The organism is Kitasatospora sp. NPDC004289 (genome assembly GCF_053602875.1).
On the sequence record NZ_JBSGEL010000008.1, the window covers coordinates 1 to 56,824 of the forward strand.

51 protein-coding genes (1 of these 51 cut by a window edge) are annotated in these 56,824 nt (G+C 74.6%); 24 read left to right on the plus strand and 27 right to left on the minus strand.

What is annotated here, in order from left to right:
* Positions 1-332 precede the first annotated feature (332 nt).
* The 5 genes from ACWEPF_RS07280 to ACWEPF_RS07300 are packed head-to-tail and all read left to right on the plus strand — an operon-like array spanning position 333 to position 3,678.
* Positions 333-1,010 (plus strand): DedA family protein, encoded by a 678-nt coding sequence (locus ACWEPF_RS07280; protein WP_452171784.1) that lies wholly within the window; start codon positions 333-335, stop codon positions 1,008-1,010.
* Positions 1,007-1,618: a phosphatase PAP2 family protein gene (locus ACWEPF_RS07285; protein ID WP_452171785.1), complete on the plus strand. Its 612-nt coding sequence runs from the start codon at positions 1,007-1,009 to the stop codon at positions 1,616-1,618. The genes ACWEPF_RS07280 and ACWEPF_RS07285 overlap by 4 nt, the downstream gene beginning before the upstream one ends.
* Entirely contained in the window at positions 1,615-2,355 is a 741-nt protein-coding gene (locus tag ACWEPF_RS07290; protein WP_452171786.1) for a phosphatase PAP2 family protein, read from the plus strand. The genes ACWEPF_RS07285 and ACWEPF_RS07290 overlap by 4 nt, the downstream gene beginning before the upstream one ends.
* 25 nt (positions 2,356-2,380) lie before the next feature.
* Entirely contained in the window at positions 2,381-2,764 is a 384-nt protein-coding gene (locus ACWEPF_RS07295) for a BlaI/MecI/CopY family transcriptional regulator (protein WP_452171787.1), read from the plus strand.
* A complete protein-coding gene (locus ACWEPF_RS07300) occupies positions 2,761-3,678 on the plus strand; it encodes a M56 family metallopeptidase (RefSeq protein WP_452171788.1) in 918 nt (305 codons plus the stop codon). The genes ACWEPF_RS07295 and ACWEPF_RS07300 overlap by 4 nt, the downstream gene beginning before the upstream one ends.
* Before the next feature lie 67 nt (positions 3,679-3,745).
* Here the strand turns inward: ACWEPF_RS07300 and ACWEPF_RS07305 are convergent, their stop codons facing one another.
* From ACWEPF_RS07305 to rpe, 4 genes are all read right to left on the minus strand, one after another.
* Positions 3,746-4,837, minus strand: a complete 1,092-nt coding sequence (locus ACWEPF_RS07305; protein WP_452171789.1) for a three-Cys-motif partner protein TcmP — start codon at positions 4,835-4,837, stop codon at positions 3,746-3,748.
* Between the two features lie 90 nt (positions 4,838-4,927).
* Positions 4,928-5,683 carry a DUF5131 family protein gene (locus tag ACWEPF_RS07310; protein ID WP_452171790.1) on the minus strand — a complete coding sequence of 252 codons (756 nt, stop codon included), beginning with the start codon at positions 5,681-5,683 and terminating at the stop codon, positions 4,928-4,930.
* Between the two features lie 380 nt (positions 5,684-6,063).
* Complete coding sequence (locus ACWEPF_RS07315) at positions 6,064-7,023, minus strand: pirin family protein (protein ID WP_452171791.1); 960 nt, start codon at positions 7,021-7,023, stop codon at positions 6,064-6,066.
* A gap of 139 nt (positions 7,024-7,162) precedes the next feature.
* A complete protein-coding gene (gene rpe, locus ACWEPF_RS07320; protein WP_452171792.1) occupies positions 7,163-7,861 on the minus strand; it encodes a ribulose-phosphate 3-epimerase in 699 nt (232 codons plus the stop codon).
* A gap of 249 nt (positions 7,862-8,110) precedes the next feature.
* On the opposite strand from rpe, the gene ACWEPF_RS07325 reads away from it, so the two are divergent.
* A complete protein-coding gene (locus ACWEPF_RS07325) occupies positions 8,111-8,968 on the plus strand; it encodes an SCO6745 family protein (RefSeq protein WP_345283276.1) in 858 nt (285 codons plus the stop codon).
* Positions 8,969-9,250: 282 nt separating this feature from the next.
* On the opposite strand, the gene ACWEPF_RS07330 is transcribed toward ACWEPF_RS07325, so the two are convergent.
* Positions 9,251-10,798, minus strand: a complete 1,548-nt coding sequence (locus ACWEPF_RS07330) for an ATP-dependent DNA ligase (protein ID WP_452171793.1) — start codon at positions 10,796-10,798, stop codon at positions 9,251-9,253.
* 299 nt (positions 10,799-11,097) lie between these two features.
* Between ACWEPF_RS07330 and ACWEPF_RS07335 the strand changes: the two genes are divergently transcribed.
* Entirely contained in the window at positions 11,098-12,300 is a 1,203-nt protein-coding gene (locus ACWEPF_RS07335; protein WP_452171794.1) for a low temperature requirement protein A, read from the plus strand.
* Between the two features lie 77 nt (positions 12,301-12,377).
* Here ACWEPF_RS07335 and ACWEPF_RS07340 read toward each other — a convergent pair whose 3' ends face one another.
* On the minus strand, positions 12,378-13,130 hold the full coding sequence (locus ACWEPF_RS07340; protein ID WP_452171795.1) for a class I SAM-dependent methyltransferase: 753 nt from the start codon (positions 13,128-13,130) through the stop codon (positions 12,378-12,380).
* 93 nt (positions 13,131-13,223) lie between these two features.
* Entirely contained in the window at positions 13,224-13,853 is a 630-nt protein-coding gene (locus ACWEPF_RS07345; RefSeq protein ID WP_345283270.1) for a C39 family peptidase, read from the minus strand.
* A gap of 141 nt (positions 13,854-13,994) precedes the next feature.
* On the opposite strand from ACWEPF_RS07345, the gene ACWEPF_RS07350 reads away from it, so the two are divergent.
* The 3 genes from ACWEPF_RS07350 to ACWEPF_RS07360 all read left to right on the plus strand — a co-directional run bounded on the left by ACWEPF_RS07350 (position 13,995) and on the right by ACWEPF_RS07360 (position 18,021).
* Positions 13,995-15,452: an FAD-binding oxidoreductase gene (locus ACWEPF_RS07350; protein WP_452171796.1), complete on the plus strand. Its 1,458-nt coding sequence runs from the start codon at positions 13,995-13,997 to the stop codon at positions 15,450-15,452.
* A gap of 153 nt (positions 15,453-15,605) precedes the next feature.
* Positions 15,606-17,726 (plus strand): sensor histidine kinase, encoded by a 2,121-nt coding sequence (locus ACWEPF_RS07355; protein WP_452171797.1) that lies wholly within the window; start codon positions 15,606-15,608, stop codon positions 17,724-17,726.
* Positions 17,727-17,844: 118 nt separating this feature from the next.
* The gene (locus tag ACWEPF_RS07360) at positions 17,845-18,021 is read left to right on the plus strand and encodes a hypothetical protein (RefSeq protein ID WP_345283266.1); all 177 of its coding nucleotides are present in this window, start codon (positions 17,845-17,847) and stop codon (positions 18,019-18,021) included.
* An 80-nt stretch (positions 18,022-18,101) separates the two neighbouring features.
* Here ACWEPF_RS07360 and ACWEPF_RS07365 read toward each other — a convergent pair whose 3' ends face one another.
* The 5 genes from ACWEPF_RS07365 to def all read right to left on the minus strand — a co-directional run bounded on the left by ACWEPF_RS07365 (position 18,102) and on the right by def (position 22,520).
* Complete coding sequence (locus tag ACWEPF_RS07365; RefSeq protein WP_452171798.1) at positions 18,102-19,076, minus strand: aldo/keto reductase; 975 nt, start codon at positions 19,074-19,076, stop codon at positions 18,102-18,104.
* Positions 19,077-19,166: 90 nt separating this feature from the next.
* Positions 19,167-20,606, minus strand: a complete 1,440-nt coding sequence (locus ACWEPF_RS07370) for an RsmB/NOP family class I SAM-dependent RNA methyltransferase (RefSeq protein ID WP_452171799.1) — start codon at positions 20,604-20,606, stop codon at positions 19,167-19,169.
* 45 nt (positions 20,607-20,651) lie between these two features.
* The gene (locus ACWEPF_RS07375) at positions 20,652-20,939 is read right to left on the minus strand and encodes a hypothetical protein (protein ID WP_345283263.1); all 288 of its coding nucleotides are present in this window, start codon (positions 20,937-20,939) and stop codon (positions 20,652-20,654) included.
* Positions 20,940-20,971: 32 nt separating this feature from the next.
* Complete coding sequence (gene fmt, locus ACWEPF_RS07380; protein WP_452171800.1) at positions 20,972-21,910, minus strand: methionyl-tRNA formyltransferase; 939 nt, start codon at positions 21,908-21,910, stop codon at positions 20,972-20,974.
* A gap of 64 nt (positions 21,911-21,974) precedes the next feature.
* Positions 21,975-22,520 carry a peptide deformylase gene (def, locus tag ACWEPF_RS07385; RefSeq protein ID WP_345283260.1) on the minus strand — a complete coding sequence of 182 codons (546 nt, stop codon included), beginning with the start codon at positions 22,518-22,520 and terminating at the stop codon, positions 21,975-21,977.
* Positions 22,521-22,752: 232 nt separating this feature from the next.
* On the opposite strand from def, the gene ACWEPF_RS07390 reads away from it, so the two are divergent.
* Positions 22,753-23,352, plus strand: coding sequence for a hypothetical protein (locus ACWEPF_RS07390; protein ID WP_452171898.1), 600 nt, complete (start codon positions 22,753-22,755; stop codon positions 23,350-23,352).
* A gap of 117 nt (positions 23,353-23,469) precedes the next feature.
* On the opposite strand, the gene helR is transcribed toward ACWEPF_RS07390, so the two are convergent.
* A complete protein-coding gene (gene helR, locus ACWEPF_RS07395; protein ID WP_452171801.1) occupies positions 23,470-25,635 on the minus strand; it encodes an RNA polymerase recycling motor ATPase HelR in 2,166 nt (721 codons plus the stop codon).
* A 150-nt stretch (positions 25,636-25,785) separates the two neighbouring features.
* Positions 25,786-26,805 carry an endonuclease/exonuclease/phosphatase family protein gene (locus tag ACWEPF_RS07400; protein WP_452171802.1) on the minus strand — a complete coding sequence of 340 codons (1,020 nt, stop codon included), beginning with the start codon at positions 26,803-26,805 and terminating at the stop codon, positions 25,786-25,788.
* A 155-nt stretch (positions 26,806-26,960) separates the two neighbouring features.
* On the opposite strand from ACWEPF_RS07400, the gene ACWEPF_RS07405 reads away from it, so the two are divergent.
* On the plus strand, positions 26,961-27,137 hold the full coding sequence (locus tag ACWEPF_RS07405) for a hypothetical protein (RefSeq protein WP_452171803.1): 177 nt from the start codon (positions 26,961-26,963) through the stop codon (positions 27,135-27,137).
* An 11-nt stretch (positions 27,138-27,148) separates the two neighbouring features.
* Complete coding sequence (locus ACWEPF_RS07410; RefSeq protein ID WP_452171804.1) at positions 27,149-27,826, plus strand: hypothetical protein; 678 nt, start codon at positions 27,149-27,151, stop codon at positions 27,824-27,826.
* A 22-nt stretch (positions 27,827-27,848) separates the two neighbouring features.
* Here the strand turns inward: ACWEPF_RS07410 and ACWEPF_RS07415 are convergent, their stop codons facing one another.
* A complete protein-coding gene (locus ACWEPF_RS07415; RefSeq protein WP_452171805.1) occupies positions 27,849-28,970 on the minus strand; it encodes a DUF7638 domain-containing protein in 1,122 nt (373 codons plus the stop codon).
* 72 nt (positions 28,971-29,042) lie between these two features.
* Positions 29,043-29,696, minus strand: a complete 654-nt coding sequence (locus ACWEPF_RS07420) for a TetR/AcrR family transcriptional regulator (protein WP_452171806.1) — start codon at positions 29,694-29,696, stop codon at positions 29,043-29,045.
* Between the two features lie 58 nt (positions 29,697-29,754).
* Here ACWEPF_RS07420 and ACWEPF_RS07425 point away from each other — a divergent pair, with 58 nt between their 5' ends.
* The 4 genes from ACWEPF_RS07425 (at position 29,755) to ACWEPF_RS07440 (ending at position 33,249) form a co-directional block, all read left to right on the plus strand.
* Positions 29,755-30,765 carry a hypothetical protein gene (locus ACWEPF_RS07425; protein ID WP_452171807.1) on the plus strand — a complete coding sequence of 337 codons (1,011 nt, stop codon included), beginning with the start codon at positions 29,755-29,757 and terminating at the stop codon, positions 30,763-30,765.
* Between the two features lie 9 nt (positions 30,766-30,774).
* Positions 30,775-31,557 carry an aminoglycoside phosphotransferase family protein gene (locus tag ACWEPF_RS07430; protein ID WP_452171808.1) on the plus strand — a complete coding sequence of 261 codons (783 nt, stop codon included), beginning with the start codon at positions 30,775-30,777 and terminating at the stop codon, positions 31,555-31,557.
* A gap of 168 nt (positions 31,558-31,725) precedes the next feature.
* On the plus strand, positions 31,726-32,451 hold the full coding sequence (locus tag ACWEPF_RS07435) for a hypothetical protein (RefSeq protein WP_452171809.1): 726 nt from the start codon (positions 31,726-31,728) through the stop codon (positions 32,449-32,451).
* 162 nt (positions 32,452-32,613) lie between these two features.
* A complete protein-coding gene (locus tag ACWEPF_RS07440; RefSeq protein ID WP_452171810.1) occupies positions 32,614-33,249 on the plus strand; it encodes a hypothetical protein in 636 nt (211 codons plus the stop codon).
* Positions 33,250-33,672: 423 nt separating this feature from the next.
* Here the strand turns inward: ACWEPF_RS07440 and ACWEPF_RS07445 are convergent, their stop codons facing one another.
* Positions 33,673-34,200, minus strand: a complete 528-nt coding sequence (locus ACWEPF_RS07445; RefSeq protein ID WP_345283326.1) for a MarR family winged helix-turn-helix transcriptional regulator — start codon at positions 34,198-34,200, stop codon at positions 33,673-33,675.
* Between the two features lie 344 nt (positions 34,201-34,544).
* Here ACWEPF_RS07445 and ACWEPF_RS07450 point away from each other — a divergent pair, with 344 nt between their 5' ends.
* The 4 genes from ACWEPF_RS07450 (at position 34,545) to ACWEPF_RS07465 (ending at position 40,797) form a co-directional block, all read left to right on the plus strand.
* On the plus strand, positions 34,545-37,379 hold the full coding sequence (locus ACWEPF_RS07450) for a hypothetical protein (protein ID WP_452171811.1): 2,835 nt from the start codon (positions 34,545-34,547) through the stop codon (positions 37,377-37,379).
* Positions 37,376-38,713: a hypothetical protein gene (locus ACWEPF_RS07455; protein WP_452171812.1), complete on the plus strand. Its 1,338-nt coding sequence runs from the start codon at positions 37,376-37,378 to the stop codon at positions 38,711-38,713. Before ACWEPF_RS07450 ends, ACWEPF_RS07455 begins: the two co-directional genes overlap by 4 nt.
* 120 nt (positions 38,714-38,833) lie before the next feature.
* A complete protein-coding gene (locus ACWEPF_RS07460; RefSeq protein ID WP_452171813.1) occupies positions 38,834-39,487 on the plus strand; it encodes a hypothetical protein in 654 nt (217 codons plus the stop codon).
* 2 nt (positions 39,488-39,489) lie between these two features.
* The gene (locus ACWEPF_RS07465) at positions 39,490-40,797 is read left to right on the plus strand and encodes a hypothetical protein (protein ID WP_452171814.1); all 1,308 of its coding nucleotides are present in this window, start codon (positions 39,490-39,492) and stop codon (positions 40,795-40,797) included.
* On the opposite strand, the gene ACWEPF_RS07470 is transcribed toward ACWEPF_RS07465, so the two are convergent.
* A complete protein-coding gene (locus tag ACWEPF_RS07470) occupies positions 40,744-41,142 on the minus strand; it encodes a hypothetical protein (RefSeq protein WP_452171815.1) in 399 nt (132 codons plus the stop codon). The genes ACWEPF_RS07465 and ACWEPF_RS07470 overlap by 54 nt on opposite strands.
* A 643-nt stretch (positions 41,143-41,785) precedes the next feature.
* Between ACWEPF_RS07470 and ACWEPF_RS07475 the strand changes: the two genes are divergently transcribed.
* On the plus strand, positions 41,786-42,955 hold the full coding sequence (locus tag ACWEPF_RS07475; RefSeq protein WP_452171816.1) for a flavin-dependent oxidoreductase: 1,170 nt from the start codon (positions 41,786-41,788) through the stop codon (positions 42,953-42,955).
* Positions 42,956-42,977: 22 nt separating this feature from the next.
* Positions 42,978-43,427, plus strand: coding sequence for a DUF3237 domain-containing protein (locus tag ACWEPF_RS07480; RefSeq protein ID WP_452171817.1), 450 nt, complete (start codon positions 42,978-42,980; stop codon positions 43,425-43,427).
* A gap of 17 nt (positions 43,428-43,444) precedes the next feature.
* Here the strand turns inward: ACWEPF_RS07480 and ACWEPF_RS07485 are convergent, their stop codons facing one another.
* The 6 genes from ACWEPF_RS07485 to ACWEPF_RS07510 form a co-directional block, all read right to left on the minus strand.
* Positions 43,445-46,825: a WD40 repeat domain-containing protein gene (locus ACWEPF_RS07485; protein ID WP_452171818.1), complete on the minus strand. Its 3,381-nt coding sequence runs from the start codon at positions 46,823-46,825 to the stop codon at positions 43,445-43,447.
* Positions 46,826-46,882: 57 nt separating this feature from the next.
* Positions 46,883-48,775 carry a hypothetical protein gene (locus tag ACWEPF_RS07490; RefSeq protein ID WP_452171819.1) on the minus strand — a complete coding sequence of 631 codons (1,893 nt, stop codon included), beginning with the start codon at positions 48,773-48,775 and terminating at the stop codon, positions 46,883-46,885.
* On the minus strand, positions 48,772-49,947 hold the full coding sequence (locus ACWEPF_RS07495) for a caspase family protein (protein ID WP_452171820.1): 1,176 nt from the start codon (positions 49,945-49,947) through the stop codon (positions 48,772-48,774). The genes ACWEPF_RS07490 and ACWEPF_RS07495 overlap by 4 nt, the downstream gene beginning before the upstream one ends.
* Positions 49,944-51,077, minus strand: coding sequence for a hypothetical protein (locus ACWEPF_RS07500; protein WP_452171821.1), 1,134 nt, complete (start codon positions 51,075-51,077; stop codon positions 49,944-49,946). The genes ACWEPF_RS07495 and ACWEPF_RS07500 overlap by 4 nt, the downstream gene beginning before the upstream one ends.
* Before the next feature lie 157 nt (positions 51,078-51,234).
* The gene (locus tag ACWEPF_RS07505; RefSeq protein ID WP_452171822.1) at positions 51,235-51,744 is read right to left on the minus strand and encodes an NUDIX hydrolase; all 510 of its coding nucleotides are present in this window, start codon (positions 51,742-51,744) and stop codon (positions 51,235-51,237) included.
* Positions 51,745-51,755: 11 nt separating this feature from the next.
* Entirely contained in the window at positions 51,756-52,421 is a 666-nt protein-coding gene (locus ACWEPF_RS07510) for a TetR family transcriptional regulator (RefSeq protein WP_452171823.1), read from the minus strand.
* 107 nt (positions 52,422-52,528) lie between these two features.
* On the opposite strand from ACWEPF_RS07510, the gene ACWEPF_RS07515 reads away from it, so the two are divergent.
* Entirely contained in the window at positions 52,529-53,221 is a 693-nt protein-coding gene (locus ACWEPF_RS07515) for a DUF4386 domain-containing protein (RefSeq protein ID WP_452171824.1), read from the plus strand.
* On the opposite strand, the gene ACWEPF_RS07520 is transcribed toward ACWEPF_RS07515, so the two are convergent.
* From ACWEPF_RS07520 to coaBC, 3 genes are all read right to left on the minus strand, one after another.
* Positions 53,149-55,245 (minus strand): primosomal protein N', encoded by a 2,097-nt coding sequence (locus ACWEPF_RS07520; protein WP_452171825.1) that lies wholly within the window; start codon positions 55,243-55,245, stop codon positions 53,149-53,151. The two genes, ACWEPF_RS07515 and ACWEPF_RS07520, sit on opposite strands and share 73 nt — an antisense overlap.
* Positions 55,246-55,332: 87 nt before the next feature.
* Positions 55,333-56,541: a methionine adenosyltransferase gene (metK, locus tag ACWEPF_RS07525; RefSeq protein ID WP_452171826.1), complete on the minus strand. Its 1,209-nt coding sequence runs from the start codon at positions 56,539-56,541 to the stop codon at positions 55,333-55,335.
* Between the two features lie 149 nt (positions 56,542-56,690).
* Positions 56,691-56,824: the 3' portion of a bifunctional phosphopantothenoylcysteine decarboxylase/phosphopantothenate--cysteine ligase CoaBC gene (gene coaBC, locus ACWEPF_RS07530; protein WP_452171827.1), read on the minus strand. Its footprint extends 1,075 nt past the window's final position; only the last 134 of its 1,209 coding nucleotides appear in the window; its start codon lies off the right edge, out of view; it ends in the stop codon at positions 56,691-56,693.

Sequence of the window (56,824 nt, forward strand, 5' to 3'; positions counted from 1 at the left end):
CGAGTGCGGCGTTGACCTGCTGGGGCGTCATCGGGGCGTCGGCGGCCCACAGGACGGCCATCACGTCGGCGACGAGCTCGCCGTGCGGGCGCCTGGCCTCCGGACTGTCGTGCTCCATGTCGCTCCCGTCCTGCTCCCCCGGCCGCCCGGGTGGTCCCGGGCCGATCACTTAGGTGTGCCTTTCCAAACCTTACGGGCACCGGGGGTGGCGGCCCAACAGTCCCCGGTGGGCGGCTCGCCGATCGCAGGAGGGAGTTGGCCCGCGCACGAGGTTTGTGTCTACATTGATGTAGACAACCGTGGACGGCAGCGCCGCCCCCGAGGAGAGGCGCATGCCCATGCCCGACCCTGCCCACTTCCTGGCCGTGAACGTCCTGGACGCGAGCTCACTGCTGGCCGCGTTCGGCGCCCTGGGCATCGCCGTGGTGCTGTTCGCCGAGACCGGCCTGCTGGTCGGCTTCTTCCTCCCCGGCGACTCCCTGCTGTTCACCGCCGGCCTGCTGTCCGTGCCCGGCTCCACCGCCACCGTCCACCTGTCACTGCCGCAGGTCCTGCTCGCGGCCGTGGCCGGCGCCCTGGCCGGCGCGCAGACCGGCTACGTCATCGGCCGCCGCGGCGGGCGGGCACTGCTGGCCCGCTCCCGCAACAAGCGGCTGCACGAAGGCGCGCAGCGCGCCGAGGACCTGCTGAACCGCTACGGCCACGCCAAGGCCGTGGTGCTGGCCCGCTTCATCCCGATCGTGCGCACCGTCCTCAACCCGCTGGCCGGCGCCCTCGGCGTCCCCAGCCGCACGTTCGCGATCTGGCAGACCGCCGGCGGCCTGCTGTGGACGGTCGGACTGGTGCTGGCCGGGTACGCACTCGGCTCATCCGTTCCCAGTGTCGACCGCTACCTCCTGCCGATCGTCGCCGCCGTCGTCGTCGTCTCCCTGGCACCGCTGGCCCTGGAGCTGCTGCGCTCGCGCAAGGCCGCGCAGGCCGCGCAGGCCTCGAAGGCCGGTGCCCGGTGACCGGCACCCTGCTCGCGCTGGACGGCTCGCGGGTCGACGGGGCGCTGTACCTGGACGTCACCGCGCTCGCGCACCGCGCGCCGTACGCGGTCGGCGAGACGGTGGCCGCCTGGTCGGCGTACGGGCTCGTGGTCTTCGCCGTGCTGATGCTCATCGGCTGGTGGCGGGCCCGCCGGGCCGCCGCGCCGGTGATGGCCGTCGCGCTCGCCGCGCCGGTGATCGTGGTGGCGGCCTTCGCGCTGGACACCGCGCTGAAGTCGGTGCTGCGCGAGCCCAGGCCCTGCCAGGTGCTCCCCGCCGGGGCGACCCTCGAAGCGTGCCCGGCGGCCGGGGACTGGTCGCTGCCCAGCAACCACACGGTGATCGCCTTCGCCGCCGCCGCGGTGCTGTGGCGCTGCGACCGCCGGCTCGGCGCCCTCGCGGGCACGGCCGCCGTGGCGATGGGGGCCTCCCGGGTCTTCGTCGGCGTGCACTACCCGCACGACGTCCTGGCCGGAGCCCTGATCGGCACCGCACTCGGCCTGCTGCTGGCCGGTGCCGCCCGCCTCGGCGCACCGCTCGTCACCACGCTGCGCTCCGGCCGCCTGCGCACCCTGGTCGGCGCATGACCGCCCGGGCGGGGCGGCTGCGCCGGTGGGCTCCCGCGCTGCTCGCGCTGACGCTGTTCGCAGCCTTGACCACCGTGCTCGCCGCACGGGGGTTCGCCCCGCTGCCCGGGGAGGCCGGGCTGCACCGGTGGGCGGTCGGTCACCGTCCCGGGTGGTCAGTGCACCTGGCGGTAGCCGTCACCTTCCTCGGCACCAGCGTCCCGCCCTACCTGGCCGCCGCAGCGGCCGGCCTGCTCCTCGCCCGCCACCGGCCGGACACGGCCGACCGCCGGGCCCGACTGGTCACCGCGCTCGCGCCGGTGCTCGTGCTGGCCGGCGGGCAGTTGGTCCGCCACGGCCTGATGTGGCTCTTCGCGCGGCCCCGGCCACCGGTGGCGGACTGGGTCGCGGCCCATCCGAGCGGCTACGCCTACCCCTCCGGGCACGCCTTCACCTCCGCCGTCGCCGCCGGGCTGCTCGCCTGGGCCCTGCTGACCACCGTGCGCGCCGGGCGCGGCGTCCCCCTGGCCGCGGCCGTGGTCGGCACCGCCGCCGGGGTGGGGCTCACCCGCATCCACCTCGGCGTCCACTGGCCCGCCGACGTCCTCGGCGGCTGGCTGCTCGCCGCGTTCTGGCTCGCGCTGCTCCTGCCCTCCCTCCGCCCGGCCGCCTCCATCGCACCCCTGACCCCGGCCGCGGCCCCGGAGGCCGCACCGCCACCCGGCACTAGACTCCGACAGCGGTCTACGGTGATGTAGTCATGCGCAGGAAGCGAGGAGCCCGGTGAACGACGCGACGCGACGCCCGGCCGGCGAGCTGGAAGCCGCCGTCCTGGCCGCCCTGTGGGCCGCCGAGCGCCCGCTCACCCCGACCGAGCTCCAGCACGCCCTCCCCGCCGGACTCGCCCGCACCACCGTCGCCACGATCCTCGCCCGCCTGCACGACAAGGGCACCGTCCACCGCACCCGCCAGGGCCGCGCGTTCACCTACCGCCCCGCCGTCGAGGACCCGGCCGCCCTCTCCGCCCGGCGCATGCACTCCGAACTCGACAAGGGCACCGACCGCACCAGCACCCTGGCCCGCTTCATCTCCCAGCTCAGCCCCGACGACGAGGACCTCGTCCGCGCCCTCCTGACCGCCTCCTCCGACCCGCAGGAACCGCGATGACCTGGGCGGTCTGGGCTCCGCTGCTCGCCCCGTGGCTCATCACCCCGCTCGCGCGGCGCCTGGCCGCGCTCCTCGCACCGCGCACCGCCGCACTCCTGCTGACCGTCACGGGCGCACTCGCCGCCGCCCTGTCCACCACCGCGCTCGGCCTGCTCGCCCTCAGCGCGCTGCTGCACCTCCCCCTCCTCGCCGCCCTCGGCCACCTCTCCCCGCCCCTGCTCCCGGACGGGCCCGTCACCCTCGCCCTCGGCTGGGCCGCCCTTCCCGCCTGCGCCGCGGCCGGGGCCGCCACCGCGCGAGCCGTCCGCCGTCGCGCGCCCGGCCCGATCCACGCCGAACTCCGCGCGGCCCGCCGGGCCGGCGACCTGGTCGTCCTGCCCTCCGACGAGGCGGACGCCTTCGCCCTCCCCGGCCGCCCCGGCCTCGTGGTCGTCACCTCCGGCATGCTCCGTGCCCTCACCACCGACGAGCAGGCCGTCCTGCTCGCCCACGAACGCGCCCACCTCACCGGCCGCCACCACCTGCTGACCCTCACCGCCGACCTGGCCGCCTGCCTCCATCCGGCCCTGCGCGGGCTCCGCGCACCGCTCACCTTCCAAACCGAGCGGTGGGCCGACGAGACCGCGGCCGCCGCCGTCGGGGACCGCCGCCTGACCGCCAAGGCCATCGGGACGGCCGCACTCGCCACCGTCCCATCCGCCTTCCGTCCCGCAACCGCACTCACTGCCTCCGCAGGGCCGGTCCCCCTGCGCATGCAGGCCCTCCTCCGGCCCCCGGCACCCTCTGCTGGTCTGGCTCGACGTGCCGGCGCCACGCTGCTGGTGAGCCTCCTGGCCACCACAGCCGCAACCGTCCAAGCCACCCACGATCTCCACGAGAACATCGAGACCGCCCAGAGCACCTCGGCCCGGTAGGACAGCAATGCCTTCGGCAGTATCCGCGGGCCTGGCCCTGGCAACCCGCCCCCTTCGCGTCCGGCGATCAGAAGAGCGCCTCCTGACGGGCGGTGACGACGCTCGCCCCTACGATCCGGCCAGGCGACACATCGATCTCTTGCTCGTCACGCATGCGCTTCACCAAGGGGATGACCTGAGTGGGCCGGTAGACGGTCTCCAATAGGGTGTACTCCTTGAGCTGGTCCACGCTCCGGTCGCCAGGTGAGGTGCGTAGGTGCGCGAGCAGAATGCGGCGTAGGGGCCCGGTATCCGGCTCGATGTCCAGTTCAAGCGCTTGCTGATTCGGATCCTTGGGATCGATGTAACGAACGCCGGAGGTCGAATCGACGACCCACATGGCTTCTTTCATCTTCTCGACGCCTTTGGGATGCCGCGTGCCGAAGATGAGGTAGAGCAGGTGGCCGGCCTCGTCGATCATCTCGAACACCAAGGTGTACTGGAATCCTGCGCGCCTCAGGGACTCGCGGTACCGATCCCGCAGGTAGGCAATCTTGGCATTCGACGGCTGCTGGAAGACGCCGTGCCAGTCGGTACCGCCGAAGAAGGCGTCACCAGCAGCACGGTGGCCTTGATTCTTCTCAGCAAACCGAAAGAGGAACGAGGGTTGGAAGGTCACCATCACCTCGCTGCTCCGATGGCTTTCGGCGATCCTCTGGAGCAAGCTGAACGGAACGTCCGGGCCGCCGAAGCCGTCCAGCAGCGCGAACATGGGGCGGCCGAGCGCGCCGGATCCGGCGAGGTTCGTCAACAGGTCCGGGTGACAGGCGCCTTGGGAGATGCGCACATCCAGTTGGCTGCCGGCGGCAGCGGCAGCTCGCGCTGCGGCGATGCGCGCACTCAACTCAGCCGTGCGCCGCGCGTCCTCTTCGACCAGCACCATCGTCACCCGGCCCCGAGTACGGCGGAGCGCGGCAGCCAAGGTCTCGAAGGCCACGACCGGGGATCCCGGCTCGCCACCCTCGTAGATGCCAGGGCCCGCGAACCCCTCGGCATAGGTGAGGGCCTGATGGCGGCTCAGGAGGATCGGCGCCCAAGCCTGAAGGTAGCGCCGAAGTAGCGCGTGCTTGGCTGCCGTGTGCGGATCACGTGGCCAGGTGACGCCCTTGGGTACCGCCATGTCTCTCCCCGATGCCGCGAGCCATCACAAGAAAGGGAAGGATCACATAATCATCACGCGGCGACCAGGGGGCGTGCACGGCTCACTGCATCACGGCGCAGCGAGCTGAGAACGCGCCGGCATCTCGTCCCAGGTCCGCCCTTGAAGGTCGCGACCTCCGGCCTTGGGGTTGCGCCCACCCCACTGCTTGAAGAAGAACGGCACCCCGGCCGCCTCGCACACGTCGCGGATCTCGACCACCCAGTCGGGGTCCATTGGCCGGTGTCCGGGTCCGGACTCCCCACCCGCGATCACCCAGCCGATCCCGTCCAACTCCAGCCCTGGCAGCGGCCCCAGCAACGGCTCCAGCGACAGAAACCGCACCGCCGCCGGAACGGCCCGCAGATCGTCCACCCGACCCAGCTGCCCGGAGTCCTCGACCGACACCCCCATCCACAGGTTCTCGGGCCAGTCGAGCCGCTCCGCCACACGCCGAAGCCGGACCGACCTCTTCGTCAGCACCTGATAAGTGTGTTGAGGGGTATCCGCCATCACCTGGAACACGTCCCGGACGAACGCGAGCGGCACCCGAGCGTGGAAGAGGTCGCTCATGGAGTTCACGAACACCATCCGCGAACTGCGCCAACGCTTCGGAACATCAAGGGCGTCCGGATGCAGGGCCAGTCCGAACCCGGGGCCCGAGGTCCGTGGGTCACCATCCGTCTGGTACTTGCGGGCCCCCATGGCCTTCAGCCGCCTGGACAGGGTCAGGGCGTAGCAGTTGTCACATCCGGCCGACACGCGGTCGCACCCGGTGGTGGGGTTCCAGGTCGCTTCCGTCCACTCGATCGCGCTGCGATCACTCACTGCCGCACCTCGCCCGTCGCCTCGGAGGTCGCGAACACTCTCCGCGGCCGTCGCCGGGCCCCACCATCCTCCGCCGGGCCCACCAGTGTCGAACCAGCAGGCTAGAGCCACCGAGTGACAGCGGCACCGGCCGAGGCCGCGAGCGAATCTGCGCCCATCACTGATCTGACGATCCATCAGATAGGTCAGCAAAAGGTCAGCATCGATCCGAGCAGACCCTGTCACAGACTGCCGCACGTGAGATCCGGCAGCGCCGCACCGGCACCGCTGTAGCCACTCGATGAGAGCCGCCGAGAGTCTGAGACCTCACCCATCAACACTCGCCGGCTGCCTGATGCGCACGCCTGGTCAACTCACCCAGCGAGCCGGATAGCCGCAGGTCAGCGCACGCGTCCGCGCGGCTTCAACGGCACCGGCGGCAGCTCCGGAGCCGCTAGGCGAGCCCCGTCGTAGCCGTGCACCGCACCGAAGAGCGACCCTTCCATCCACTCCGTCCGTGCTTGTACGATCTCCTCACCGGATCGGGCGATGAAGTTCCACCACATCACCAGGTGCTCCTCGAAGGGGAGGCCGCCCAGCAGCAGGACGGAGGCGTCGGTGCGGGCCAGCAGCGGGAGTTCGCGGCGGCCGGTGCCGAGGTAGAGGATCGAGCCGGGCTCGACCCGGACGCCGTCCACGTCGACGGAGCCGGACATCGAGAGGACGGCGTACTCGAACTCCGGCTCCAGCGGCACCCCGTGGGCGGAGCCCTCACGGAGCGTCAGGTCGGCGCCGACCAGCGGGGTGTAGGTGGTGCCCGGGGAGGTGGCGCCGTCGAGGGTGCCGAGGATGACGGTGGCGTCCAGGCCGGATGCGGTGACGGTGGGGAGCACGGGGTGGTGCTCGAAGGTGGGGGCGGTGTGCCGGTGGGCGTCCGGGAGGGCGACCCAGAGCTGGGCGCCGTGCAGGAGGCGGGCGTGCTCGCGGGGGGACTCCTCGGAGTGGGTGATGCCGCGGCCGGAGGTCATCAGGCCGAGCTCGCGGGAGCGGACGGGCTGCAGGCTGCCGAGGCTGTCGCGGTGCAGGATGGAGCCCTCGTGCAGCCAGCTGACGGTCTGCAGGCCGGCGTGCGGGTGGGGCGGGACCTGCATGCCGGGCTCGTCGGTGATGTCGTCCGGGCCGTAGTGGTCGACGAAGCACCAGGCGCCGACCATCCGCCGACCGAGGTTGGGCAGCAGGCGGCGGACCTCGGTGGACTCGCCCAGCTGGACCAGCCGGCCCGTCAGCAGCTGCTTGATCGGGCCGGAGTCGGCCTCGCCTCCGCAGGGGGTCGGGGTGGGCTTCAGGTCGAGGTTGCTCATCGCGGGCGGGCTCCATCCGAGGGCGACGGGACGGGACGGGTCGCATCCGATCATCCGTCAGTTCGGGCCCGCAGCAAACCGAAGGGCGGGGATCGCTCCCCGCCCTGTCAGGTCGCGCGGTCGCGCGAGGCACCGCGGTTCAGTGCGCGCAGGCCCAGGCCGCACCCGCGGTGGCCGCCTCCGCCTGGGCCCGCAGCGAGCGGACCGCCTCGGCCGGGTCGGCCGCCCCGTACACCGCCGAGCCGGCCACGAAGACGTCCGCCCCGGCCTCGGCGCAGCGCTCGATGGTGGAGGCCGCGACGCCGCCGTCCACCTGGAGCCAGAGGTCGAGGCCGTGCTTGGAGATCAGCTCCCGGGTGCGGCGGATCTTCGGCAGCATGATGTCGAGGAAGGCCTGCCCGCCGAAGCCGGGCTCCACGGTCATGATCAGGACCATGTCCAGCTCGGGCAGCAGGTCCTCGTACTGCTCGATCGGGGTGGCCGGCTTGAGGGCCATCGAGGCGCGGGCGCCCTTGGCGCGGATCTCGCGGGCCAGCCGGACGGGCGCGGCGGCGGCCTCGGCGTGGAAGGTCACCGAGCCGGCGCCGGCCTCCACGTACTGCGGGGCCCAGCGGTCGGGCTGCTCGATCATCAGGTGGCAGTCGAGCGGGATGTCGGTGGCCCGGGCCAGCGACTCCACGATCGGGACGCCCAGCGTGAGGTTGGGGACGAAGTGGTTGTCCATCACGTCCACGTGCAGCCAGTCCGCGCCTCGGACGGCCTCCGCCTCCTCGGCCAGGCGGGCGAAGTCCGAGGACAGGATGCTGGGACTGATCTGGGCACGGTTGATCTGGGCCATATGAGGGAACCTTCAGACTCGGTGCGGGGCGGCCGGAGCAGCCGCCCGGCTCCATCATCTCCCCTGCCCGAGGCGGGCGGTGAGAGCCCGGGGGGCCGGGTGACCCGCGTCACAGCCGCGCCCCGGGTCGTGGCACCACCCGAGACTCCGCCCAGGGGAAGCAGCCTCCGGGAGCGGCGCCCGGGCCGTGGCACCGGCGGGGCGTCAGCCCGGCCGCACCGGCCCGCCGTCCGACCCGAAAGGTCTCCGATGGCCCAGCCGGTCCACCCCGCCCGTGCACTGTGGTGGCTCTTCGAGCCCGTGCACGCACTCACCTACTTCACCCCCGAGGGCCGAGCTGCTACCGAGGCCGCCGGGCTGCGCGGCAGTTGGCGCGGGTACTTCGCCGGGCGGGCCGCACCGCTGGGGGCGGTGGACGCGCCGCCGGTGGTGGCGGCCTTCTTCAACTTCGCGCCGCAGATGGTGGAGCGGGCCCTGCCGGACGTCTGGTCCCGGGCCACCCCCGAGGCCGCGTTGGCGGCCCGGCTGGACGGGGCGGTCGCCGCGCTGGAGCGCGTCCTGGCCGAGGTGAAGCCGGATCTGATCGACCGTTCGGTGGAGCTGCTGGAGCGCGGGGTGGCCGGGCTGGACTGTTCCGGCCGGGTGCTGGCCGCCGCCAACGCCGCCCTGCCGACGCCCGAGGGGCGGCTGGCCCGGCTCTGGCACGCCACCACCGTGCTGCGCGAGCACCGCGGCGACGGGCACATGGCCGCCCTGGTCTGCGAGGGCCTGGACGGCTGCGAGGCGCTGGTGCTGCGCTGTGCGCTGGACACCCGGCGCGAGCAGCTCCAGCCGTTCCGGGGCTGGACGGACGAGGAGTGGGACGCCGCGGCCGCCCGCCTGGTCGACCGCGGCTGGCTCAACCCGGACGGCACCGTCTCGCCCGACGGCCGCCACCGCCACCAGGCCCTGGAGGCCGCCACCGACCTGGCCGCCTCGCGGGTCTGGTCCGCCGCGTTCCACCGCGCCGAGCTGGACCAGCTGGCCGACGCCCTCACGCCGATCGCGACCGCGTGTCGGGCCGAACTCCCCACTCTCAACCCGATCGGACTGCCCGTCAGCAGCTGACCCGCCGATCCTCCTCGTCAGCCCGGGCAGGGCAGGAAGCCACCGCCGAACAGGGTGGCGAAGCCCACGGCCGTGCCGGCGAGGAGGACCAGGAACCGTCGGCCGAGGACGCGCTGCGAAGAGGTCATGCCCCGATCCTGTCCGGCCGCTGACCACCCGTCATCGGGGCCCGTCCCCCATCCACCCCTGAACCGGCCCCCTACGGAGCGGCCGACGGCAACGGCGGGCGGCAGGGGCAAGCGTGAGGGGCGACGGGAGGGGCGGACGGCAGCGGCCGGGGCCTCAGGGAGCCACCGCCAGGGCCCGCACCGTGGCGACGGTGTCCGCCTCCTCCGGCCGCTTGTCCTCCCGGTAGCGCAGGACCCGGGCGAAGCGCAGCGCCAGCCCCGCCGGGTAGCGCGGGCTGCGCTGGAGCCCGTCGAAGGCGATCTCCACCACCAACTCGGGCCGGACGTACACCGTGTACGCGTCCCGGTGGGTCTCCCGGGCCAGCAGCTGCTCCGTCTGCCAGGTGAGCAGCTGGTCGGTCAGGCCCTTGAAGGTCTTGCCGAGCATCACCCAGGGCTCCAGGCCCGGTTCGCCGGTGCGCTCGGGGTTGCGGGCGGCCAGGTGCAGGTTGCTCAGCCACCCCTGCCGCCGTCCGCTGCCCCACTCGGCGGCGGTGACCACCAGGTCCAGGGTGTGCCGCGGCTTGACCTTGATCCAGCCCGCCCCGCGCCGACCCGCCGCGTACGGCGCCGTCAGCTCCTTCACCACCACGCCCTCGTGACCGTGCGCCAGCGCTGCCGCGAAGAACCCCTCCGCCTCCTCCGCCGTCGCCGTGACCAGCCGGGGCACCCGCAGCTCCTCGGGGACGAGCTCCGCGAGCGCGGCCCAGCGCTCGGCGGCCGGGCGGTCGAGCAGGTCGGCGCCGTCGCGGTGCAGCAGGTCGAAGAAGAAGACGCTCAGCGGCGTCTCGGCGCGCAGCGCGGCCGGGTCCTGCCGCGAGGCGGTCCGGGCGGCGGTCTCCTGGAACGGGCGGGGGCGGCCGCCGGGCCCGAGCGCGATGGCCTCGCCGTCCAGGACGGCGCTCCGCACGTCCAGCGAGAGCGCCGCCTCGACCACCTCCGGCACCCGTGCGGTGATCTCGTCCAGGCTGCGGGTGAAGACCGAGACCCGTCCGCCGTCCCGGTGCACCTGCACCCGGATCCCGTCCAGCTTCCACTCCACGCCGACGGCGCGGCCCTCCCCGGCCTTCTCCAGCGCCCCCGCCACGTCCGGCGCGGAGGCCGCCAGCATCGGCCGCACCGGCCGCCCCACCTCCAGCCCGAACTCCCGCAGCGCCGCCACGCCGCCCGTCAGCGCCGCCTCCGCCACCACCCGTGCCGAACCGCGCAGCATCAGCGCCCGCCGTACCGCCACCGCCGGGACCCCGGCCGCCTTCGCCACCGCGTCGCCCATCAGCGCGTCCAGCGCGCCCTGTCTCAACTCCCCCACCAGGACCGCCCGCAGGAACTCCTGCTCCACCTCCGTGGCCCGCCCGAACAGCTCCGCCAGCAGCCGCGACCGCTCGGCCCGCGAGCCCGCGCCGTGCACCTCCCCGAGCCGCACCAGCAGCCCCTCCGCCTCCGCCACCCCGAGGCTCGCCGCCGCGGCCGGCTCCGGCAGCTCCCGCACCGCGGCCCATCCGACCCCGGCCCGCCGCGCCTCTCCGGCGAGCAGCGCCACCGCCGCCGGGATCTCGGCGGGCCCCAACTCCCGCAGGCAGTCGGCGATCAGCGCCACCTTGCCGTTCCGGGCCGGTTCGGCCGCCACCGCCCGCGAGGTCGACGCCAACCGCTCCAGCAGCACCGCTGTCCCTCCTCCTGCCGCCCCGTCAGCCCCATCATCGGCCGCCCGCCGCCCCGCCGCACCCGCTCGGCCGGCGCGCCGCCCCGCGACCCACCCGGCGAAGTACCCGCGTCGACCGAACGGAGTACGTCCTGCTCCGCCTCCCTGCGCGCCGCCAACTCCCCCACCCGGCAATCCTGTTCACACCCATCACCGCAGCCCGGCCCGGCCGCCCGGCGGCCCTCCCCGTGCCAGGCTGCCCGTCACGAGCGCCCTCCCCCGGCGCTCCTGGTACCGGAGGAGGACGAGGAGTGCGGACCGTGGTGGAACGGACCGGTTACAGCAGCCCGACGGCCCGGGTCGGCTCCGTCCTGGCCGGGAACCGGGTGACGACCTTCGAGCTGTTCTTCGACCTGGTCTACGTCTTCGTGCTGACCAAGGTCACCAGCGCGATGGCGCACGAGCACGACGCCGTCAGCGTGCTGCGCGGCCTGCTGCTGCTCGCGCTGGTCTGGTTCTCCTGGTCGGCGTACGCCTGGCTGGGCAACCAGGCCCGGGCGGACCCGGGCGTGGTGCGGGCGGGCATGTCGCTGGCGATGGCCGGGATGTTCGTGGTGGCGCTGGCCGTGCCGGAGGCCTGGCACGACGCGCCCGACGGACTGTCAGGGCCGGTGGTGCTGGCGGCGGCCTACCTCTCGGTGCGCTGCGTCCACCTGGTGCTCTACAGCGTGCTGGCCCGCGGCGACCAGGACCTGCTCCGTCAGGTGGCGATCTCCTGGGGCCCGGTGCTGGCCGGCGCCGGGCTGCTGGTGACCGGGGCGCTGATCGGCGGCGAGGTGCAGACCGTCTTCGTGGCGGTGGCCATCCTGGTCGACTGGGGCGGCGTGTACGTGACCTCCCGGCGCGGCAACTGGCGCATCCACGACGCGGGTTGGTTCGCCGAGCGGCACGAGCTCTTCATGATCATCGCGATCGGCGAGTCCCTGCTGGCGATGGGCGCGGGCGCCGCCGAGCAGTCCGTCACCGGCCCGCTGCTGGTCGCCGCCGTGCTCGGCGTCGCGGTCGCCCTCGGCCTGTGGTGGCTCTACTTCGACGTGGCCGCCCTGCACGGCGAGCACCGGCTGCGCGGCGCGGAGGACTCCGAGCGGCTCGGCCTGGCCATCCGGGCGTACGGCTACGCGCACTTCCCGATCGTGGCCGGCGTGGTGCTCACCGCCCTCGGCGTGGAGGGCGTGGTCGCCCACGCCGCCGACGGCGAGGCGCTCGGCGGCTTCTACGCCGCCGCGCTGTGCGGCGGGCCCGCGCTCTACCTCACCGGCCTGGTCCTGTTCGGGCGCATCCTGCACCGCTCCTGGAGCCCCGTCCGCCTCGGTGCCCTCGTCCCCCTCCTCGGCTGGGCCCCGGCCGCCGCCGCCCTCCCCCCGGTCGCCGGCCTGGCCGGGGTGGCGATCCTGCTGGCCGCCGTCGCCTCCGCCGAGACCCGCCACTACGCCGAGCTCCGCCGCAACCTCCGCCCGATCTGACCCGTCGTCGCCCCCGAACCGCTCGCCCCGGGCCACCCCCAGCCGGCCCCGGGGCGAGCACCCACGGCCTCACGCCCTCACGCCCCCGCGGCCCCCAGGGCCACCACCCGGTACAGCGGATCCGACCGCGGCACGTCCTGCCCCGGCAGGTCCGCCAACCGCCTCCGCGCCTCCGCCGCCTCTCCCGCCGGGGCGTCCGCCGCCCACGGGAGGTGCCCGGACGCCATCTCCGCCAGCCAGCGCCGCGGGCTGCGCCCCTGCCCCACCCCGGGGAACACCGTCTCGCCGACCACCCCCAACCCCCGCTCCGCCGCCCAGCCCCGCACCCGCCCGAACCCGTCCGAGGCCCGCGGCGCGTGCCGGCGCCGCAACTCCGCCGTGACCCGGGCGACGTCACCGTCCTCGACGAAGTACCCGCCGTTCTTGTCCACGGTGGTGACCACCACCCCGCCCGGCCGCACCACCCGGACCGCCTCCGCGAACACCGCCTCCGCCACCACCTCCGGCAGCAGGTGCAGCAGCCAGACCATCACCACGGCGTCCACGCTGCCGCCCGCCAGCGGCAGGCGCGTCGCGTCCGCGCACACCACCCCGCCCGGCACCCGCCCCGCCGCCACCCCGAGCATCCCGGCCGAGAGGTCCGCCCCCACCACCCGCCGCCCGGGCCGCAGCAGACGCTCCGTCACGATGCCGGTGCCGCAGGCCAGGTCCAGCACCGTACCGGGACCGGGCGGCAGCAGCCGCTCCAGCGCCGCCGCCGCGGCCGCCGCCCTCGGCTCCCCGCCCCGGGTCTCGTCGTACCCGCGCGCCTCGTCGTCGTAGTCGAGCACCTGCCGCCCCTCCCGTGACCGTCCGCCTGTCCTCACGCCGTCCCGGGCCGCCCGGTACCGACTCCGGACGCCTACGGGTGACGCCGATGGTCCCTACCCCGCCTCCGGCGGGCCGAGCACGATGCCGCGCCCCGCGTAGAAGCGCGGCAGCGCGTCCCAGGGCACCCGGGCGAAGCTCTGCGAACCGTCCGGGTAGCCCGAGGGGTTGTGGATCAGCAGCTCCTGGTCCGAGGCGCCGACCGCGAGGACCAGGTGGCCGCCTTGGCGCGGCGGGTCCGGGTCCAGGGTGCGGATGGAGGGGTGGACCGAGAGCATCACCAGCCGGCCCGCCGCCAGCTCCTCGCGGATCTCCGCCTCGGAGAGCGGGGAGCGGGCCTCGGCGTACAGGCCCCAGCGGGTGCGCACGTACGCGGCGAACGGCGCGTGGATCAGCCCGTCCAGCCGCCCGTCGGGGTGCCGCACGTACGCCCCGGCGGCCAGGCACTCCTCGGCCAGCCGGACGGCGGGCGGGCTGACGCCCCACCAGTAGTCCAGCGCCATCCGCAGGCAGGCGACCCCGCACAGGCGCCACGACCAGTACTCGTACTCCTCCTCGTCGGCCGCCCCCGACCGCGCCCACAGCGGGTCGTCCACCGCGAGCGCCGTCCCGGCCAGGATCCCGGGCACCAGCTCGGGCGACTCCCACTGCGCGTGGTACGGGACCTGATGAGTGATCGGCTTCATCTGATAATCCTCACCCATCCACCGGGGCACTGCCGACCATGAACGGCACTCTTGGTCACACCGGGTGCCGCACTTCCGTCCCGCCGCCGACGGCCCGCGCGCCCTCTGTCCACGAACCGGACCCGCGCCTACCGTGTCCCCATGACCGCCCCCAGCCGTCGCACTGTCCTCACCCTCGGGCTCGGGGCCGCCCTCGCCCCGAGCAGCACGCCCGCCCGCGCGGCCTCGACCGGCCCCGACTGGGACGGCCTCGCCACCGCGCTCCACGGCGACCTGCTCCGCCCCGGTGACCCGCGCTACGACTCCGCCCGCCTCCCCCGCAACCTCCGCTTCGCCGACCGGGCCCGACCCGAGGCCGTCGCCCGCTGCGCGGGCACCGCCGACGTCGCCGAGTGCCTGCGCTTCTCCCGCCGCCACGGCCTGCGCTTCGCGGTGCGCAGCGGCGGCCACTGCTACGGCGGCTGGTCCAGCGACGCACCCCTGGTGCTCGACCTCGCCGGCCTGGACTCCGTCCGGGTGACGGAGGGTCAGACCGGGCTGGAGGCCGAGATCGGCCCCGGCACGCCGCTGATCACCGTCTACACCGCGCTCGCCCGGCACGGCGTCACCGTCCCCGCCGGGAGCTGCCCCACCGTCGGCCTGGCCGGCCTGGCCCTCGGCGGCGGACACGGCGTCACCAGCCGCGCGTACGGGCTGACCTGCGACAGCCTGCTGGAGGCCGAGGTGGTGCTGGCCGACGGCCGCACCCTCCGCTGCTCCCCGGACCGCGAGCCCGAACTCTTCTGGGCCCTGCGCGGCGGCGGGAACGGCAACTTCGGCGTGGTCACCTCCCTCCGGCTGCGCACCCACCCGGCCCCGGACTGCACCTTCTTCCAGTACTCCTGGGACTGGCCGGACGCCGGCCGCGCCCTCGACGAGTGGCAGCGCTGGGCCTTCGCCGCACCGGACCGGCTCTGGTCGAACTTCCACGTCTGGACCCGCCCTGACGGCCCGTCGGTCGACGCCGGCGGCATCCTCCTCGGCCCGGCCGACGACCTCCGCCGCCTCACCGCCCCGCTGCTCGCCCGCACCGGCCGCACCACCTCCGAACAGGTCGTCACCCGCCCCTACCTCGACACCGTCCTGGCCTACGCGGGCTGCCGCTCCGAGCAGGACTGCCTCCGCCAGGACAGCCAGGCCTTCGCCGCCGCCTCCCACTTCTTCGACGACTACCTCACCGACCCCGCCCTCACCGACCTGCGCCGCTTCGCCGAACGCCGCGACTCCGTCGAGGCCTCCGTCACCTTCACCGCCCTCGGCGGAGCCGTGAACCGCGTCCCCGCCGACGCCACCGCCTTCCGCCACCGCTCCTCGCGGCTCCTCGCCCAACTGATCACCGAATGGCCCCCCGACACCGACCCCACCCCCCGCCTGCGCTGGGTCACCGACGCCCGCACCACCCTCGCCCCGTACGCCAACGGCCACGCCTACCAGAACTACCGCGACCCCACCCTCCCCACCTGGCGCACCGCCTACTACGGCGAACACCTCCCCCGCCTCGAAGCCGTCAAGGCCGCCTACGACCCCGACCGCGCCTTCGACTTCCCGCAGGGCGTCTAGAACCACCGACGGACTGCCGAAGCGTTCCGTCCCGTCCGCGCACGGAGGACCGGGTCGGGACCCCGGCCCCTGGAGCCCGGGCGGGCGGGACCGGAAGAGTGAAACCCCGGCCGGGCCGCATGAGCGGTGGCGGCCTCCGGGCAGGAGGCCCGCATGACCGCACCCGAACCGGCCGCCCCCGCCACCGCCGCCGGCCCGCCCGCGGCGGCGGCGTCGGAGCGCCCCTCCGGCACCGGACGGCCTGCCGCCCGGTCCAGCCTGCTGCCCGCCTACGCGGTCTTCGCCGTCACCCTGCTCGGCGCCCTGGTCTGGGTGCTGGTGGTGCTGGGCAGCTCCAGCGAGGAGCTGGTGGACTTCGCCTCCGGCTACGGCGGGGTCCAGGTGGTCACCGGGACGGGGATGGCGCTGGCCGGGGTGCTGTTCGCCACCCAGCACCCGGCGATCGGCCTGGGCCGGCTGCTGCTGGCCGGCGGCGCGGGCGCGGTGCTGGCCGAGGCGCTGCCCGCCGCGACCGCCGAACTCACGCCCGGGACGACCCTGTTCACCCTCGCCTGCGCGCTGGCGCTGGCGGGCAAGAGCCTCTTCCTGCTCGGCCTGTTCGCCCTCCCGCTCTTCCTCCCCGGCGGCCGCCTGCCCCGCCGCTGGGGGCCGCCGTACCTGGTGCTGCTGGCCCTGCTGGCGGGCGTGCAGACCACGGTCGGCACCGGTGCCTTCGACCCCTGGTACGGGCAGCCGCTGCCGCTCGACCCCGAGCTGCTCTCCCGCCCGTACGAGTGGACCCTCGACTGGCCGTACGCCGAGTGGCTGGGCGACACCGTGGTCGGGGTGAACCTGCTGGTGATGACGGTCCGTTGGATCCGCTCGCGCGGGGCGGCGGGCCCGCGCGCCCGGGTCTCGGGGGTGGCGATCCTGCTGCCGTACCTGCTCTGGATCGTGGTCGAGCTGCTCGCCTCGCTGCTGGGCCTGAGCTCCTCCACCACCGAGGCGCTCTGGTACCTGACCGCCGCCTCCTGGCCCGCCGCCACCGTGCTGGCCTGCGTCCGGGACCGCTCGCTCCACCTGGACCGGCCCGCCCTGCGCGCCCTCACCGGGCTGCTCACCGCCACCGTGCTGATCACCGGCTACGGCGCGGCCGCGCTGCTCTCCTACCGCCTGCTCCCGGCCGGCTCCCCCTCCACCGGGCTGCTGCTCGCCCCGGTCGCCCTGCTGATCGGGATGCTGCTGCGCCCCACCGTGCACTGGGCCACCCGGATGGTGAACCGCTACTACTACGGCGAACGGGCCGAGCCCTACCAGGTGGTGCGGCGGCTGACCGACCGGCTGGGCCGGGCCGTCTCCCCGGCCGAACTGCCCCGGCTGGTCTGCGCCACCGTGGTGGAGACCCTCCGCCTGCCCGGCGCCCGGGTGGTGGTGCGCACCAGGGACGGCGAACTGGAGCTGGCCCTGCTCGGCTCGGTCGACCCGCTGCACGCGGCCGAGTTCCCGATGACCTATCAGAACGAGGTGATCGGGCGGCTTCTGGTGCCGCCCCGTCCGGGCGAGCCCGCCGTCGACCGGCAGGACGCGGACATCCTCGCCACCCTCGCCGCCCACGCCGCACCGGCGGTCGCCTCGCTCCGCCTGTACGAGGAGCTCCAGGCCAGCCGGGAGCGGATCGTGCTGGCCCGCGAGGAGGCCCGGCGCCGCTTGCGCCACGACCTGCACGACGGGCTGGGCCCGATGCTCTCCGGCCTGCGGCTGCGGGTCGACGCGATCCGGGCGCTCGACGGCCCGGGCGGTCCCGGCGACCGGCCGCTGGCCGAGGTCTCGGCCGGCATCGGCCAGGCCATCGTCGAACTGCGGCACATCACCGACGGCCTGGCCCCCGCCGCCCTCGACAAGTACGGGCTGGGCAACGCCGTCGCCACCCTGGTCGGCCGGCTGGCCGGGGCAGGCCCGGAGATCACCGCCGTGCTGACGCCCGATCCGCTGCCGCCGCTGCCGGCCGCCGTCGAGGTGGCGGCCTACCGGATCTGTGCCGAATCGCTCAACAACGCCGTCCGGCACGCCCGGGCCACCCGGATCAGGCTGGCCCTCACCGTGCGGGACGGCCACCTGGAGACCGAAGTGGCCGACGACGGCCGTGGTTTCACCCCACCGGCCGAGGGCGGCGGCATCGGCCTGCGCTCGATGGCGGACCGCGCCGAGGAACTGGGCGGCCGCTTCTCGCTGGCCCCGGCCGCGACGGGCGGCACGGTGGCCACGGCCGTCCTGCCACTGCCCGTCACCACCTGAACGGCGCACGGCACGTGGGACCTCGTCGGGACCGCTGCCTCATGCGACGGCACCCGCCCGACCGTAGCGTTTGTGGGGCGCCGGCTGATCGACCGGCGCCCGGAGGAAGGACCCGATCATGAATACCGACCCGACCCCGCAGGACGCCGCTCCGCAGGCCACCGCCGGCGAGCAGGACGCGCAGCGCAAGCCGGGCGGCCCGGCCGACATCCAGAACGGGTGCAAGCTCGCGGGCCAGCCGCACGGCCGGAACGTCTCCTGCGTACCCAACCCCGGCCACTGCCCCCGGCAGTGACCGCACCGCCCCACTGACCAACCGTCACCCGGCCGGGCCCCGAGGCAGCACGCCCCGGGGCCCGGCCCCCTGCCGCGGGACTACCAGGCGTAGGCCTCCGGGGCGGGCTTGAAGCCCGGGAAGATCTCGTCCAGCCGGTCCAGCGACTTCTGGTCCAGCGTCAGGTCCAGCGCCCGGACCGCCGCGTGCAGCTGGTCCAGGGTGCGCGGGCCGACGATCGGCGCGGTGACCGCCGGGCGGCTGAGCAGCCAGGCCAGCGCGATGTCGCCCGGCTCCTCGCCCAGCTCGGCCGCGAAGTCCTCGTACGCCTCCAGCTGCTCGCGCCGCTTGGCCACCTCGTCCGCCACCCAGCCGTCGGCGAGGCGCCGCACGCCCTCGCGCTCCTTGCGCAGCACCCCGCCGAGGATGCCGCTGAACAGCGGCGACCACGGGATCAGGCCGATGCCGTAGTGCTCGGCGGCCGGGGCCACCTCCAGCTCCACGGTGCGCACCGCCAGGTTGTAGATGGACTGCTCGCTGACCAGACCGAGGAAGTGCCGCGCCTTGGCGGCCTCCTGGGCCTGCGCCAGGTGCCAGCCGCCGAAGTTGCTGGAGCCCACGTAGAGGATCTTGCCCTGGGCGACCAGCACCTCCATCGCCTGCCAGATCTCCTCCCACGGCGTGGCCCGGTCCACGTGGTGCATCTGGTACAGGTCGATGTGGTCGGTGCCGAGGCGGCGCAGGCTGTCCTCCACCGCGCGCCGCACGTGCAGCGCGGAGAGCCGGCCCTCGTTCGGCCAGTCACCGGTCTGGCCGTAGAGCTTGGTGGCCAGCACGGTCTTCTCCCGGCGGCCGCCGCCCTGCGCGAACCAGCTGCCGAGGATCTCCTCGGTGCGGCCGCGGTGGCCGGGGCCGCCGTAGACGTTGGCGGTGTCGAAGAAGTTGATGCCCACCTCGTGGGCGGTGTCCATGATCGTGTGCGAGTCCGGCTCCGTGGTGTGCGGGCCGAAGTTCATCGTGCCGAGGCAGAGGCGGGACACGGACAGGCCGGTGCGGCCGAGCTGGGTGTACTCCATACCGGCCACCCTCCCGCCCGGCCGCCGCCGCTGTCCAGCCCCTCCCGGCCGTCCCCGACGAACCGTCAACTCCGTGACACGATCGGGTGATCAGACCGTCCGGCGGAACAGCGCCAGGTACATCGCGTCCGTCCCGTGCAGGTGCGGCCAGAGCTGGACGTCCGGGCCCTCGCCCAGGCCCGGCATCTCCGGCAGCAGCGGGCGGGCGTCGATCCACTCCACGCCCAGGCCCTCGCGCAGCACGTCGTCCACCACCGCGCGGGTCTCCGCCAGGTGCGGCGAACAGGTCGCGTAGCCGACCACGCCGCCCGGCCGGGTGGCCTTGATCGCCCCGCGCAGCAGGTCCCGCTGGAGCGGCCCGAAGCCCGCGATGTCCTCCGGGCGGCGGCGCCAGCGCGCCTCCGGACGGCGGCGCAGCGCGCCCAGGCCCGAGCAGGGGACGTCCACCAGCACCCGGTCGAAGGTGCCCTCGGCCCAGGCCGGCCTGGTGCCGTCGGCGGTGATCACGGTGTACGGGCCCGGATTCCCGGCCAGCGCGCGGGCCACCAGGCGGGCCCGGTGCGGCTGCTTCTCCGAGGCCACCAGCGCGGCGCCGCGCTCGGAGGCCAACGCCGCCAGCAGCGCGGCCTTGCCGCCCGGCCCGGCGCAGCCGTCCAGCCAGAGCGCGTCCCGGCCCTCCACCGGCGCGGCCGCCAGCGCGAGCGCCACCAGCTGGCTGCCCTCGTCCTGCACGCCCGCGCGGCCCTCGCGGACCGCCTCGATCCCGCCCGGCTCGCCGCCCTCGGCGAGGCGCACCGCGAACGGCGACCACCGGCCGGCCTCCGACTCCGGCCTGGCCTCCCGCAGTTCGGCCGCCGTGGACCGCCCGGGGCGGGCCACCAGGGTCACCGCGGGGCGGACGTTGTCCGCCGCCAGCAGCTCCTCCACCGCGGCCCGGCCGCTCGCCTGCGGCTGCCAGCGGCCCAGCGAGTCCCAGAGCGCCGAGACCACCCAGCGCGGGTGCGAGTGCACCACGGCGAGGTGCTCCTCGGCGTCCTCCTCGTACGGCGGCGCGATCTGCCCGACCCAGGTCTCCAGGTCCTGCGCGCTGATCCGCCGCAGCACCGCGTTGACGAACTTCGCCCGCCCGTCCCCGAGCACCACCCGGGCCAGCTCCACGGTCGCCGACACGGCGGCGTGGCTCGGGATACGGGTCGTCAGCAGCTGGTGCGCGCCCAGCGACAGCACGTCCAGCACCGGCGGGTCCACCTCGCGCAGCGGCCGGTCGATGCACGCCGAGATCACCGCGTCGTACGTCCCCTGCATCCGCAGCGTCCCGTACACCAGCTCGGTCGCCAGCGCCGCGTCGCGCCGGTCCATCCCCTTCTGCTCCGCCTCCCGCAGCAGCGAGGGCAGGATCAGGTTCGCGTACGCGTCCCGCTCGTCCACCGCCCGCAACGCCTTGAACGCCACGATCCGGGCCGGGTCCTTCTTCGGACGACGGTGCGGCCGCGGGGGACGCTTGGCGCTGGGGCTGGCGGGGGTGCTCACGTGCGGGGCCTCTCGAAAGGTGCTGCGGATCTCAGAACGGCCAGTCTACGTGGAGCGCCCGCGCCGCCCCGCGACGCGCCACATCACGTACCCGGCCCGCGCCGCACCGAGCCCGCACGCCAGCGCCAGCAGCCCGAGCAGCACCGACCCCTGCAGCACCCCGACGAAGGCGCGCAGCCCCAGGAAGGCGAACAGCCCGAAGTTCGCCCCGAGCAGTAGCCAACCCGAGTCGGTCCCGGGCCTGTTGAACCGCTGCCAGGCGGTCCGCCGCGGTGCCCCCGGCGGCGGACCGGCCCACCGGGCGAGCACCGTGCGGCGACCGTTCGACGTCATGACGGCTCCTCGGCTCCGCAGTGCCCGGGCCCTCAGAGGCCGAGGCGCTCGCCGGGCTCCAGGCGGACGCCGCGGGCCCAGTCGGCACCGCGCATCGGCTTCTTGCCCTGGGGCTGGACCTCGCCGAGCTCGACGTCGTGGGAGCCGGTGCCGACCCGGACGGAGTTCTTGCCGACGGCGGCGATCTCGCCGGGGGCCAGCTCCGTACTGTCCGTCAGGAGCTTGACGGGGCCGGAGAGCTTGAGGCGCTCGCCCCGGAAGGTGGTCCAGGCGCCGGGGTTGGGGGCGCAGCCGCGGACCAGGCGGTCGACCCGCAGGGCGGGGTGGGTCCACTCGATCCGGGCGTCCTCCACCGAGATCTTGGGGGCCAGGGTGATGCCGTCGGCCGGCTGCGGGACGCCGTGCAGGGTGCCGTCCTCCAGCCCGTCCATGGTGGCGGTCAGCAGCCGCGCACCGGAGACGGCGAGGCGGCCGAGCAGCTCGCCGCTGGTGTCGCTCGGGCGGATCTCCTCGGTGAGGACGCCGTAGACCGGGCCGGAGTCGAGGCCCTGCTCGATCAGGAAGGTGGAGGCGCCGGTCACCTCGTCACCGGCCAGTACCGCGTGCTGGACGGGCGCGGCGCCGCGCCAGGCCGGCAGCAGCGAGAAGTGCAGGTTGACCCAGCCGTGCTTGGGGATCTCCAGCGCGCCCGGGCGGATCAGCGCACCGTAGGCGACCACCGGGCAGCAGTCCGGGGCGAGTTCGGCCAGCCGGGCGAGGAAGTCCGGGTCGCTCGGCTTCGCGGGCTTGAGCACCTCGATCCCGGCCTCCTCGGCCCGCTGGGCGACGGGGCTGGCGACCAGCTTGCGGCCGCGTCCGGAGACCGCGTCGGGGCGGGTGACCACGGCGACCACCTCATGGCGGTCGGAGGCGATCAGGGCGTCCAGGGCGGGGACGGCGACGTCGGGGGTGCCGGCGAAGACGAGGCGCATGCGGGTGGGGCCTTTCGGTTCGTGGAACGGTTGCGTCGGCGCGGGGTGCCGGAGCGCCGGTGCGTCAGCGCGGGAAGCCGAAGGTCGGGTGCGGCGAGACCTTCACCCGGGGCACCAGGCCCTGCCCCCAGTCGGCGTCCCGGATCGCCTTCATCGCCGCCTTGCGCTGCTCCCGGTCCAGACGGTCCAGGAAGAGCACGCCGTCCAGGTGGTCGGTCTCGTGCTGGATGCAGCGGGCGAGCAGCTCGGTGCCCTCGATGGTCACCGGGTCGCCGTACATGGTGAAGCCCTTGGCCACCACGCCGTAGGCGCGCTTGGTGTCGAAGCGCAGGCCGGGGAGCGAGAGGCAGCCCTCGGGGCCGTCCTGCTCCTCCTCGCTGAGCGACAGGTCGGGGTTGACCAGGTGACCCAGCACGCCGTCGACCCGGTAGGTGAACACCCGCAGGGAGACGCCGAGTTGGGGGGCGGCGAGGCCCGCGCCCGGCGCGTCGACCATGGTGTCGGTGAGGTCCTTGACCAGCCGGCGCAGCTCCTTGTCGAAGGTGGTGACGGGCTTGGCGGTGGCCCGCAGGACCGGGTCGCCGAACAGCCGGATCGGCTGGATCGCCATGCGGGAGGTCTCCTGACGGTCGGTCGGTCGGCACGGGCAGCGGCCAGTCTATGCAATCCCGGCGCACCCGTTCGGCGGCGTTTCTGGCATATCCCGTCTGCACCGGTCGCGTGACCAGCGGCGCACTCGGGCGTTGGTCAAGTGGGATTGACCGGGCCGCCCAGGCCCGGGCCGGGGCCGGCGCCCGGACGCAGCCGGAAGCAGCACGTTGGGAAAGGTGGCAGCAGAGGCCATGGCCGAGCAGATCAACCACGACGCCCGGGCGCGGGCCAGCCTGCACCTGCTGGTGCGCGACATCGAGCGGGTCCGGCGCCAGGTGGACGCGCTGCGCACCCTCACCGCCCAGCTGGGCAACGTCTACCGCCCCCGGCGGCCTTCCACCTCCGCCGGGTTCGTGGTCTACGGCCGGGCCCCCGCGCCGACCGTACGGCTGGCGCAGGAGCTGCGGGAGAGCGTGGAGACGCTGGTGGCGGCGGCCGTCGAGTTCGACCGCGCGCTGGGCTTCTCCTGGGACTCGGTGGGCTCGGCCCTCGGCGTCACCAAGCAGGCGGTGCACCGCCGTTACGGCATGCGGCGGCCCACCGGCGAGCTGCTCGCCACCACCGTGCCCTCCCCCGGCCGCCCGCCCGAGGACCTTCCGCACGCCCGCACGGCCGACGGCCTCCCGCACGCCCGGCCCGCCGACGGCCTCCCGCACGCACGCCCGGCCGACGGCCTCCCGCCGGCCCGCCCGGTCCGCCCCGCCGAGGAGCACCCGCTCACCCGCAGCCTGCCGCCCGCCATCCCGCCGGCCCGTCACCCCGAGCACCCGGGCGTCCCGCTGCGCGGCTGACGCCAGCCCCGCGGCGCCGTTCCGGACCCCGTACCGGACCCTGCCGAACGCCCCACCGGGTCCGTGCGGGGCACCGCCCCCACACAGACCCCACCGGCCGCGACCGGTGACCGGCCGTCACCCGGCGAGCACCACCAACTCCCTCGTCGCCCGGGTCATCGCCACGTACCGGTCCACCGCCCCCTCGACGCCCTCGCCGAACGCGGCCGGCTCGACCACCACGACCAGGTCGAACTCCAGGCCCTTGGCGAGCGTCGGGGTGAGCGACCGGACCCGGGGGTCCGCCGGCCGGTGGCGCGGCGCACCGATCACGCAGACGGTGCCCTCGGCGTTGGCGGACAGCCACTCCTCCACCACCCGGTCCAGCTCCGCGACGGCCCCGTGCCGGACCGGCAGCCCGCTGCTGCGGATCGAGAGCGGGACGTTGGCGTCCGGCAGGGCGGCCCGGATCTGCGGCTCGGCCTCGGCCATCACCTCTTCCGGGGTGCGGTAGTTGACGGTCAGGGAGGTGACCGTGACGCGGTCCAGGCCGATCCGGTCCAGCCGCTCCTGCCAGCTCTCGGCGAAGCCGTGCCGGGCCTGCGCCCGGTCACCGACCACGGTGAAGCTGCGGGAGGGGCAGCGCAGCAGCAGCATGTGCCACTCCGCGTCGCTGAGCTCCTGCGCCTCGTCCACCACCACGTGGGCGAACGGACCGGTCAGCGGCTCGGCAGCGGCCTGCGGCACCGCGCCCGAGTCCAGCAGCGAGTCCTGGAGGTCACGGCCCATCAGCATGGTGACGGCGCCCTCGCCGTCGTCGTCGGCGCCGGTCATCTCCCGGATCACGTCGTCCATCCGGGCCCGCTCGGAGGCCACGGCGGCCCGCTGACGGCGCTTCAGGCGCTCGGCCTCCGGGTCGCCGAGCCGGTGCCGGGCGGCGTCCAGCAGCGGCAGGTCGGCGGTGGTCCAGGCCCGGGGGTCGGCCCGGCGCAGCGCCCGGACCTCCTCGGGGGCCAGCCAGGGCGCGCACAGCCGCAGGTAGGCGGGCACCTCCCAGAGGTCGCCGACCAGGTCGGCCGCCTCGATCAGCGGCCAGGCCTTGTGGAAGGCGGTGACCAGCTCCGCGTCCCGGCGCATCGAGCGGGAGAGCAGCTCGGTGGTGATCCCGGCCTCCTCGTCCAGCTGCTCGTGCACGATGGCGACCAGCTCGTCCCAGATCTGCTCGCGCGCCTCGTTGTGCGGGGTGCCGGGCTCGACGGCCTCGAAGGCCTGCGCCCAGTCCCGCGCGTTCAGCCAGAACTCGCCCCAGTGGGTGGAGACCTGGATGCCCGCGGTGGGCGCCTCCTCGTAGATCCGGACGGCCGACTCGATCGCCCCGACCATCTCGACGGTGGACTTCAGCCGGGCCACCTCGGGGTCGGTCTCGGGCAGCGCCACGGCACCCTCGGGGACCAGGTCGCGCAGCGTGCAGGTCCGCACGCCCTCCTCGCCGAGGCTGGGCAGCACGTCCGCGACGTAGTTCAGGTACGGCTGGTGCGGGCCGACGAACAGCACCCCGCCCCGGCGGTGGCCGAGCCTGGGGTCGGCGTACAGCAGGTAGGCGGAGCGGTGCAGGGCGACCACGGTCTTTCCGGTGCCGGGCCCGCCGTCCACCACCAGGGCGCCGCGCGAGCCGGCCCGGATCACCGCGTCCTGGTCGGACTGGATGGTGGCCAGCACGTCGCGCATCCTCGGCGAGCGGGTGCTGCCGAGGCTGGCGATGAAGGCCGACTGGTCGTCCAGCGCGGCCCGGCCCTCCAGGCCCTCGGCGGTGAAGACCTCGTCCCAGTAGTCGGTGATCCGGCCCCGGGTCCAGCGGTAGCGGCGGCGGCTGGCCAGGCCCATCGGGTTGGCGTGGGTGGCGGCGAAGAACGGCTCGGCCGCCGGGGAGCGCCAGTCCACCAGCAGGCGGCGGCCGTCGGCGTCGGTCAGGCCGAGGCGGCCGATGTACACCGCCTCGCCGGTGGCCTCCTCCACCACGTGGCCCAGGCACAGGTCGAGTCCGAAGCGGCCCAGCGCGCGCAGCCGCCCGGCGAGGCGGTGCACCTCGATGTCGCGGTCCATGGCGGCCCGGCCGGCCCCGCCGGGGGCCTTGCGGGCGGAGTCGAGCTGCTCGGTCAGCTCGGCGACGGTCTCCTCCAGACTGGTCGCGATGGCGGCGAAGTGCCGCTCGTCGGCTGCGGTCAGAGCCGGGTCGGCCTTGGCGGCCAGACGGTCCGGCAGGTCGAAGGCGCTCTCGGCGGTGCGCGAACCGGATTCCGACATAGAGGTGTGCAACTCGCGAATCTCCCATTTGCGCAGGTTCTGGCTTCGGCCTGCGATTGTGGGGCATCAGGGGGGCCTTGCCACAAGGCCCCCCTCGCGCTATAAGTTGGTAGTGGCCGGAAGAGTGCTTTCTCCCTCTCCCCGCCGCCCTCAGCCCGTCAGGGCCAACTCCGCCACCACCGCCCGGTGATCCGTGCCCTTCAGGGTGTGCTCCGACACCGCCACCGGTCGCAGTGCCTCCCCGTGCAGCACGTGGTCGATCTGGATCACCGGCGGCAGCCCCGGCAAGTCGTGGTAGTCCTCCGGCCAGGTCGGCACCAGGCCCTTGCCCAACTGCTCGTGCGTGTCGGCCAGTCCGACGCCCAGCAGCTCGCGCATCGGGGCGTGGTCGAGGGTTGCGTTGAAGTCCCCGAGCATCACGGTGTTGCGGGGGGACCGCGCCGCCTCCGCCTTCAACTCCCGCATCCCGTCGGCCCACTTGGCCGGGTCGCCCATCGGGTAGAAGGTGTGCACGGGGACCACCCGCACGCTCGTCCCGCCCACCGTCACCTCGCCCGCGGCCGCGGCCCCGGCGGTGGTGCCGATCCCGACGGGCGTCAGCGGCGTCCGGGAGTAGAGCACGGTGTCCCCGGTCACGATCCGATGGGGCATCAACTCCGCCAGCCCGGCCGCCTCCACCCGCCGGGCCGCCACCGGGTTCAGCTCCACCGCGGCCAGCACGTCCACCCGCTGGTCCCGTACCAGCCCGACCAGCGCGGCCGGGTCGATCTGCCCCATGTACGCGTTGCTGACCGCGACCCGCAGCCGCGGCGCCTCGGCCGGAGCCGCCCCGGCGTCCGCCACCAACCGCGGGGCGAGCCAGGCCACTTGGACCGCGACCAGCAGCACCGCCGGCACCGCCGTCCGCCACGCCCGCAGCCCCAGCAGGCCGGCCGCCCCCAGCACCGCCCCGAGTGCGGCGTACGGCAGCGTGGCCATCGGCACCGCCCAGTACGTCCCGTCGTCGAAGCCCCCGAGCCGCACCGCCCCCAGCACCAGCGCCGGCAGCGCCGCCAGCCCGCAGAGCACGTACCCCACCCGCCACCACGCCCCGCGCCGCCTCCCGCCCGCCACCGGCGGAGCGCTGCCCGCCACCGTCTCCGTCACCACACCCGCCACGGGCACTCCCACCGTCCGACCTTGATCACCTGTTCCGCCCGGAGACGCCCCGCCCCCGCCGCACGGTTCCCCCAACCCCCTCGGCAACCCACTTTCCCCGCGCGCCGCACCGCTCTACGATCTTGCCTCCGGATCACCACTCGGGTGATCGTTCCGGGGGGGCTCCCATGATGATCTACCACGTGATCGGCATCGCTCTGCTCGTCATCGGCACGCCGCTGGTCGCGTTGGCCGGCAACCTCCTCGCCGAGTACGTCCACGAAGGTCTCGGCCGCACCGTCACGATCGGCGGGGGCCTGGCGGTCACGGGGACCGCCATCTGGTTCATCGTCCGCAGCTTCTGAGGCGGCGCCCCGTGCGCGACGCCTTCTCCGACGGGCTCCTCGGCCGGCCGGCCCGCGAGACGCATCCGGTCGACCTGATGTGCCTCTACCTGCTGCACGGCTCGGCCGACCGCATCCCGGGCCTGACGGCCGGTCAGGGCGGGCTCTCCTACGGGCACCTGCTCCGGCACGTCCGCCCCGAGCACCACTGGCGTCACGAGGACGCGGACACCTTCTCCCTCCCCGTCCGCCGCACGGTCCACGGGCGGCCGTACGGCCTGGAGTTCCGGCTCCACTTCCTCGGCGGCGAGCCCTACGCGGACGCGCTGATCCCCTTCGGCGCCGCCGTCGACCTGGCGCGCTTCCTGCACCGCCTCCGCACGCACCACGCCCCCGGCGGCCGGGCCTGGACCGTGTACACCGACCGGCACGACCTCCGCGAGAGCGTCCTGCGCTTCGCCGACGGCCGCGAGGTGTGGTTCCAGGTCAACCGCGGCCCGGCCCTCGCCGGCCGCCCCAGGCCGCTCCCCCACCACCGCCACCGCCTGGTCACCGGCCGCCTCCAGGGCAACGCCTTCGGCCTGGGCCCCCACCCCCCGACCGCGGGCAGTCCGGCCTTCCCCGACCCCCACCACCTCATCGCGCCCACGACCCCCGCGGCCCGCGCCTACCGTCGCCTCGTCGCCCGGAGCATCCCCGTACGGTGGTGAGGTCCGACCAGGCCTCCCGGCCTCACTCCGCGAGGATCCCCGATCGCCGCAACCGGAGCTCCGAGCGCACGAGTTCGAGGAGCCGCCCCGACCAGTTGCGGCCCCGGCCGGTGTTGTCCCCCCAGTACTCCGAGTCCATGTCGTCGTAGATCACCGTGGCGTCGCCCGTCGCCAGCAGGATCTCGGCCAGCCCGGGGTGCTGGTCGTACTTGGCGCGCAGCAGGCTCGTCATGACGGCGGTGCGGAGGCCCTCCCAGCCCTCGCGACGGGCCACCCCGCCCGCGAGCGTGCGTGCGGCGGCGGCGCTCCCCGCCGCCGAGATCGCCCGCCGGTCGTCGGGATCGGCGGCCGACAGCGCCCAGTAGGCGTGTGCGGCGGACGGGTGCACCGCGTCCGCGACCGTGATCGGAGCGGGGTAGTCGTGGCGCAGGCCGAGCTTGCCGGGATCGGCCTGCGGCTCGCGCGGGAACCAGTGGCCGAGCTGGACGGCCGGCGCGTACGACCGCACCGGTCCGTCCGCGGGGACGGCCTGCGCCCGCTCCGCCCGCCGGCGGGCCCGGTCCTCGAAGTACGCGACGGCCTCGTCGTAGCCCTCCTTCGTGATCACCTCGCCGGAATCCACGAAGACCCGGCCGCCCGGCCCGGCCACCAGGACGCGCAGCGGCCAGTCCTTGGCGTCCATGTCGCCCAGGGCGAAATGGCGCTGCGTCTCCGGGATCGCCAGGTACGCGGCGCGGGCCACGGCCCGGTTCTCCTCGGTCCGGTCGGCGAGGAAGGCGTCGACGGCGGCCAGGCAGCGGCCGGTCGAGTCGGGCCGCCCGTTCAACTCGTCGATGGTGTCCCTGACTTCGGCGGCCAGCAGCTCCGGCGTGAGCCAGCTCTCCGGCTCGCCGAACGTCCAGTCGGCCAGCTCGTGCGCGGACGCCTCCGCACCCTGCGGCAGGGTGGTGGCCACCCAGCCGGTGCGCAGCTTCTCCTCGAACTCCTCGAAGGTGACCAGGCCCCAGCAGTCGACGAGCCCGTCCGCGTAGACGAAGAGGTCGGTGAGGAAGTACTGGCCGCCGTTGCAGATGAAGACGTGCCGCCAGGTGCCGGGGATGCGGACGCCGTCCGCGGTGCGATGGGTGATCCGGTTGCCGCTCATCCCGAGAGTCTGGCGCAGTGATCACCGGCGGACCACCAGTTTCCGCGGGGCCCGCCGGTGATCACTGCGCCCCTACCCGTGCCCGTGTGACGCCGGGTCACCTTCGCCGTGCAGCCCGGCGCAGAGCAGGTCGAACCCCTGCCGCGCCGCGCCCAAAACCTCGTCCCGCGCCCGCCCGGAACCCTCGCCCGCCATGACCATCCGCCGCAACTCCCCCAGCGCCGCCCGGTGCACTCCGGCCACCGCGCCCGCCAGGACGGCCGCCCCCGTTGCGCCCTCCCGGTACGGCGCCCCCACCGGACGCTCCGTCAGGGCCCGCGCCAGTGCGGCCTCGACGTGTTCGCCGATCTCCCGCTCCCGGGCGCGCAGCGCCGGGCTCTCCAGCACCACCTCCCAGAACGCGGCCGCACCGGCCTGGAGTCCGAGCATCGGATCGTCCCGGCGCAGTGCCTCGAGCAGGTCGTCCCGGACGACGGCCACCGGACACGCGCCCGGCGCCCGGTCGCGCACCAGCGCGGCGAGCCGGCCCTCCACCTCCTCCTGCCGGTCGAAGAAGAGGTCCTCCTTGGCCGGGAAGTAGTTGAACACCGTGTTGGTGGACACCCCCGCCTGCCGCGCCACCTCCGCCACCGTCACCCGGTCGAAGCCGCGCTCCAGGAACAGCCCCAGCGCCGCGTCGGCGATGGCCGTCCGGGTCTGCCGCTTCTTGGTCTCTCGAAGGCCCATGGCCCCCATGGTAGTGTCACCACAAATTTGGTGTGACACCAAAATTATGGAGGCCTCCGTGACGAACCTGACCTTCGGCATCTACCCCGGCGGGATGCTCGGCGACGAGCGCGGCATCGTCCACCCCGTCACCCCGGACTCCCCCGAGCGCATCACCGCCGCCCTCACCGAACTCCAAGGCGGAGCCCGCACCCTCTCCGTCCGGGCCTACCGCTCCTTCGCCACCACCACGACCCCGGAGACGGTCCCCACCCCGGCCGACCCGCACCGCTACCTCGGCGACGGCCGCACCCTCGACCTGGTCCTCCAGTTCCGCGAGCCCTCCGGCGAGTTGGACGGCTGGCCGGAGTTCGTCCGCGACGCCGTCCGCACCGGCGGTCCGCACCTCACCTCCGTCCAGATCTGCGAGGAGCCCAACCTCGACCTCCCCACCGTCGACGGCAGCCGGCCCAACGTCCTGAACGCCCTCGTCCAAGGCGTCCTCGCCGCCCGCCAGGAGGCCGACGCCCTCGACCACCCCGTCGCCGTCGGCTTCAACGCCGTCCCGACCTTCGACCCGGCCGACACCTTCTGGCCCGACCTCGGCGCCCTCGCCGACACCGAGCCGCGCTTCCGGCCGAGCCTCGACTACGTCGGCCTGGACTTCTTCCCCGACGTCTTCCACCCGATCCCGGCCGGCCAACTCGCCGCAGCCGTGGGCGCCGTGCTCACCGGCTTCCGCCGCACCAGTCTCCCGCAGGCCGGCATCCCCGACACCGTCCCGATCCGCGTCTGCGAGAACGGCTGGCCCACCGGCCCCGGCCGCAGCGAAGCCCAGCAGGCCGCCACCCTCGAAACCGTCATCCGCACCGTCGCCGCCTCCGCCGCCACCCTCAACATCGACGGCTACTCCCTCTTCTCCCTGCGCGACGCCGACAGCCACGCCACCGGCCTCTTCCACCACTTCGGCCTGCTCCACGACGACTACTCCCCCAAGCCCGCCTTCGCGACCTACCGCCGCCTCATCCACGAACTCGGCACCGCGACGGCCCGTCAGCCCTCCGTCCACGGCGGCGCCCGCACCGCGTAGGCTCCCACCGTGATCCAGGACGGCGAATCGATGCAGGGCGGCCTCTCCCTCGTCCGGCGCCAGGGCGACACCGTCCGCCGCCCCTGGCGGGACTGGACCCCTGCCGTGCACGAGCTGCTCCGCCACCTGGAGCGCGCCGGCTTCACCGGCGCCCCGCGCGTCCTCGGCGGCAGCGCCGACTCCGGCGAGGAGGTGCTCTCCTTCCTCCCCGGCGAGGTCGGCCTCACGCCCTGGCCGGAGGCCCTCCGCACCGACGAGGGCATCACCGCCCTCGGCCACTGGCTCCGCGACTACCACGAGGCCGTCCGCGAGTTCCGTCCCCCGCCGGACGCCCTCTGGTGCGATCCCGACGCCCACTGGCGCCCCGGCCTGATCATCCGTCACGGCGACCTCACCCCCTGGAACACCGTCTGGTCCGACGGCCGTCTCACCGGCGTCATCGACTGGGACCTCGCCCTCCCCGGCGAACCCCTTCAGGACCTCGCCCAACTCGCCTGGTACACCGTCCCGTTGCGCACCGTCGAACGCCAACGCCGGGCCGGCTTCGGCCCCTTCGGCGCACCCCTCGCCCGCCGCCTCCACCTCCTCTGCACCGCCTACGGCGCCACCCCGGCCACCGTCCTCGACACCCTCGCCGACCTCCAGCGCGAGGAGACCACCCGCATCACCCGCCTCGGCCCCACCGGCACCGACCCCTGGGCCACCTTCCTGCACCGCGACTTCGTCCCCGACATCGAAGCCGAACGCACCTGGGCCCTGGCCCGCCGCACCGCCCTCCTCGCCCACCCCTGACCACCGGCCGGCGACGGAACCGTCCGGTTCGCCGACCGGGACCACACCGCCGGTGCCTCCTGTTCAGGAACGGGCAGCATGTTCAGTGCCTTCAGGGGGCACTCCGCATCGCCGGCGCCCCTCCACCGGGCCATTCTGGGTGGCACGGCACACGCAACGGGGGAGCAGATGTTCGGACGAGTGAAGTGCCCGGTCGGGGAGACCGAACGGGCTTGGCTGGACCGGTCGTTGGCCTGGTTGGAAGCGGAGTTCGGCACGGCGCCGGCACTGCGCGCACCGGTCCTGCCGACCGCCGAGGAGTTTCCGGGGACGTTCGGCGGGACGCCGGAGGAGATCCGGGGGCTGGTGCGGCGGTTCTGCGACCGCTTCGAGGTCGATCCGGAGCGGCTGGTCGTCGAGGTGGAGGACAGTGAAGAGGCAGACGCCGAGCGCCAGTTGGCGGCGGCCATCGGGGCCACCTTCGAAAGCCGCGGCGCGGCGGGACACTTCCGCCGGGACGCCACCGGCCGCCCGGTGGTGAGCATCGACCGCGCCCAGGCCCGCCGCCCGGTCTCCCTGGTGGCCACCATCGCGCACGAGCTCGGCCACGTCGCCCTGCTCGACACCGGCCGCCTGAGTTGGGACGCCCCGGACGGGGAGGAGCTCACCGACCTGCTCACGGTGTACTTCGGCTTCGGCGTCTTCAACGCCAACTCCGTCTTCACGCGCGTCACCGACGGCGACCGCGTGACCAGGAGCCGCCTCGGCTACCTCTCCCAGGAGCAGTACGGCTACGCCCTCGCCCGCTGGACCCTCCTGCGCGGCGACCCGGCCCCGGCCTGGGCCCGCCACCTCGACACCAACCCCCGCGGCTACCTCCGGCAGAGCCTCCGCCACCTGCGCGCCACGTCCTGAGAGGGCGGCCGTCCCGGCAGGCCTCGTGGTCCCGTGCCGGATCGTGCACGCCTCGCGAAGCGACGGACGTCACCCGCGAACGCGACGCGAGCGCGACGCCGGCTCGGCCGCGAACGACAATCCGCTTGCCGACCCGCCGCCCGCCCGGGCAGGGTCGTAGCCGTGGGAACAGACATTCACGGCTACCTGGAGTGCCGCACCTGGGGCCCGGGCCTCGCCTCCGACCAGCGGGCCTGGTTCGCCGCCATCGAGCTCTCCATGCTCGGCATGACCAGGGACTACGCGGGCTTCCCCTGCCTCTTCGGCGTCCGCGACATCGACCACCACTGGCGCCCGGTCGCCGCCGGCCGCGGCCTGCCCGCCGACGCCTCGGAGACCACCCGCACCGCCCACGCCGCCTGGGGCGAAGCCGCCTTCGGCGCCACCTGGCTCACCTGGCCCGAGGTCCTCGCCATCGACTGGGACGAGCCCGCCCTCCCCCGCGCCACCCACATCACCCGCTACCGCCGCCTCCCCGACGGCACCCTCGAACGCCGCCACCGCGACGACTGGAGCCGAGGCTTCGCCCACGTCAGCGGCATCGACACCCTCACCACCGACCCGGCGCGCATCCCCGACCTCTGGCCCGAGGGCACCGAATGGGACACCGGCCGCACCGTCTTCCGCGCCGAACGCGCCCTCCGCCGCGACGCCGTCCCCGCCGACGGCCCCTGGCACCCGGTCTGGTCAACCATGCGCACCCTCGCGGACGTCCACGGCAAGGACGCCGTCCGCCTGGTCGTCTGGTTCGACGAGTAGCCCGCCCGTCGGCTGTCCACATCGCCTGGCTCCGCGCGGTGGCAGCACCCGCACACAGTCAGCGGTTGTGGCTGCCCATAGGGTGGTCGCAGCCGCGGCACTTGCGGGTGAAGAGCAGACTCAGACCAACTGTGGCGGCTGCTCCGGTTGCCACACCCGCGCCCCGGGCCATCTTGCGTGCGGCGTTGCCGCCTATCGATCCGGTGCACCGCGAACAGTTCTGACACCCAGTCAGCACCCGGATTTTCTTCCCCACGCCTGGCTCTCCTCACCACGTACGCGCGATCGGGCACCTGTGCCCACCGGCGCAGCCTACCCCTCACGGCCGACCCAGCTGATCACAATTCCGCCCAGTGCCGGGAACGACTCGGCGCACCGGCTCGCTGGGGGTCCGGTCACCGGTCCGAGGCTCCAGCCCCTCACTCAGGCGCCCTCCGGGCGGGCGGCCAGGATGCGGCCCAGCAGCCGTGTGAGCACGGCCCGTTCGTCGTCGTCCAGGCCGGCGAACCACTCCTGCTCCCGCCGGGTCTGCTCGCCGAAGGCCTCCTGGACCGCCGCCTCCCCCGCCTCCGTGAGCGCGACCGTGACCGCCCGCCTGTCCTCCGGCAGCGGCCGCCGCTCCACCAGCCCGTCCCGCTCCAGGGTGTTGACGGCGTTGGTCACCGCGGACCGCGACATCGCCGACAGCTCCGCCAGCCGGGCGGGCTGCGTCGGCCCGAGCAACCACAGCTTGAACATCAGCCGGAACCCCGGCAGCGTCCACCCGCGCGGCCGATGGATCCGACTCTCCAGGTCCGCCACCACCAGGTAGGACAGGTGCAGCAGGTGGTGCGCCAGCGCGAACGCCTCCGGATCGGCCGGCGGCGGCATCCCCGCCAACCGCTCCCGCGCGAACTCGGCGTACCTGAGGTCCGGACGATCAGTGCTCTCCACGCCCCGAGTCTCGCTCATCCCGGCCGCCTCCACTCCACCCGGCCCCACCCCGACCCAGGCCCTCGGCGCGGCGGCGAACACGTCGGAGGGATATCCGGAATTTCCGCAGCCCGGTTCGATCGCCCGAGAAACAGCGGTCACCACTGATGCGGAATGGACGGGTCGAGCCGGGACGGGCTGATGAGGCGTCGGAAACTACGATCCACCCATCACGTTCCGAGAATTCCCTCCCCCAACGGTCGTACTTTCCCGATCCGGGACATCCGGGTCCGGCGCACTGGCTATCGTGAACGGGCTGGGGAGGCCGATCGGCTGCACTGCGATCGTCGCGTCCCGTGATGCCATGCCCACCGAGGAGGGTCATGCTCGCCGAGGGGTTCCAGCCACCGTCCGCCACCGCACCCGAGGCCGAGCACCACGCGCCGACCTCGCCGTTCGCCGAGTCCTTCGAGTTCACGACCGGATCCGCCTTCGCGGCCGAAGCGGAGTGGGAGAGCAGCGCCGCCAACTCCCCCTTCCGGAACGAGTACGAGGAGACGGCCCCCGGTGACGGGGGCGCCTCACCGCAGCGGCAGGCGTACCTGGAGATGGTCGCGGAGCTGTACAACGAGGAATTCAGCGAGGCGCTCTACGAACTCGCGGCCGAAGTCTCGGCAGCGGCACAGATCCAGTACACCGAGTCGGAGGGCGTCAGCACGGCGGAGAACACGCAGCTCGCGGAACAGTACCTCGCGCCGTTGGCGCAGGAGACCGAATCCCTGTTCACCCGGATCTCCGAACAGTACGCCCAGCACGACATTTCGCAGTTGTCCGAGGCCGAGATCGACCGGATCTTCGAGTCGCTCCAGCCGGAGTTCGGCCACCTGAGCCCCGCATTCGAAGGATTCCTCGGAAAGATCTGGCGCAAGGCCAAGGACGTGGCCAAGGTGGGGGTGCGACTCGCCGCGAAGGGTGTCGCCGCCGTCGGAAAGCTCGGCCTGGGCTGGGTCTTCGACAAGCTGAAGCGCCTCGGCATGCTGGTGCTGAGGCAGGTGCTCCAGTACGCGATGGGCCAGGTGCCGGCCCACCTGCAGGCCTCGGCCCGCCAGGTCGCCAACCGGCTCTTCGGTAGCCGGGAGGCGGAGGCAGGGAGCTGGTCGGGCGAAAGCTGGGCCGCGGCCGATGCCCCGGTCACCGAGAACTGGGCCGCCGAGAGCTGGACCTCGGAGAGCTGGGCCGCGGAGAACTGGGCCGGCGAGGCGTGGACGCCCGCGTCCGAGGCCTGGGCGGAGAGCGAAGGCCGACCGGAGGAACCCGGCCGGGTGGCCGAGAGCTGGGTCACCGAGAACTGGGGCACCGAGAGCTGGGCGGCCGAAGGCCCTGCCACCGAGTACTGGACCGGCGGATCCGGCCTCGGTGGGCAACCGGCCCCCACCGACCGGTTCGCGCTCCTCCCGGCGGACGCCCCGCTGCAATCGCTCGCCCACCCCGACCTCGACTCCGTCCAGCAGGGCTTCGACGCCCAGGCCGCGGCACTGCTGTTCGCGCCCGAGGGCGCCGCCGGCGAACAGCAGGGCACCGCGTCGGAGACCTGGGCGGCCGGCGCCGAGACCTCCCTCGCCGAGGACCCGCTGGGCAGACTGGACGCCGCCCGCGAGCAGTTCGCCGCCGAGGCGGCCCGGGCCGTCCACGGCCAGGACCTCACCCCTCAGCTGGAGCAGTTCATCCCGGCGGTGCTGGCGGCGCTGCGACTCGGCGTGGGTCTGATCGGCCGGCCGCGGGTCACCGCCGTCATGGGGCGGGCCATCGCCGGCCTCCTCAGGAAGATCCCGGGGCTCGGCCTCAGCCCGCAACTGGCCGGTGCGCTGGGCACTGCGGTGGCGTCGGCCGGCCTCGGCATGGTGGGGCTCGAGGGCGCCGAGGAGCGCCGGCTGCTGCTCGGCGAGGCGGTGGCGGGCGTGGTCGAGGGAACCGTCCGGCGCGTCATGGAGCAGGGCGGTGAAGTCCTGGCCGACCAACGCCTGTTGGAGGCGGCCGTGCAGGAGGCGTTCGCCGAGGCGGCGGCCGAGTCCTTCCCCCCGTCCGCACTGCGCGAGGACCTGCACGAGGTCTCCGGCCGTGTGCCGCTCCCGGCCAAGGGCACCTGGGTGCGCTACCCCCGGCAGCGGTGCAACCGCTACAAGCGCTACAGCCGCGCGCTGCCGATCCGGCTCACACCGCAGAACGCCGCAGGGCTGACGGCCTTCGGCGGCGTCCCGCTCGCCGCCTTCCTCCAGGCCCGGTACGGCCTGCGGCTGCCGGCCTCCTTCCAGGGCCACCTGTTCGAGTCACTGCCCGGCACCAGGCTCTCGGCCGTGGCCCTGGCCAGTCCCGACATCCGAGGCATGGGCCCGTCCCAGCCGCGCGGGTACCGGCTGTTCGTCCCCGCGACCCGCGAGCTGATGGGGCGTCTGGTCGGCGAAGCCGGCCTCGGCCGGGACGTGCCCGCCGAGTTCCTGCGCAGTCACCGCCGCATCACCGTCGGCCAGCGCTTCCTGGTCCTCGTCCCGCAGACGGCCGCGCCGGGCCGTGCGCCGCTCCACCCGCCGGGCCCCAAGCCGAGCCGGGGCCAGGGACCAGGGCCGGGCCGGGCCAAGGACCCCGACGGCCCCAGGCCCGAAAGCCACCCGAGCCAGATCAACCTGACCCTGGACTTCCCCGGAGAGCGCGCCGTCGCCTACATCCACCTCGGCGAGCAGGACACCCAGCAGATCGCGGCTTCCCTCCGGGCAGGCGAATCCGCCACCCCCGCCCTGTTGTTGCTGCGCAGCGTCTACGTCGCGGGGCTCCGCAGCATGCTCAGCGGCGACGCCCGACGGCACGTCAAGCTGGTCCACGAGAGCGTGGCGGAGTCCGAGGCGGAGGGCGGCGGAACGGGGCTGCTCGCGGGGATCGGGGAGAGCATCCTCAAGAAGCTCGCCGACAAGCTCGTCGACTGGATCGGCAAGGCGCTGGCGGAGTACCTCGCCCGCTCCGCCAAGCAGTTCCAGGAGGCCGCGGCCAAGCGGACGGACGGGGTGACGATCACCGTGGTCATCCGACACCCGTCCCTGATGCAGGTGCTGCGCCGGCTGCTGCGCGGTGACCGGGTCGCGGCCGCCATCGAGTTCACCAAGGTGCTGCTGGCCCCGGCCGTGGTGGCGAGCGTCAGCCGGATCGACGCCGGGTTCCGCTCGTGACCGCCCCGGCCCGGCACACCCCCGCGGCCACGCCGAGCCCCCTGCCGAGCGCGGCGGAGAGCGCCGCGGGGGCGTCGGCGGTCCGCTTCGAGCTGACCGCTCAGATTGCCCACTGGCGCACCGCCATCCGCGGCCTCGCGGACCTTGACAACTTCGCGGCACCAGCCGCCTGGCAGTCCCTGGAGCGGTACCTCGGGCTCACCCTGCGCCGCCACCTCGAAGGCCTGGTACACGGGGTGAGCCTCGAACTCGACGCTTTGGAGGCCGACTTGAGGGCGGTCCGGGACAGGCCGGACCTGGCCCGGGTCACCGCGCGGCTCAACCGCTTCCGCCGCCGCTTCCTCCAGGCGGAGACGGTCCTCGAGTTCTACGGGCACGCGGTGCACTCCCGCACCACCACCCGGTTGGCGGAGATCCTCCGCGCCTGCGACGTCCTCGCCCGCCAGGCCATGGTCGCACCGCTGCGCCCGCTCGGGATCGAGCCGCCACCGGTGCTCGTGTACACCGGCGGAGGAGTAGGCGCGTCCATCCTGCGCGCCAGGCTGGGAGGTTGGGACGGCCCCTCCGGCGTCTCCCCGGCCGCAGCCGTGAAGCTCACCCGGTTCAACCTCTTCCGTCCCACCTCGCTCCTGCACGAGGTCGGCCACCAGGTAGCCCATCTCAACGGCTGGAGCGAGGAGTTGGCCGGCGCCCTGCGCCGGGGCGTGCCGGATCCGGCGGTCGGCGAGCTCTGGGCCGGCTGGGCCTCCGAGTTCGGGCCCGACCTGCTCGCCTTCGCCCACTCCGGCTACGGCTCGGTCGCCGCTCTGCACGATGTCGTGACCGGCGACGACCGCAAGGTGTTCGGCTACCCGCTCGGGGACCCACACCCGATCGCCTGGCTCCGCGTGCTGGTCGGCATCGAGCTGTGCGTGCGCCACTACGGCACCGGCCCGTGGGACACCCTGCGCCGGGCCTGGGTGACCGCGCATCCGATCACGGCCGCGCCACCCGCCCTGCGACCGCTGCTGGAGCGGAGCGTCGCCCAACTGCCCCGGATCGCCGAGATCGGCATGCGGGCACCCATGCGGGCGTTCGGCGGCCGGGCGCTGGCCGAGGTGGTCGACCCGGCCAGGGTGTCCCCGTCCGCCCTGGCCTCGCTGGAACGGACCGCCGGGACCGCCCTGCTGACCTCCAGTCACTACCTCACCACGGAGGGGCTCCGGCTGCTCGCCCGCTCCTCGCTGGAGGTGGCCGTCCGCCCGGACCGGGCGGCCCGGGCCGCCACCGACTGCGAGACCTGGATGCGCAACCTCGGCCGGCTGGTCTCCGCCCCGCGCACCGGCCCCTCCTGACGGGGCACCGCGCATCCGCACCGTCCACAGCCACACGCAGTCGCACGCAGTCGCACGCGGCTGCGCGCAGCCGAACGCGCCGCACCGGCGCAGCCGTCACCCGAGCAAGGAGGACCAGCGATGACAGCGGCCGGGGCCGAGCAACCACCAGTGACCGTCCACGACCTGGCAACGCTGCTGCGCGCCCAGGGCGCCAATCAGGCGCACCTGCTCGAACAGCTCACCGACCTGGTGGAGAACGCCCTGGGCGGCCGGGGCCACCTCGACCGTTCGGCGCTCGAGGACGTGGCCGACCGGCTCGTCCGGAACTTCGCGGACGAGCTCGCCAGACGCAGCCCCTCTGCCCGGCCCGACCAGGAGCGGATGCACGCCTACGACATGATGCGACGTCAGTTCGCCGGGCCCTACGACGAGGAGGCCTCGCCGCTGTCGGCGGCGCGGCTGGTCTCGTTCTTCCCCCGTTCGGGTCCGGCCCACGCCCGGGTCACCCTCTCCCTGAAGAACGCCGCGCAGCCCGTCCAGGTGGCCTTCAGCACCGGACACGGAGGCGAGTCCGTGGCGGCCGAGATCCTCGAGGTGAACAGCCCCGCCGCCGGAGGGATCTGGTCCGTGACGGCCGCCGTGCCGGAGGCGGCTGCGGACGGGCCGATCACCGTGGAACTGACCGACGGCGGCAGCGTCACCTCGCCGTACGACTTCCTCATCACGACGGGACCGACCCGCCCGTCGAGGCCGGCGACGGCCGTCACCGGCGACTCCGGAACGAGGGACTGAGCATGTTCCAGCAACTGGCCCGGTGGTTCGCCACCCAGATCGAGGTGCAGGCGGCGGCGGGCGGCCAGAGCCCGCCCACCGGCGAGGAGTTGACCCGCCAGGCGACCGAGGCGGTGTGGCGGCTGCACCCGGTGCAACTGCTGCGCTTCGCGGAGGAGGCCTGGGCGTCCCGCCAGCGGTCCGCCGAACGGCCGGACCTGGCGCTGCCGGAGTACCTGCTGCACGGCACCGTGCCCGGCGAGGAGTCCGGCATCGCCGACCTGCTCCCCGGCCTCACCGAGACCTTCTACCACCCACCCGGCGTCCGGCGCCCGCTGCCGCCGGTCATCCCGAACGCGGACTGGTATCACATCGCGTACCCGTGCCTGCTGTCCTTCACCGGCATGGTGGACATCTTCCGGAAGGTCCTTCTCGAGTACGCGACGGACGAGCGTCTGGAGACCCCGAGCCCGGTCACCCGCGCCTGGCTGCGGACCACGGAGCAGCTCTTCTTCCGCGACCCTCCGCCGGGCTCCATCCTGTCCGTCACCAGCAGCCTGCGCCCCGACACGGACGCGGTCCTCGACAACGCGTTCTTCCGCGTCCTCGGAATGAAGCCACCGCCGCGCACCCGCACCGGCGGCCCCGATCCCGACTCCCAGGTGGGGGCGGCCAACCGTGAACTCCCGCGCCTGTTCGAGGACTTCCTCGGCCACGTGAAGACCGCCTCGGACAACCAGCTGAACACCAGCGGCCCCAACCCCAAGGACGACGCGGCCATCGCCAACGGCGCGCGCCGACTGCAGGACATGCTGCTCACCCGGCAGCGGGCCGGCAACCTGGCTCAGGTCGCCTTCGCCGCCACCTTCCGCTACGAGTGGTTCAGCCTCACCCTGTGCAGCGACAACCCGGTGATGACGGACCTCAAGATCGGCGGCAAGACCGAGGGCATGCGCCTGCTCAACACCGGCCTGCTGGTCGGCGTGCAGGCCCACCGGCACGCCGACCGGTTCTTCAGCCTGGCGCCCCGGGTGGCGGTGCTGTTCCGGCAGATCGAACTCGGGCGGTACAACAACCCCTCGGCGGTCAGCGTCCTCTACACCGAACCCCCGGGAAGCCCGAACCCGGTGCGCCGCGACCTGCTCGACATCATCAACCACTGGTCCGTCGCCACCGGCCGCGACATCGGGGCCCAGCGAACCACCGTCACCCTCCGCACTCCGCCTACCCCCCGACCTCCCGCACCCCGCGCACCGACGCCGCGGCCGACCGCCGCACTACCCGCCGCACCGCGCCCCGGCAGCTCGCCTCCACGGCGGATCAGCGGCTGACGGCGCCGCCCCGGCCCCGGCCGAGGGGGCCCGGGCGCGGTGGGTCAGGCGAGCGGTGGCCGAGTGGACGGCGCCCTTCACGATCAGGGCGAGCCACCAGCGGGCCAGCTCCCAGCGGATCTCCGGCTCCTCCGCGGGCAGACCTGCCGGCAGGTCGAGCTCGTCGATAACCTGGTCGAAGAGCCCCGTCGCCGCCTGCTCCTCGGAGCACCCGAGCCCGGCGAGCATCCGCGGCGAGGGGGAGTCGACGTCGACGACCAGCGCCGCCGACCCTGCCTGGATCAACTGGTCGGCCCGGCCCTGACGCCCCAGGCGGCGTTCCAGGGCCAGCGTCCGAAGGTCCACGAGCGCTTCTCGGGACTTTGGGAGCAGGGGTCGTACAGGGTCTCGTGCGGGAGGCCGGGTCGGGGATGCTGTTGTCCTCCCCGAGCACGTACGACCAGAACGGGACGGTGGCGCGGGCGTCGTCGAGCCGGGGGACATCGGCCAGGAAGGTCTTCGCGATCCGCACCGCGGCCTCGGACCGCTCCGGCCGCTCGCCCCACGCCGGGTGCCAGAAGCCGCTGTGCTCGAGGTCGAAGAGCACTTCCTCGACCGGCCGGTCGAGACTGTCGCGCAGCGCGCCGAGGTCCCCGCCGCCCCGCCAGTCCGGCCAGCGCTTGCCCACGGGTAGCCCGGCACCGAGGAAGACCCGATGGTCGGCCGGGAACCGGAAACCGAACCGCGCCTCCACCGCGTCCAGCTCCTCCTCGCTCGGCCCGGGCGCGAGGTGGGCGCCGTGCAGACGGTGGAGAGCGTCGGCGGCTTCGACGTTGAGAGGACGGGGCGGCTGGAGAGTCACCGGCGCCGCCCAGTCGGCGCGCTCCCTGATCGATCATCATTCATCCGGCCGGCCATCGAGTCCGGTCACAACCACCGGAGGGTCTTGCGCGGACGGCTCCGGCAGGAGATTGTTACGGCCATAACATTCTCCGAAGGAGCGAAGCACGTGCGCATCACCATCGCCGGCGCCGGCATCGGCGGCCTCGCCACCGCCCTCAGCCTGCACGCCGCCGGCCTCACCGACCTCACCGTCCACGAGGCCGCCCCCGAGATCCGCCCGCTCGGCGTCGGCATCAACCTCCTGCCGCACGCCGTCCGCGAGTTGACCGAGCTCGGCCTCGCCGACCGCCTCGCGGCGATGGCCGTGCCCACCGCCGAGCTCGCCTACTTCAACCGCTTCGGCCGGCCCGTCTGGTCCGAGCCCCGCGGCCTCGCCGCCGGCTACCGCTGGCCGCAGTACTCCGTCCACCGCGGCGAGCTCCAGATGCTCCTCCTCGACGCCGTCCGGGAACGCCTCGGCGCCGACGCCGTCCGCACCGGCAGCCGCATCGCCACCCTCGACCACGACTCCGACCTCCTCATCGGCGCCGACGGCATCCACTCCACGGTCCGGGCCGCCCTCAACCCCGGCGAGGGCGCGCCCCCGTGGAACGGCCTGGTCCTCTGGCGCGGCACCACCGTCGCCCCGCCCTTCCTGACGGGCCGTTCGATGATCATGGCGGGCGACGGCACCCAGAAGTTCGTCGCGTACCCGATCGGCGACGGCACCCGCGTCAACTGGATCGCCGAACAGCCCCTGGCCGGCGAAGCCCCGGACCGCGGCAACTGGAACCGCCCGGCCGAACCGGCCGCCGTCGCCGCCCACTTCGCCGACTGGCGCTTCGACTGGCTGGACGTCCCCGCCCTGATCACCGGCGCCGAGGCCGTCTACGAGTACCCCATGGTCGACCGCGAGCCGCTCGCCTCCTGGAGCGCGGACGGCGTCGTCCTGCTCGGCGACGCCGCCCACGCGATGTACCCGGTGGGCTCCAACGGCGCCTCCCAGGCCATCCTGGACGCCCGCGCCCTCGCCCACTCCCTCGCCACCACCGGCTCCACCACCGCGTACGAGGAGAACCGGCGCCCCGCCACCACCGCCCTCCAGCTCGCCAACCGGCAGCAGGGCCCCGAGGTGGTCATGCGGCTCGCCCACGAACGCGCCCCGCTCGGCTTCGACGACATCGAGGCCGTCGTCCCGCTCGCCGAACGCACCGCCATCGCCGAGGCCTACAAGCGCACCGCCGGCTTCGACCCGGCCGTCCTCAACTCCCGCCCCTCCTGGACCGTCCCGCAGTAGCCCTCACCCGGAGCACCTCAGCATGCACCTCGAACCCCTCGCCGACTTCACCGTCCAGGTCGCCACCCCGCTCGACCTCGGCCCCTCCCCCCAGGGCCACCGCCGCATCGTCCCGATCACCGGCGGCCGCTTCACCGGCCCCGACCTGCGCGGCGAGATCCTCCCCGGCGGCGCGGACTGGCAGCTCCTCCACCCGGACGGCACCATCGCCATCGACACCCGCTACACCCTGCACACCGACGACGGCGCCCACCTCCACCTCACCACCACCGGCCTGCGCACCGGCCCACCCGAGATCCTCGCCGCCCTCGCCGCCGGCCACCAAGTCCCCTCCACCGCCTACTACTTCCGCCTCTTCTGCCGCTTCGAGTCCGGCGACCCCCGCTACCAGTGGCTGACCCGCACCCTCGCCGTCGCCACCGCCACCCGCACCCCGGACGCCGTCCACTACACGGCCTTCGCCCTCACCTGAGCGGGTGTCACCCCCGCTCAGTAGCAGGTGGGGCGGCTCTGCTGCGCACCCGTCAGGTAGGTCTGCCGCTGGGCGCTGCTCAGCCCGGCGCCCAGCGCACAGAGCGACTTGATCACGGTCTCCGGATCGGCGAGCGAGGCGGCGCGGGTGAGCCGGATCCCTCCCTCCTGGGAGGCCGAGGCGAGCACCTGCCCGTCGGCGGAGAAGGCCACCGCGGTGACCGGGGCCGGATCCCCGTCCCCGTCCGTCTTCCCCACGTGGGTGGTGACGGTCTCCAGGAAGGCGCCGCCGGCCGCCTCCCAGAGCCGCACCCGTCCGTCCTGCCCGCCGGAGGCCAGTCTCCTCCCGTCCCGCGAGTAGGCGACGGCCGTCAACGGTCCGGCGCCCGCCTCGTCCCGGAGCGAGCGCACGGGCTTCCCGTCCTCCGCCCGGAGGATCCGGACCGTCCCGTCGTCCGCCGCGACCGCGACCGACGCACCGTCGGGGGAGACGGCGAGCGCGGCCGGCCGGGCCCCGTTCAGGCCGCTCTCCCAGAGTAGGTGCCCGTCCTCGGCCGACCAGCTCACCACCCGTCCGCCGGCCGAGGCCGCGACCACCGCGCGCTCCCGCAGGGACCAGCCGACCGACCGGAACTCGTCGCCCGCCCGGCCCTCCAGTTCGCGCAGCACCGTCCCGGCGTCCAGGTCCAGCAGCTCGACCCGGGTGCCCCAGGAGCCCACCGCCCGCTTGGCGTCGCGGGTGAACGCCGCCTCCGTCACCACCCGGTCGTACTCGGAGCGCACCCGGTGCTCCCGGGTGTCCCAGCGGACGAGTCCGCTCTGCACGGTCGCCAGGACGGCGCCGTCCGCGCTGAACCCCAGCCCCCAGCCCCGGCCGCTGCCGACCAGGGCGCCGACCGGCCAGGGGGCCTCGCCCGGCTCGGGTGCGCCCACCAGGGCGCCCTCGGCCGTCCCGGCCGCCAGCAGCTTGCCGTCGGGGCCGTACGCCAGCGCCCGGACCGGGCTGTCCGACCAGTCGAGGTCGCTGCTGCGCGGCCGGTCGGTGGTCCGCCACACCCAGACCGAGCCGTCGGACGCGGCCGCGGCCAGCCGGGCGCCGTCCGCGTCGAAGGCCACGTGCCCCACCCAGCCCGCAGGGCCGGTCAGTTCGACGCGCTGCTGACGGCTCGCCAGGTCCCAGATCCGCACCGGGGCGTAGAAGCCTCCGCTCGCCAGCGAGGTGGCATCCGCGGAGAACGCCAGAGCGGCCACCGACGGCTGCTCCGACGCCGGAGCGCCCTGCGCGGCCGGCGGGGTGACGTCCAGCACGGTGCTCCCCGTCCCGAGGTCCAGCACCCGAACGCGTTCGCCGGGGCCGCTCCAGGCGTACAGCCGGCCGTCCGCGCTCACCGTCCTGGTCCCGGCCGTGGCCGGCTCCGGGACCTGGACGTCCTTGCGGCGGTTGCCCGTCTCCAGGTCCCACCAGCTCAGGCGGCCCTGAGCCACCGTCACCACCGCCGGCCCCCCGGCGGCGGCCACCACGCCCAACAAGGTGCCCGGCACGGTCCGCCGGCCGGCCGTGTCCAGGTCGCGGAACACGAAGGTCGTCTCTCCCCGGCCGACCACCAGGTACCGCCCGTCCGGGCCGAAGCGCACCGTGTCCACCTCGTCGGCCATCGCGTCGGCCCCCTCCGGAAGGCGCACCGCCCCCGTGAGACGTCCGGTGTCCGCCTCCAGCACGCTCACCACGTGCCCGCGCCCGACCGCCAGCCGTGCACCGTCGGACGAGAGCGCAGCGGAGTCCGCCATCCAGCCGGGCAGCACCGGCGCCCCGCTGGGCGCCGCCAGGCGGATCGGGAGGTCGGACCGCCGCACGTCCAGCCGGCCGGCGCCCGTGGTGTCCATGCGCTGGACGCTCACCCCGTCCGTCCCGTTCAGGGCGGCCAGCCGGCCGGCGGTGAAGGCCAGGCCGCCCATCCCCCCGTTCGAGGAGACACCGACCACCGGCTGGTCCGCGTGCCAGCCCAGTGCCGTGCGCGCCTGCGGCGTGTCCGCCGCACGGAACGACTCGATCGCCAGACCCATCGACAGCAGCGGGTCGGTGGAGCGGAACACCCGTGACTGGTCCGCGAGGTGGCGCGAGACGGCCAGGCCGGCCTGCTCGCTCGCGGTGGCCGAGGCCTGCGCCGCCAACTCCCGCTGCACCGCGTTGTCGGCTCCCAGGACCCGGTTGCTCTCACGGGTCGTCAGGAGCACCGGGATCAAAGTGCCCGCGCCCGCGAGCAGCACGAACACCGCCACCAGTGCGGTCAGCTTCCTGCGGTCCGTCCGCCGGACCAGTTTGGCCGCGTCCGACAGGTCGGCCGCGAACCTGACGTCCACTCCCTCCGCCCGGGCCGCGGCCATGCCCTCGGTGCGGTTGGCCTTGGGCATCACCACCGCGAGCCCGCCCGCCCGCGCCGCCCGTACCTTGCGCTCGATGCTGCGACCACCGGCCAGCGCCCGCAGTTCGCCGCTCGCGCCCAACACGCCGGAGACCGCCGTCCGTTCGGCCAGCATCCGGATCCCGAACCACCTCCGGCCCGGGCGCAGGCGACGGCGGAGCTCCGAGACCGCGACCCCGAAAGCAGCGGACAGCGAGCCCTGGCGCACCTCCTCCACCGGGACGCCCTCCTGGGTCAGCGTCCAGAGCACGCACAGCCCGGACCCGGCGCCGCCGGCCGCCCCCCAGGCGTGGGCCAGGCCGGTGGCGAAGGCCGCGTCCACCCAGAGGAAGCCCATCGTCTCCGGGTCGGGGTGGAGCCCCGGCGGGCCGTCCCGCACCACCCACGCCGCCAGCTCGGCGTGCTGCCCGCCCACCTCCAGGTCCAGCAGCACCGGGATCCGCACCACCTGCCCCCTCCGCTGCGGGCGCCGCCCGAGCAGCACGAGCGCGAGCAGTAGCAGGAAACCCGCCGCCTGCGGGTCCGCCATCCGCTCCAGCGAGGGGAGCAACGGCCGCACCCGGTCCGGCAGTCCACCGACCGCGCCGAGGGCGGGCGGACCACCGCCCTCCACGGGGCCCGGGGCCGGCAGCAGCACCTGCGCGGCACGCCAGTGCCCGCCCGCCCGCTCGACCGCGGCCGACGCCCCGTCACCACCACCGATCGCCGACACCAGCTCCGCCACCGCGGCGACGGCGGCCTGCGCCGCCGACCGACCGGTGCCGGCCGCCAGGTACTCCAACTCCTGCAGCTCGGTGAGCCCCGGGGGGATCAGCAGACGACCGTTCCGGCCCAGCTCCTGGTAGAACTCTCCGTGGGGATCGGTCAGTTGAGCGACGGCGGCCGGGCCGCCGGAGGCCAGGGCCCGCGCGCAGCGGCGGACGAACTCCCCACCACGGCCTACCGGCTCGGACTCGGCCTGCTCGGCTCTGCGCACCGCTTCACCTGCCTACGGGGGACGAACGGACGGACGGAGGGACGGGGCGGAACGGCATCAGTCGCCCCCTCCCGCCCGCCCGCGGAGCACCGCCCTGGTCACCGGGTGGTCGAGGCCGAAGGTCATCCCGACGGCGGCCCACGCCTGCTGCCCCGGGCCCACCGAGTAGGCCACCGACCTCGCCACGGCGTCCGCGTGGCGCACCGTCAGCTCGGAGCTCCGGTGCAGCCCCCCGACCAGACGCGTCGTCAGCAGCTCCCCGGAGAACGGCACCTCCAGCAGCGCCGACCGGGCCGTCCCGGCGCCCCCGGTCAGCAGCAGGAGGTACTCCCGTGCCTCGCCCTCGCCGCCGAGCAGCACCACCAGCAGGTCCCCCGCCTCCGGCGGGGCGGAGGTCTCGGCCCGCAGCTCCACCTTTGCGCCGGAGGGGCTGCTGCGGGTCAGCCGGACCAGACCGTCCGGGCTCACCCAGTGCTGCGGCGGTTGGAGTGGCCGCTGCCCGGGCGGCCGGACCGGATCGCCGTCGGCACCTGCGGCGGCGGCGGGCGCCAACCGCGGGTAGGCGGGCAGCGCCGTCAGCGGCCCGGCCCAGCGCAGCCGCACCGAGCCGCCGTCCTCCCGGCCGGCGGGGGTGACCCGGACCCGGTCCGTCCGGTCCGTCCGGCGTGTCCGGAGCCACTCCCGCCACCGCGCCCCGTCGTCGGCGGCCGCCACGGCGGTCGACGCCAGGTCGAGCGCCACCGGCGGTACCAGGACCACCGGCCAGTGCTCGGCCGGACCGGAGAAGGGCGGCGGGACGTCGGAGGCCTCGGGCCGGTCCGGGCGCCGCCCGCCGAGCACCGTCAGCAGTCCCGGGCGCAGCGCGGCCAACTGCTCCTCCGCCGCCTCGAGCAGCGCCCGCGCACCGGAGTGCGGCGCCGCCGACTCCGGGTCCCGCTCGGCTCCCGGCTCCCGCTCGTGGTCCCGCTCCGACTCCCGTTCCCGCTGGACGGCCCGGCGCAGGGCGAGCACCAACTCCCGCAGGCCGTCCGGCACGACGGGCAGGCCGAGCCCGGCGAGGTGCGAGGTCGCGTCCCGGTCGGCCGGCCCGTCGTCGGTCATCCGCACCAGCAGCGCCGCGTCCGCGCTGCCGGGCAGCAGGCGGGCCAGCTCCCGGGCCCACCCGTGGGCGCGGGGGTCGGACCACCGGGCCAGCGCGTAGCCGGCGGCGATCCAGGCCAGGCGGTCGGGCACACCGCCGGTGCCCTCGGCCAGCACCACCTCCGTCACCGCGCGGGCGGAGCGCAGATCGCCGACCGACAGGAAGCCGAGCAGGGTACGGGCGGTGCCGGGCGCGAGTGCCGCCACCACCCGCCCCGCGCCGCCGGGCCGGCCGATCAGTAGCGCTCCGTCCGGCGGCACCGCCGTCATCACGGGTTCCTCCGGCTCGCCCAGCACGAGCACCGACCCGGTGGGGAGCGCCTCGGCGGCGAGGTAGCCCGACCACCCGAGGTCCACCCTGGCAGCGCCCTCCCGGCTCGTGACCCGGCGCCAGCCGGACGGCGCGGGCTGCCAGCAGGACGAGGCCACCACGTCCTCGGGCGGTCCCTCCGGGTCCCGGGGCGACCGCGGCGAACGCTCCGGCACCACGACCGGCACCGGCCGGCCGTCCCGGGGCGGCCGTCGGTCCTCCGGGGCCGGGACGTCGAGGGTCACGGTGAGGACCCCGGCGGCCGGGTCGGCCTCCGCCGCCGGGATGCTGACGGTGTGCCAGGCGTGCCGCCCGTCGGGCGTCCGCAGCCGCAGGCCGAGCCGCTGCCCGGCGGGGAGGCCGAGCAGCGTTCCGGCACCGGACCGGACCACCGCCTCGGCGACGAACGCCAGCCGCTCGTCGAAGAGTTCGGCCACCCCGAGCACCGCCCCGGGCCGCGCCCCGCCGGCCGGGCAGGTCAGCCGGACCGCCACCGTCACCGCGGGCTCACCCGGACCTCGCCGTGGCAGACCGGGGGGATGCAGTAGGCCTTGGCGCTGCCGTCGGTCCAGTCCCCGTCCGGGAAGGTGGCGTGCAGGTCGTACACGGCGGGCGACGCGTACCCGCGCCAGTGGCCCGGCGCACGTTCCCGGCGCGCGGTGGTCAGGCCGGTGGCGGAGTCGGTGAGGGTGAGGACCGCGGTGTCGACGGCCTCCGGCGGCGCGCTGCCGAGCTGGAAGGGGACCGGCGGCAGGACCTCGGGGACGCGGAGGACGCCCCCTCCGCCCGACTGGCCCGTGACGGTGACCTCCTGCCGGGGCTGGTCGTCGCCCTGGAGCCGCCAGTCAACCAGTTCCCGGACCCGGCCGCCCAGGTCGTCGACGTGGACCCGCCAGACCCCGTCCGCGCTGCGGTTGTCGGCGGCGAGGCCGCCGACCGCGTCGCAGAGGGCTTCGGCGAAGTGGCTGGGCCTCCCGGGCGGGCCGAAGGCCGCCGCGCCGAAGCCGGTCGCGTGGATGACGGGGGCACTGGTACGCGGCGGCGGCTTCCGATCGGAGCGGGGCTCGGCCAGCGCCCGGGCGTCCGTCCGGGCCGCCGGGCCGGTGCCGCGCCAGCGGGTGCGGCAGGTGTCGAGGAGGTACACCTGGCTCCGGGCCGGGGAGTTCGCCATCCCCTCGTAGGTGCGCTGGAAGTCGACGGCTCCCGCGAAGCGCCGGTGCGGGACCTCGTTGAAGTCCTCCAGCAGCAGGACCTGTTGGGTCCAGTCGACGGCCAGGCCGTGGCCGCAGTAGTAGAACAGCGCGATCGCGTCCGGGTTCGAGCACCGGCGGTGCCAGCGGTCGAAGGCGGCGGCCACGCCGTCGAAAGTGGCCCGTTCGACCTCCTTCCCGCCCCGGACGACCGGGCCGTCGGCCGACACGGCGAGCTCCACGCTGGCCACCGGGACCGGGACCAGGCCGGGGCCCCGTCGGGCGTCGCGCTCGGCCAGGTCGGTGAACCAGTCGGCGACGGCCAACGCGCCGGCCGGGGCGCTGGTCAGTTCGACGATCTCGCGGCCGGTGTCGTCCTCGTCGTCCCGGACGGCGGAGCCGCAGTACGGGTAGTGGCCGACACCGATCGCGAGCACGTGCAGCTGGGCTCCGCTCACCGCGTGCTCGGCCAGGGTGGTCATCCGGTGGCCTCCGCGAGCCGGGCGGCCAGCCGGGCGTGGAAGTGGGCCTTGCCGAGGTAGGCACCGTGGGCCCACAGCGCGCCGGAGGAGTAGCGCAGGTCGCTCACCCGGTCGAACACCGGGGCCGCCAGGAAGGCCAGCGGGTCGTTGAGGTCCACCACGTTCGTCCACTGCCCGATGTTCTCCGGAACGGCGCCCACCGGGGCGGCCAGCGCACCGAGTTCGGCGAACAGGCCGACCTGGGAGCCGACCGTCACCAGCACGTCCACCCGGAGGTCCGGACGGAACGCGCTGAGCACGTCGTAGGCGATCACCCCGCCCAGGCTGTGCGCGACCACCACCACGGGCAGCCCCGAGGGGTTGTCCCGGACCGCGTCCTCCAGGGCCTCCACCACCGCGCCGACGATCGGGCCCGGCCGCTCCGGGGTGCCCCGGTGGGCCAGGTAGGCGGCGATGTCGCCGATCGAACGGGGCACCGCACGGCGGGAGGCGGCGCGCACCAGCCGGACGGTGGTCCCCTGCTCGTCCTGCTGCTCGACCGCGGCGCGCAGCCGGGTGACCACCCGGCCGAGCGCGGCCCAGGCGTCGTCGAGCAGCGAGAAGCTCTCCCGGCCCGGCTCGTCACCGAGCAACTGCCGCAAGCGCTCCAGGAGTTGACGGTCGTCCGAGACCTCGTCGAGCAGTCCGGCGGCGGCCCCGGACCGGGCCCACTCCAGCAGACGGCCGGCCAGGTCGGCCAACTCCCCCGGATCCGCGTCGGATTCGACCTCGGAGATCTCCAGGAAGAGCAGGTCGACGGCGTCGACGGGCGAGCGGCGAGCGGTCTCCAGGACGTACCGCTGCGCGGCGTCCGGGCCGAACTCGGCCTCCAGCGCCGCCCGCAGGCCCTCGTCCTCCGGACCGTCCTGCGGACCGAAGGCCTCCAGTCCACGACGGCCCGGGAAGGAGGCGCCGCCGCGGGCCAACGCCCCGGCGAGCGACCCCCAGTAGGGGTTCAGCACCCGGTCCGGCACTCCCTTGGCGGTGACCGCCAGTGCGTGCCGCCGGAAGAGCGCGTCCCGCAGCTCCCTCTTGCGACGGTAGGCGCGGCCCTGCCGGTTGGCGATGCCGTGGACGTAGACCAGTGGCACGATCCCTCCTCAGCCGCGCGCGACCGGCCCGCGGCCGGTCCAGTCTCGCAGCTGCCCGGCGGCTCCGTGGGGGGTTCGACGATCCCGGACGGCGGGGAGGGAGCGCGAGCGCGGAGGATCCCCGCGACGGCCCCGGCCGCACCGCCCCCGGCCGCGGTCACGGCCGCTCCGGATCGACCCCTTCGGTGAAGTCGCCCAGATGCAAGGGCAGTTCGGACGGTCCCGCGCGCAGCAGCTCGGCGAGCGGCACGGCCATCCGCTCGGGGTAGACGGTCTCCTCGGTGGCCGCGAGCTCGTCGAGGGTCCACCAGTGGTGGCCGTGGGTGGCCTCCGTCGAGTCGACGCGGATCCGCCCGGCCTCGGCGGCGGTGATCCTCACCAGCCGGTACTCCTCGCGCTGGTCGTAGGCCTGCCCGTCGTAGGTGAAGAACGCCCGCCGGGTCCAGGCCACCGGGCCGAACCGCCCGGCGGGCAGCGCCAGTGTGGTCTCCTCCCGCAACTCCCGCACGGCGGCGCCGAGATGGTCCTCTCCCCGGTCCACCCCGCCGCCGACGGTGAACCACCACCGGTGGCCCGCCCGGCGGGGATCGCCCCCGCACAGCAGCAACAGCCGCTCGGCCTCGTCGACCAGCAGCACCCTCGACGCCTCACGCCTGCGCAGCTCCACGACCACCGACCCTACCCCCGCACCGGCGGGGCCCAACCCGCCGCGTGCAGCCGCTCGAAGCCCTCCAGCAGCAGGTCCAGCGCGAACTCGAACTCGAACTGGTCGTCACATCCGCCGCCGACCACCGACGCCTCGTCATGACCGCCCCCCGCCAGCTCCGCCAGCCGGGGGAAGGCCGCCACGAACGGAGCCGGCGGCGGCCCGGACCCGCCCGCAGCCTGGAACAGCTCCTGACTGAACCCCAGCAGCCGGCTCCCCATCGCGTGCATCACGTGGTGCGTCAGCTGCACCGACAGCCCCCCGCCCCGGAACGCGCCCGCCATCGCGTCGAGGTACGCCAGCACGGCCGCCGTCGGCACCGGCCGGGCCTCGATCACCCGCGCCGCCCAGGGGTGCCGCAGCAGCGCCGCCCGGGCCGAGAGCACCCGCGCCCGCACCACCCCCCGCCAGGGCCCCTCCCCCACCGGGTCGATCTCGGCGATCACCGCGTCGACCATCCCGTCCAGCAGCTGCTCCTTGTTGGCGACGTGCTTGTAGAGCGCCATCGGCACCACGCCGAGCTCCTGGGCCAGCCGCCGCATGCTCAGCGCCTCGATCCCGATCGCATCCGCCAGCTCGACCGCCGCCGCCAGCACCCGCCCCCGGTTCAACGGCTCCCGCCGCCCCGCACCGGCCACCCCGCACCACCCCTCTCATCAGCACCGCTTGACCGAGTGTACGGCGTACGCCTACCGTGACGGGCCATCAGCAGGTGTACGCCGTACACCGTGTCGAGGGGGCCGTCATGCACCAAGACCGGAAGACCGCCGTCATCACCGGCGTCCTGTTCCTGCTCACCGAAGTCGCCGCCGTCGCGGGCCTGTTGCTCTACCAACCGCTGCTGGACGGCCGGGAGGGCGCCGGACAGCGCGCGCTGTCCGGCGCCCTCGCCGAGATCGTCCTGGTCACCGCCGTGGTCGGCACCGCCACCGCGCTCCACCCGGTGCTCAGCAGGCGCAGCGCGGCGGCCGCCCACGCCTACCTGGCCGGACGGCTGCTCGAAGGTGCGGTGATCGCCGTCGGCATCCTGGCCGTGCTCACCCTGGTGACGCTCCCTCAGCAGCCCGGCCCCGCGCGCGAGCTGCTCACCGCCCTCCACGCCAGGACCTTCCTGCTCGGTCCGAACGTCGCCCTCGGCCTCAACACCACCGTGCTGGCGTACGCGCTCCACCGGGCCCGGCTGCTCCCCCGCCCGATCACCGTCCTCGGCCTGCTCGGCGGCCCGCTGATCCTCGCCTCCGCCGTCGCCGTCCTGTTCGGCGCGTACCAGCAGGTCTCGGCCGCCGGCTCGCTCGCCGCCCTCCCGGTCCTCGCCTGGGAGCTCGCCCTCGCCGTCCACCTGCTCGCCCGAGGGTTCAAGGAGCCTCAGCCGATGTCGAGCGGATCCACCCGGATCTTCACCGAGTCCGGCGGCCGCAGCGCCACCCGGGCGATCTGAGCCGCCTTCAGCGCGGCCGCCAGCGCGGCCCCCTGACCGGGCGCCACCCGCAGCAGCGCCCGCTCCAGCTCGACGCCCCGCCCGCCCGAAGCCGGTACGGGCCCCAGCACGTCCGCGCCCTCCGGCAGGCGGATCAGCCCGAGCAGGTCCTCGACCGCCTGCGCGGAGCCGGTCACCGAGGCCATCCGGGAGACGGGCGGGAAGTGCAGCTGGGCCCGTTCCGCCAGCTCCAACCCCGCGTGCCCGGCCGGGTCCCAGCGCACCAGCGCCTGCACCGGCCGGGCGGTCGGCTCGGCGACCACCACCACCGCACCGCCCTCCTCCGCCGGCCGCACCAGCCCCGCCGCCGCCATCCACAGCCGCAGCGCCTCCTCGCCCGCCCGCAGGTCGGGGCGGCCGAGCAGCGCCCAGCCGTCCAGCAGCAGCGCCGCCGCGTACCCGCCCTCGGCCACCGGCTCGGCCCCCGGCGTGGAGATCACCAGCGCGGGCTCCCCCGACACCACCGACAGCACCGAATCCCGCCCGGACGTGCGCACCGGCACCCGGGGGAAGGCCTTGCCCAGCTCCTCCGCCGTCCGCCCCGCCCCGACCACCTGCGCCCGCAGCCGGAACGAGCCGCACTCCACGCAGTGCCAGTCCCGCTCCTCCCGCCCGCACCAGGCACAGCTCAGCACCGCCCCGGCCGCGCCCGCCGCCAACGGTCCCTCACACGTCCGGCAGCGCGCGGGAGTCCGGCACCGCCCGCAGGCCAGCCTGGGCACGTAGCCGCGCCGGGGCACCTGGATCAGCACCGGCCCGTGCGCCAGCGCGTCCCGGGCCGCCTCCCAGGCCGGCCTCGGCAGCCGGGCGAACTGCGCGGCCTCGTCCCGCCCCTGGTCCTGGTCGGTCACGGTCCGCACCCGCGGAGCCGTCGCACGCACCACCGCCCGCGGCGCCGCCAGCGGCCGGGCCCACCCGGTGGAGAGCAGCTGCGCCGCCTCCACCGTCATCGACAGCCCGCCGAGCAGCACCCCGGCCTTCTCCTCCGCCGCCCGCAGCAGCGCCACCTCGCGCACGTGCGGGTGCGGGGCGCGCTGGTCGCTGTGGTTGCCGTCGCCGTCGTTCCACACCACCACCAGCCCGAGGTCGCGCACCGGGGCGAACATCGCGGCCCTGGTCCCGATCACCGCCCGCACCGAGCCCCGGCTGACGGACAGCCAGCGCCGGTACCGCTCACGCGGCCCGAGGTCGGCGGCCAGCGCGACGTGCCGGCCCTCGCCGAGCAGCGCCGTGAGCGCCTCGTCCACCCGGGCCACCGAGCGGCCCTCGGGCAGCACCACCAGCGCACCCCGGCCCCCGGCCAGGGTGGCGGCCACCGCGCGGGCGATCTCCCCCGGCCAGTCGGGCCCGGGCAGCGCCGTCCAGACCGCGCGCGGGGCCACCCCGTCCCGAAGGGCCGTCAGGTACTCCGGGCCCTCCTCGTACCGGGCCCAGCTCTCCGCCGAGGGGAACGGCGGTGCGGGCAGCGGCTCCGGCGAGGCCTCCGCCTCGGCCTGGGCGTGCCGCGGCGGCACCGCCAGCTGGAGCACGTCGGCCAGCGAGCCCGCGTAGCGGTCGGCGACGGTGCGGCACAGCCGCAGCAGAGCGGGCGTCAGCACCCGCTCCGGGGAGAGCACCTGGGCCAGCGGGGCCAGCACGCCGGGGAAGTCGGAGTGCTCCAGCCGGGCCACCACGAAGCCGTCGTGGAGCTCACCGCCCTCGCGCCGCCCGTTGGTCCCGACCCGGGCGCCGAAGCGGACCCGGACCCGGACGCCGGGCTGGGCCTCGTCCGCCAGGTTGGCGGGCACCGCGTAGTCGAAGAACTTGTCCAGGCTGAGCAGCCCCTTGTCCACCACCACCCGGGCCACCGGCAGCTGCTCGGCCAGCTGCGCGCCGCGCCACGTCCGGGGCTTGGCCCTGCGGACCGTGTCCCGGATGAAGGCCAGCTGCTCCCCGGTGTCGGCCACAGCGCCGTTGTCCGTGCTGCCGTCGTCTGTGCTGCTCATCGTTCCCCACATCTACCAGACCGCACCGACGACACGACGAAGCGGCGGCCACCCCGCGAGGGGTGACCGCCGCTTCGACGAGAGGCGTCAGGCCTGGACGGCCTTCTTCAGCTGCTCGACCCGGTCGGTCCGCTCCCAGGTGAAGTCCGCGTCGTCGCGGCCGAAGTGGCCGTACGCGGCGGTCTTCGCGTAGATCGGGCGGAGCAGGTCGAGGTCGCGGATGATCGCGGCCGGGCGGAGGTCGAAGACCTCGGAGACCGCGGCCTGGATCTTCAGCACCGGGACGGTCTCGGTGCCGAAGGTCTCCACGAACAGGCCGACCGGCTCGGCCTTGCCGATCGCGTAGGCGACCTGGACCTCGGCGCGCGAGGCCAGGCCCGCGGCGACGATGTTCTTGGCGACCCAGCGCATGGCGTAGGCGGCCGAACGGTCCACCTTGGACGGGTCCTTGCCCGAGAAGGCGCCGCCACCGTGGCGGGCCATGCCGCCGTAGGTGTCGATGATGATCTTGCGGCCGGTGAGGCCGGCGTCGCCCATCGGGCCGCCGATCTCGAAGCGGCCGGTCGGGTTCACCAGCAGGCGGTAGCCGTCGGTCACCAGCTTGATGCCGTCGTCGGCCAGGCGCTTGAGCTCCGGCTCCACGACGAACTCGCGGATGTCCGGGGTCAGCAGCGAGTCCAGGTCGATGTCGCTGGCGTGCTGCGAGGAGACCACCACGGTGTCGAGGCGGACGGCCTTGTCACCGTCGTACTCGATGGTGACCTGGGTCTTGCCGTCGGGGCGCAGGTACGGGATCTGGCCGTTCTTGCGCACCTCGGACAGCCGCTTGGAGAGGCGGTGCGCCAGGGTGATCGGCAGCGGCATCAGCTCGGGGGTCTCGTCGCTCGCGTAGCCGAACATCAGACCCTGGTCGCCGGCGCCCTGCTTGTCGAGGTCGTCCTCGTCGCCCTCGACACGGGCCTCGTACGCGGTGTCGACGCCCTGCGCGATGTCGGGCGACTGCGCGCCGATCGAGACCGAGACGCCGCAGGAAGCGCCGTCGAAGCCCTTCTTCGAGGAGTCGTAGCCGATCTCCAGGATCTTCTCCCGGACGAGCTGCGCGATCGGCGCGTACGCCTTGGTGGTGACCTCACCGGCGATGTGCACGAGGCCGGTGGTGATCAGCGTCTCGACGGCGACCCGCGAGGTGGGGTCGGCCGCGAGGAGCGCGTCCAGGATGGTGTCGCTGATCTGGTCAGCGATCTTGTCGGGGTGCCCCTCGGTGACGGACTCCGAGGTGAACAGGCGGCGAGACACAGCGCTCCCTGGGGTTGCAGCGGCTGCTGACTGAATGCCCGGGTGTCCGGACATCCGGAAAGACTTTGATTCCGCGAGTGTAACGGTCCGCTACCAGGTGGCGGCACTCCCCCCTCAAAGATTGAGACGTATTCGACCACGCCTCCAGCTCAGCCCAAGCGGGTTCCGACCGCGTCCCAGACCGCGTCGGCCAGCGATTCCTTGGGCCCGTCGGCGATCTCGGTCTCGGTTCCGTCCGCGCTCAGCAGAACCGCCGCATTGGTGTCCTGACCGAAAGCCTTAC

Excerpts from the sequence above, each read along its gene's own strand:
- ACWEPF_RS07345 (WP_345283270.1), bottom strand. The coding sequence starts at position 13,853 with ATGAAGCCGATCACTCATCAGGTCCCGTACCACGCGCAGTGGGAGTCG.
- ACWEPF_RS07390 (WP_452171898.1), top strand. The coding sequence starts at position 22,753 with ATGGCCGAGCAGATCAACCACGACGCCCGGGCGCGGGCCAGCCTGCAC.
- ACWEPF_RS07480 (WP_452171817.1), top strand. The coding sequence starts at position 42,978 with ATGCACCTCGAACCCCTCGCCGACTTCACCGTCCAGGTCGCCACCCCG.
- ACWEPF_RS07315 (WP_452171791.1), bottom strand. The coding sequence starts at position 7,023 with ATGAGCAACCTCGACCTGAAGCCCACCCCGACCCCCTGCGGAGGCGAG.
- helR (WP_452171801.1), bottom strand. The coding sequence starts at position 25,635 with ATGTCGGAATCCGGTTCGCGCACCGCCGAGAGCGCCTTCGACCTGCCG.
- ACWEPF_RS07515 (WP_452171824.1), top strand. The coding sequence starts at position 52,529 with ATGCACCAAGACCGGAAGACCGCCGTCATCACCGGCGTCCTGTTCCTG.
- ACWEPF_RS07415 (WP_452171805.1), bottom strand. The coding sequence starts at position 28,970 with ATGAGCGGCAACCGGATCACCCATCGCACCGCGGACGGCGTCCGCATC.
- ACWEPF_RS07350 (WP_452171796.1), top strand. The coding sequence starts at position 13,995 with ATGACCGCCCCCAGCCGTCGCACTGTCCTCACCCTCGGGCTCGGGGCC.
- fmt (WP_452171800.1), bottom strand. The coding sequence starts at position 21,910 with ATGCGCCTCGTCTTCGCCGGCACCCCCGACGTCGCCGTCCCCGCCCTG.
- ACWEPF_RS07365 (WP_452171798.1), bottom strand. The coding sequence starts at position 19,076 with ATGGAGTACACCCAGCTCGGCCGCACCGGCCTGTCCGTGTCCCGCCTC.
- ACWEPF_RS07355 (WP_452171797.1), top strand. The coding sequence starts at position 15,606 with ATGACCGCACCCGAACCGGCCGCCCCCGCCACCGCCGCCGGCCCGCCC.
- ACWEPF_RS07360 (WP_345283266.1), top strand. The coding sequence starts at position 17,845 with ATGAATACCGACCCGACCCCGCAGGACGCCGCTCCGCAGGCCACCGCC.
- def (WP_345283260.1), bottom strand. The coding sequence starts at position 22,520 with ATGGCGATCCAGCCGATCCGGCTGTTCGGCGACCCGGTCCTGCGGGCC.
- rpe (WP_452171792.1), bottom strand. The coding sequence starts at position 7,861 with ATGGCCCAGATCAACCGTGCCCAGATCAGTCCCAGCATCCTGTCCTCG.
- ACWEPF_RS07445 (WP_345283326.1), bottom strand. The coding sequence starts at position 34,200 with ATGAGCGAGACTCGGGGCGTGGAGAGCACTGATCGTCCGGACCTCAGG.
- ACWEPF_RS07280 (WP_452171784.1), top strand. The coding sequence starts at position 333 with ATGCCCATGCCCGACCCTGCCCACTTCCTGGCCGTGAACGTCCTGGAC.
- ACWEPF_RS07520 (WP_452171825.1), bottom strand. The coding sequence starts at position 55,245 with ATGAGCAGCACAGACGACGGCAGCACGGACAACGGCGCTGTGGCCGAC.
- ACWEPF_RS07495 (WP_452171820.1), bottom strand. The coding sequence starts at position 49,947 with ATGACCACCCTGGCCGAGCACGCGGTGAGCGGAGCCCAGCTGCACGTG.
- ACWEPF_RS07290 (WP_452171786.1), top strand. The coding sequence starts at position 1,615 with ATGACCGCCCGGGCGGGGCGGCTGCGCCGGTGGGCTCCCGCGCTGCTC.
- ACWEPF_RS07325 (WP_345283276.1), top strand. The coding sequence starts at position 8,111 with ATGGCCCAGCCGGTCCACCCCGCCCGTGCACTGTGGTGGCTCTTCGAG.
- ACWEPF_RS07375 (WP_345283263.1), bottom strand. The coding sequence starts at position 20,939 with ATGACGTCGAACGGTCGCCGCACGGTGCTCGCCCGGTGGGCCGGTCCG.
- ACWEPF_RS07405 (WP_452171803.1), top strand. The coding sequence starts at position 26,961 with ATGATGATCTACCACGTGATCGGCATCGCTCTGCTCGTCATCGGCACG.
- ACWEPF_RS07305 (WP_452171789.1), bottom strand. The coding sequence starts at position 4,837 with ATGGCGGTACCCAAGGGCGTCACCTGGCCACGTGATCCGCACACGGCA.
- ACWEPF_RS07420 (WP_452171806.1), bottom strand. The coding sequence starts at position 29,696 with ATGGGCCTTCGAGAGACCAAGAAGCGGCAGACCCGGACGGCCATCGCC.
- ACWEPF_RS07460 (WP_452171813.1), top strand. The coding sequence starts at position 38,834 with ATGACAGCGGCCGGGGCCGAGCAACCACCAGTGACCGTCCACGACCTG.
- ACWEPF_RS07435 (WP_452171809.1), top strand. The coding sequence starts at position 31,726 with ATGTTCGGACGAGTGAAGTGCCCGGTCGGGGAGACCGAACGGGCTTGG.
- ACWEPF_RS07465 (WP_452171814.1), top strand. The coding sequence starts at position 39,490 with ATGTTCCAGCAACTGGCCCGGTGGTTCGCCACCCAGATCGAGGTGCAG.
- ACWEPF_RS07300 (WP_452171788.1), top strand. The coding sequence starts at position 2,761 with ATGACCTGGGCGGTCTGGGCTCCGCTGCTCGCCCCGTGGCTCATCACC.
- ACWEPF_RS07450 (WP_452171811.1), top strand. The coding sequence starts at position 34,545 with ATGCTCGCCGAGGGGTTCCAGCCACCGTCCGCCACCGCACCCGAGGCC.